The sequence below is a fragment of the Acetobacter sp. DmW_043 genome, assembly GCF_002153485.1.
In the GTDB taxonomy this organism is placed as follows: Bacteria; Pseudomonadota; Alphaproteobacteria; order Acetobacterales; family Acetobacteraceae; genus Acetobacter; species Acetobacter thailandicus.
In genome coordinates this window covers 172,830-224,699 of record NZ_JOMN01000015.1, presented here as the reverse complement: position 1 = coordinate 224,699, position 51,870 = coordinate 172,830, and the positions used below count along the sequence as shown (strand labels likewise).

The 51,870-nt window shown below is 51.3% G+C and carries 49 protein-coding genes; 27 read left to right on the top strand and 22 right to left on the bottom strand.

Annotated elements, in window-relative coordinates:
- The 3 genes from lpdA to dld form a co-directional block, all read left to right on the top strand.
- Nucleotides 1-1,497 (top strand): dihydrolipoyl dehydrogenase (lpdA, locus tag HK11_RS06380; RefSeq protein WP_086554491.1); only part of this gene is annotated, 1,497 nt, incomplete at its 5' end.
- A gap of 90 nt (nt 1,498-1,587) precedes the next feature.
- On the top strand, nt 1,588-2,562 hold the full coding sequence (locus HK11_RS12565; RefSeq protein WP_369822927.1) for a L,D-transpeptidase: 975 nt from the start codon (nt 1,588-1,590) through the stop codon (nt 2,560-2,562).
- A 121-nt stretch (nt 2,563-2,683) separates the two neighbouring features.
- On the top strand, nt 2,684-4,402 hold the full coding sequence (dld, locus tag HK11_RS06370; RefSeq protein WP_086554490.1) for a D-lactate dehydrogenase: 1,719 nt from the start codon (nt 2,684-2,686) through the stop codon (nt 4,400-4,402).
- Nucleotides 4,403-4,604: 202 nt separating this feature from the next.
- Here dld and HK11_RS06365 read toward each other — a convergent pair whose 3' ends face one another.
- Both HK11_RS06365 and ahcY read right to left on the bottom strand, forming a co-directional pair.
- Nucleotides 4,605-4,991 (bottom strand): DUF3597 domain-containing protein, encoded by a 387-nt coding sequence (locus HK11_RS06365; RefSeq protein WP_086554489.1) that lies wholly within the window; start codon nt 4,989-4,991, stop codon nt 4,605-4,607.
- 78 nt (nt 4,992-5,069) lie between these two features.
- Nucleotides 5,070-6,359, bottom strand: coding sequence for an adenosylhomocysteinase (gene ahcY / locus HK11_RS06360; RefSeq protein WP_086554488.1), 1,290 nt, complete (start codon nt 6,357-6,359; stop codon nt 5,070-5,072).
- A 249-nt stretch (nt 6,360-6,608) separates the two neighbouring features.
- Between ahcY and HK11_RS06355 the strand changes: the two genes are divergently transcribed.
- Nucleotides 6,609-7,262: a 1-acyl-sn-glycerol-3-phosphate acyltransferase gene (locus HK11_RS06355; RefSeq protein WP_086554520.1), complete on the top strand. Its 654-nt coding sequence runs from the start codon at nt 6,609-6,611 to the stop codon at nt 7,260-7,262.
- A gap of 18 nt (nt 7,263-7,280) precedes the next feature.
- Nucleotides 7,281-8,435, top strand: a complete 1,155-nt coding sequence (locus HK11_RS06350; protein ID WP_086554487.1) for a DUF2125 domain-containing protein — start codon at nt 7,281-7,283, stop codon at nt 8,433-8,435.
- Between the two features lie 10 nt (nt 8,436-8,445).
- Here the strand turns inward: HK11_RS06350 and gloB are convergent, their stop codons facing one another.
- Nucleotides 8,446-9,174 (bottom strand): hydroxyacylglutathione hydrolase, encoded by a 729-nt coding sequence (gene gloB / locus HK11_RS06345; protein WP_086554486.1) that lies wholly within the window; start codon nt 9,172-9,174, stop codon nt 8,446-8,448.
- A 149-nt stretch (nt 9,175-9,323) separates the two neighbouring features.
- Between gloB and HK11_RS06340 the strand changes: the two genes are divergently transcribed.
- The 7 genes from HK11_RS06340 (at nt 9,324) to HK11_RS06310 (ending at nt 16,710) form a co-directional block, all read left to right on the top strand.
- Nucleotides 9,324-10,022 carry a class I SAM-dependent methyltransferase gene (locus HK11_RS06340; RefSeq protein WP_158092789.1) on the top strand — a complete coding sequence of 233 codons (699 nt, stop codon included), beginning with the start codon at nt 9,324-9,326 and terminating at the stop codon, nt 10,020-10,022.
- A gap of 95 nt (nt 10,023-10,117) precedes the next feature.
- Nucleotides 10,118-11,887, top strand: coding sequence for a hypothetical protein (locus HK11_RS06335; protein ID WP_086554484.1), 1,770 nt, complete (start codon nt 10,118-10,120; stop codon nt 11,885-11,887).
- Nucleotides 11,887-12,918 (top strand): hypothetical protein, encoded by a 1,032-nt coding sequence (locus HK11_RS06330; RefSeq protein WP_086554483.1) that lies wholly within the window; start codon nt 11,887-11,889, stop codon nt 12,916-12,918. The genes HK11_RS06335 and HK11_RS06330 overlap by 1 nt, the downstream gene beginning before the upstream one ends.
- Entirely contained in the window at nt 12,915-13,589 is a 675-nt protein-coding gene (locus HK11_RS06325) for a hypothetical protein (RefSeq protein ID WP_233133345.1), read from the top strand. Before HK11_RS06330 ends, HK11_RS06325 begins: the two co-directional genes overlap by 4 nt.
- A complete protein-coding gene (locus tag HK11_RS06320; protein ID WP_086554482.1) occupies nt 13,589-14,707 on the top strand; it encodes a hypothetical protein in 1,119 nt (372 codons plus the stop codon). The genes HK11_RS06325 and HK11_RS06320 overlap by 1 nt, the downstream gene beginning before the upstream one ends.
- Nucleotides 14,707-16,212 (top strand): NADH-quinone oxidoreductase subunit D, encoded by a 1,506-nt coding sequence (locus HK11_RS06315; RefSeq protein ID WP_086554481.1) that lies wholly within the window; start codon nt 14,707-14,709, stop codon nt 16,210-16,212. Before HK11_RS06320 ends, HK11_RS06315 begins: the two co-directional genes overlap by 1 nt.
- 18 nt (nt 16,213-16,230) lie before the next feature.
- Nucleotides 16,231-16,710: an NADH-quinone oxidoreductase subunit B family protein gene (locus HK11_RS06310; protein WP_086554480.1), complete on the top strand. Its 480-nt coding sequence runs from the start codon at nt 16,231-16,233 to the stop codon at nt 16,708-16,710.
- Here HK11_RS06310 and HK11_RS06305 read toward each other — a convergent pair.
- From HK11_RS06305 to aroB, 6 genes are all read right to left on the bottom strand, one after another.
- Nucleotides 16,702-17,586, bottom strand: a complete 885-nt coding sequence (locus tag HK11_RS06305; protein ID WP_086554479.1) for a phosphatidylcholine/phosphatidylserine synthase — start codon at nt 17,584-17,586, stop codon at nt 16,702-16,704. The two genes, HK11_RS06310 and HK11_RS06305, sit on opposite strands and share 9 nt — an antisense overlap.
- Before the next feature lie 129 nt (nt 17,587-17,715).
- A complete protein-coding gene (locus HK11_RS06300) occupies nt 17,716-18,417 on the bottom strand; it encodes a phosphatidylserine decarboxylase (RefSeq protein ID WP_086554478.1) in 702 nt (233 codons plus the stop codon).
- A 95-nt stretch (nt 18,418-18,512) separates the two neighbouring features.
- Nucleotides 18,513-21,158, bottom strand: a complete 2,646-nt coding sequence (gene alaS, locus HK11_RS06295; RefSeq protein ID WP_086554477.1) for an alanine--tRNA ligase — start codon at nt 21,156-21,158, stop codon at nt 18,513-18,515.
- Between the two features lie 191 nt (nt 21,159-21,349).
- Nucleotides 21,350-21,817 carry a GtrA family protein gene (locus tag HK11_RS06290; RefSeq protein ID WP_086554476.1) on the bottom strand — a complete coding sequence of 156 codons (468 nt, stop codon included), beginning with the start codon at nt 21,815-21,817 and terminating at the stop codon, nt 21,350-21,352.
- Between the two features lie 153 nt (nt 21,818-21,970).
- A complete protein-coding gene (locus HK11_RS06285; RefSeq protein ID WP_086554475.1) occupies nt 21,971-23,113 on the bottom strand; it encodes an OmpA family protein in 1,143 nt (380 codons plus the stop codon).
- A gap of 346 nt (nt 23,114-23,459) precedes the next feature.
- Nucleotides 23,460-25,190: a 3-dehydroquinate synthase gene (aroB, locus tag HK11_RS06280; RefSeq protein ID WP_086554519.1), complete on the bottom strand. Its 1,731-nt coding sequence runs from the start codon at nt 25,188-25,190 to the stop codon at nt 23,460-23,462.
- Between the two features lie 68 nt (nt 25,191-25,258).
- Here aroB and HK11_RS06275 point away from each other — a divergent pair, with 68 nt between their 5' ends.
- The 3 genes from HK11_RS06275 (at nt 25,259) to HK11_RS06265 (ending at nt 27,480) form a co-directional block, all read left to right on the top strand.
- Nucleotides 25,259-25,510, top strand: coding sequence for a hypothetical protein (locus HK11_RS06275; RefSeq protein ID WP_086554518.1), 252 nt, complete (start codon nt 25,259-25,261; stop codon nt 25,508-25,510).
- Entirely contained in the window at nt 25,510-26,439 is a 930-nt protein-coding gene (locus HK11_RS06270; protein WP_086554474.1) for a tyrosine recombinase, read from the top strand. Before HK11_RS06275 ends, HK11_RS06270 begins: the two co-directional genes overlap by 1 nt.
- Nucleotides 26,440-26,520: 81 nt before the next feature.
- Nucleotides 26,521-27,480 (top strand): acetyl-CoA carboxylase carboxyltransferase subunit alpha, encoded by a 960-nt coding sequence (locus tag HK11_RS06265; RefSeq protein ID WP_086554473.1) that lies wholly within the window; start codon nt 26,521-26,523, stop codon nt 27,478-27,480.
- A gap of 31 nt (nt 27,481-27,511) precedes the next feature.
- Here the strand turns inward: HK11_RS06265 and HK11_RS06260 are convergent, their stop codons facing one another.
- Nucleotides 27,512-28,264 (bottom strand): molybdopterin-binding protein, encoded by a 753-nt coding sequence (locus HK11_RS06260; RefSeq protein ID WP_086554472.1) that lies wholly within the window; start codon nt 28,262-28,264, stop codon nt 27,512-27,514.
- 166 nt (nt 28,265-28,430) lie between these two features.
- On the opposite strand from HK11_RS06260, the gene HK11_RS06255 reads away from it, so the two are divergent.
- Genes HK11_RS06255 through HK11_RS06245 form a run of 3 tightly spaced genes read left to right on the top strand, consistent with a single transcriptional unit; the run spans nt 28,431 to nt 32,926 of the window.
- The gene (locus HK11_RS06255) at nt 28,431-30,059 is read left to right on the top strand and encodes a lysine--tRNA ligase (protein WP_086554471.1); all 1,629 of its coding nucleotides are present in this window, start codon (nt 28,431-28,433) and stop codon (nt 30,057-30,059) included.
- A gap of 17 nt (nt 30,060-30,076) precedes the next feature.
- Nucleotides 30,077-32,152, top strand: a complete 2,076-nt coding sequence (locus HK11_RS06250) for a lysylphosphatidylglycerol synthase domain-containing protein (RefSeq protein WP_086554470.1) — start codon at nt 30,077-30,079, stop codon at nt 32,150-32,152.
- A gap of 45 nt (nt 32,153-32,197) precedes the next feature.
- Complete coding sequence (locus HK11_RS06245) at nt 32,198-32,926, top strand: MarC family protein (RefSeq protein ID WP_086554469.1); 729 nt, start codon at nt 32,198-32,200, stop codon at nt 32,924-32,926.
- 9 nt (nt 32,927-32,935) lie between these two features.
- Here HK11_RS06245 and HK11_RS06240 read toward each other — a convergent pair whose 3' ends face one another.
- From HK11_RS06240 to HK11_RS12325, 4 genes are all read right to left on the bottom strand, one after another.
- The gene (locus HK11_RS06240; RefSeq protein ID WP_086554468.1) at nt 32,936-33,757 is read right to left on the bottom strand and encodes a 23S rRNA (adenine(2030)-N(6))-methyltransferase RlmJ; all 822 of its coding nucleotides are present in this window, start codon (nt 33,755-33,757) and stop codon (nt 32,936-32,938) included.
- 101 nt (nt 33,758-33,858) lie between these two features.
- Complete coding sequence (locus HK11_RS06235) at nt 33,859-34,125, bottom strand: hypothetical protein (RefSeq protein WP_143216354.1); 267 nt, start codon at nt 34,123-34,125, stop codon at nt 33,859-33,861.
- 69 nt (nt 34,126-34,194) lie between these two features.
- Nucleotides 34,195-35,295 carry a tRNA (adenosine(37)-N6)-threonylcarbamoyltransferase complex transferase subunit TsaD gene (gene tsaD / locus HK11_RS06230; protein WP_086554466.1) on the bottom strand — a complete coding sequence of 367 codons (1,101 nt, stop codon included), beginning with the start codon at nt 35,293-35,295 and terminating at the stop codon, nt 34,195-34,197.
- A gap of 66 nt (nt 35,296-35,361) precedes the next feature.
- Entirely contained in the window at nt 35,362-35,529 is a 168-nt protein-coding gene (locus tag HK11_RS12325; protein WP_158092788.1) for a hypothetical protein, read from the bottom strand.
- Between the two features lie 45 nt (nt 35,530-35,574).
- Between HK11_RS12325 and hemC the strand changes: the two genes are divergently transcribed.
- Together hemC and HK11_RS06220 are read left to right on the top strand one after the other, a co-directional pair.
- Nucleotides 35,575-36,645, top strand: coding sequence for a hydroxymethylbilane synthase (gene hemC / locus HK11_RS06225; RefSeq protein WP_086554465.1), 1,071 nt, complete (start codon nt 35,575-35,577; stop codon nt 36,643-36,645).
- Entirely contained in the window at nt 36,642-37,361 is a 720-nt protein-coding gene (locus HK11_RS06220) for a uroporphyrinogen-III synthase (RefSeq protein ID WP_233133344.1), read from the top strand. Before hemC ends, HK11_RS06220 begins: the two co-directional genes overlap by 4 nt.
- Nucleotides 37,362-37,423: 62 nt before the next feature.
- Here the strand turns inward: HK11_RS06220 and secB are convergent, their stop codons facing one another.
- Together secB and HK11_RS06210 are read right to left on the bottom strand one after the other, a co-directional pair.
- On the bottom strand, nt 37,424-37,921 hold the full coding sequence (secB, locus tag HK11_RS06215) for a protein-export chaperone SecB (protein WP_086554464.1): 498 nt from the start codon (nt 37,919-37,921) through the stop codon (nt 37,424-37,426).
- Nucleotides 37,922-38,135: 214 nt separating this feature from the next.
- Nucleotides 38,136-38,651: a histidine phosphatase family protein gene (locus HK11_RS06210; RefSeq protein WP_086554463.1), complete on the bottom strand. Its 516-nt coding sequence runs from the start codon at nt 38,649-38,651 to the stop codon at nt 38,136-38,138.
- 158 nt (nt 38,652-38,809) lie between these two features.
- On the opposite strand from HK11_RS06210, the gene HK11_RS06205 reads away from it, so the two are divergent.
- The 3 genes from HK11_RS06205 to HK11_RS06195 all read left to right on the top strand — a co-directional run bounded on the left by HK11_RS06205 (nt 38,810) and on the right by HK11_RS06195 (nt 41,836).
- Nucleotides 38,810-39,490 carry a Tim44/TimA family putative adaptor protein gene (locus HK11_RS06205; protein WP_086554462.1) on the top strand — a complete coding sequence of 227 codons (681 nt, stop codon included), beginning with the start codon at nt 38,810-38,812 and terminating at the stop codon, nt 39,488-39,490.
- A gap of 240 nt (nt 39,491-39,730) precedes the next feature.
- Complete coding sequence (locus HK11_RS06200; protein ID WP_086554461.1) at nt 39,731-41,152, top strand: cytochrome-c peroxidase; 1,422 nt, start codon at nt 39,731-39,733, stop codon at nt 41,150-41,152.
- A 63-nt stretch (nt 41,153-41,215) separates the two neighbouring features.
- Nucleotides 41,216-41,836: a Smr/MutS family protein gene (locus HK11_RS06195; protein WP_369822925.1), complete on the top strand. Its 621-nt coding sequence runs from the start codon at nt 41,216-41,218 to the stop codon at nt 41,834-41,836.
- On the opposite strand, the gene HK11_RS06190 is transcribed toward HK11_RS06195, so the two are convergent.
- Nucleotides 41,813-42,958 (bottom strand): hypothetical protein, encoded by a 1,146-nt coding sequence (locus HK11_RS06190; protein ID WP_086554460.1) that lies wholly within the window; start codon nt 42,956-42,958, stop codon nt 41,813-41,815. The genes HK11_RS06195 and HK11_RS06190 overlap by 24 nt on opposite strands.
- Before the next feature lie 108 nt (nt 42,959-43,066).
- Nucleotides 43,067-43,981 (bottom strand): oxygen-dependent coproporphyrinogen oxidase, encoded by a 915-nt coding sequence (hemF, locus tag HK11_RS06185; RefSeq protein ID WP_086554459.1) that lies wholly within the window; start codon nt 43,979-43,981, stop codon nt 43,067-43,069.
- Nucleotides 43,982-44,305: 324 nt separating this feature from the next.
- Between hemF and HK11_RS06180 the strand changes: the two genes are divergently transcribed.
- From HK11_RS06180 to HK11_RS06165, 4 genes are all read left to right on the top strand, one after another.
- On the top strand, nt 44,306-45,508 hold the full coding sequence (locus HK11_RS06180) for a cytochrome b N-terminal domain-containing protein (protein WP_086554458.1): 1,203 nt from the start codon (nt 44,306-44,308) through the stop codon (nt 45,506-45,508).
- 9 nt (nt 45,509-45,517) lie between these two features.
- On the top strand, nt 45,518-46,294 hold the full coding sequence (locus tag HK11_RS06175) for a cytochrome c1 (RefSeq protein ID WP_233133343.1): 777 nt from the start codon (nt 45,518-45,520) through the stop codon (nt 46,292-46,294).
- Entirely contained in the window at nt 46,281-47,171 is an 891-nt protein-coding gene (locus tag HK11_RS06170) for an S-methyl-5'-thioadenosine phosphorylase (protein ID WP_086554456.1), read from the top strand. The genes HK11_RS06175 and HK11_RS06170 overlap by 14 nt, the downstream gene beginning before the upstream one ends.
- A 79-nt stretch (nt 47,172-47,250) precedes the next feature.
- Entirely contained in the window at nt 47,251-48,063 is an 813-nt protein-coding gene (locus tag HK11_RS06165) for an SDR family oxidoreductase (protein WP_233133342.1), read from the top strand.
- A gap of 100 nt (nt 48,064-48,163) precedes the next feature.
- On the opposite strand, the gene HK11_RS12695 is transcribed toward HK11_RS06165, so the two are convergent.
- From HK11_RS12695 to HK11_RS06155, 4 genes are all read right to left on the bottom strand, one after another.
- Nucleotides 48,164-48,295 carry a hypothetical protein gene (locus tag HK11_RS12695; protein ID WP_255375970.1) on the bottom strand — a complete coding sequence of 44 codons (132 nt, stop codon included), beginning with the start codon at nt 48,293-48,295 and terminating at the stop codon, nt 48,164-48,166.
- Nucleotides 48,296-48,419: 124 nt separating this feature from the next.
- Nucleotides 48,420-48,551, bottom strand: coding sequence for a hypothetical protein (locus HK11_RS12690; RefSeq protein WP_255375969.1), 132 nt, complete (start codon nt 48,549-48,551; stop codon nt 48,420-48,422).
- A 181-nt stretch (nt 48,552-48,732) separates the two neighbouring features.
- Complete coding sequence (locus HK11_RS06160; RefSeq protein ID WP_158092787.1) at nt 48,733-50,418, bottom strand: OprO/OprP family phosphate-selective porin; 1,686 nt, start codon at nt 50,416-50,418, stop codon at nt 48,733-48,735.
- The gene (locus HK11_RS06155) at nt 50,415-51,761 is read right to left on the bottom strand and encodes an MFS transporter (protein WP_086554454.1); all 1,347 of its coding nucleotides are present in this window, start codon (nt 51,759-51,761) and stop codon (nt 50,415-50,417) included. The genes HK11_RS06160 and HK11_RS06155 overlap by 4 nt, the downstream gene beginning before the upstream one ends.
- Nucleotides 51,762-51,870: the final 109 nt, after the last annotated feature.

The following is a 51,870-nucleotide window of genomic DNA, read 5'->3' as shown; positions in this document are numbered from 1 at the left end:
GGTAAAGCCGGTGGTGCTGCTCCTGCTAAAGCGGCCTCTGCGCCAGCTCCGGCAAAGGCGGCTGCCTCAGCCCCGGAAGTAAAAGCGGCTGCACCTGCTGAAGCTGAAAACGTTGATTATGATGTCATTGTTATTGGTTCAGGCCCGGGTGGGTATGTATGCGCAATTCGGGCAGCACAGCTTGGCTTTAAGGTCGCCTGTGTAGAAAAACGCGCAACCCTTGGTGGTACCTGCCTTAATGTTGGCTGTATCCCTTCAAAGGCATTGCTGCAGTCATCTGAAAATTATCATGCCGCGGCACATGATTTTGCAGCTCATGGTGTTGTGCTTGAAAAAGTTGGTCTTGACCTTGCTAAAATGCAGGCTCGTAAAAGCGAGATTGTGACAGCCAATACCAAAGGTGTTGAGTTCCTTTTCAAGAAAAATGGCATTACCTGGCTTAAAGGTCACGGTAAGGTTGAAGGTACGGGTCGCATTACTGTTGATGGCAAGCCGGTTACAGCAAAGCACATCATCATTGCTTCAGGCAGTGATAGTGCGAACCTGCCAGGCATCGAGATTGACGAAAAAGTTATTGTTACGTCAACAGGCGCGCTTGAGCTGTCTTCAGTGCCTAAACGGCTTGTCGTGATTGGTGGTGGCGTTATCGGTCTTGAGCTGGGCAGTGTCTGGAATCGTCTGGGTGCAGATGTTACAGTCGTTGAGTTCATGAACCATCTGGTTCCGGGTATTGATAGCGAAGTGGCATCTCAGTTTCAGAAACTCCTGGTAAAACAGGGCTTTAAAATGAAACTGGGTCATAAGGTAACCAAAGCAGAAAAAACAAAGTCAGGTGTTGTGCTGACTGTTGAGCCTGCTGCCGGTGGCGCTGCTGAAACGATTGAGGCAGATGTTGTTCTGGTTGCTGTTGGCCGTACTGCTGCCAGCAAAAATATGGGGCTGGAAGAAGCCGGTATTGAACTGGATAAGCGTGGCCGTATTGTCACGGATGCACATTTTTCTACCAGTGTTCCCGGTATTTATGCGATTGGTGATGTTATTGCTGGTCCGATGCTGGCACATAAAGCAGAAGAAGAAGGCGTGGCTCTGGCAGAATTGCTGGCAGGTCAGGCTGGTCATGTAAATTATGATGCCATTCCAGGCGTTATTTATACATGGCCTGAAGTTGCTGCTGTTGGATTTACAGAAGAAGCACTAAAGGAAAAAGGTGTAGAGTATAAAACAGGTAAGTTCCCTTTCCTTGCAAATGGTCGTGCGCGTGCTTTGGGTATGACTGATGGGTTTGTGAAAGTTCTCGCCTGTAAAAAAACAGATCGTGTTCTTGGTGTGCATATTATTGGCCCTTCTGCCGGTGAGCTGATTGCAGAAGCAACAATGGCTATAGAGTTTGGTGCTTCTGCTGAAGACATCGGGCGCGTTTGCCATGCACACCCGACATTGAGTGAAGCAGTGAAAGAAGCGGCTCTGGGTGCAGATGGCCGTTCTCTGAATATTTAAAATTTTTGACGAAGGGAGCACCAGAACTTTCCGTCGTCAGTGACCGGAGAGTTTGATTTGCACAGAGCAAAAATTTTTATTCTGGCATGCATGGTGTTTCCTGTTCCGCTCCTGGCGCATGCGCAGGAGCGGGCTGTCTCTCCTCTCGTTTCTGGTAGTGAAACACCTCAGTCGGAACAAACCAGTCCAGCTCCGGCAGATAAAATAACCTCTGACCAGCATACGGCCGGTAGTGAAACTCTTCCTGAAGTGCCAGCTATGCCGGATTATCCGACACTTGCTGTTGAGGATGTGCCAGCAGAAGTGCATCGCCTTACTCTCGCTTTTAATAAAGAGGTTGGCGGTGAAAAAAATATTTCAGCCGAGAAGAAAGCGCTCTGGATCAGCCTTGCACAGAAAGAACTGGCAGAGCATTCAGCAGACCATCCGCTGACACGTCCGCAGGTGCTGGTTGTTGTAGACCGTAACCCCGGGGTCCAGCGCCTTGCACTTATTGCAGCACTTCCTGGCGATGCTGAGGACTGGCAGGTTATCGGCGTGACCAAAATATCAAGTGGTACAACTGGTCGTAAATATTACTATATTACCCCGACAGGTGTTTTTGCGAATACATCAGATATTCTGGGCTACAGGGCTTTAGGTACGAAAAACGAGCATGGTATCAAAGGGAACGGTGTCAAAGACATGCGCGTGTGGGACTTTGGCTGGCAGTGGGCTGAAAAAGGCTGGCTGCCCTCACGTGAGAAAGGGCAAATTCGCCTTGAGATGCATGCGACTGACCCTGTTTATCTTGAGCCGCGCCTGGGGCATACCGCGTCAGAAGGATGTGTGCGCATCCCTGCAGCATTAAATATTTTCATTGATAAACATGGTCTGATTGATGCTGAATATGAGCGTGCTGCCGCAATTGACAGGCGTTTTAGTGCCTTGCTGCGCAAAGATCGTAATCAGTCGCCTTTAGCAGGGTCTCTTCTCGTTGTGGTTGATTCAACGGATGCGCTGAAAGCGGCTCATCCGAGTAAGGTGGCTCAGTCTGTTCAGAAACAACATAATATGATCAGGTGAATTTTAATATTACCTGCAGATATTATTAGATAAAATGGTTTTGTGTGTAGCTTCTCTTTGCTATTTTCAAATAGCTTAACATTAGATAAAAAATAACAAACATTCAGGAGACTAATATCCCATGGCGCATGTACAATCTCAGCCAGATCACGCGCTTGTATCTGGTCTTAAAGCGATTGTTGGTAAAGAGCATGTGCTGAGTGGAGATGCTGACACGTATCAGTTCCGGCATGGGTTTCGTTTTGGGTCAGGTCAGGTGCTCGCGGTTGTAAGGCCGGGTACCCTTACAGAGCTCTGGCGGGTTGCTCAGGCTGCTGTGCAGGCTGATAAAATTATTATTATGCAGGCAGCTAATACTGGTCTGACCGGTGGCTCAACACCTGATGGCGATAATTACGACCGTGAGATTGTGCTGATCAGCACTTTGCGGCTTACAGGTATTCACCTCATCGGTGAGGGGCGCCAGGTTGTCTGCCTGCCAGGCTCTACATTGTATGAGCTTGAAAATAAACTGGCTCCGCTGGGGCGTGAGCCTCATTCAGTTATTGGTTCATCCTGCATCGGGGCATCCGTTCTTGGTGGTGTAAGTAATAACTCAGGCGGTGCTTTGGTACAGCGTGGCCCGGCTTATACGGAAATGGCTATTTTTGGCCAGGTTGGGGAAGACGGACAGCTGCGTCTGGTTAACCACCTGGGTATTAACCTGGGGGATGACCCGGAGGCTGTTCTGACACGGGTGCAAAACGGTGATTTTAGTGATGCTGATGTCACGTGGGATGCAGCCCGTGGGCATGATGACCGCTATATTCAGCATGTTCGTGACGTGGATGCAGACACTCCGGCACGGTATAATGCTGATCCTGCACGCTGGCATGAAGCTGCCGGTTGTGCCGGTAAGCTTGTGGTGTTCGCTGTCAGACTGGACACATTCCCTGCTGAGAAACGTTCCCATGTTTTTTATATTGGGACAAATGACACGCAGGAGCTTGAAGATCTGAGGCGTCATTTACTGACAGGCTTTGATGAGCTGCCGGTTGCTGGTGAATATATGCACCGGGATGCATTTGATATTGCTGAGAAATACGGCAAAGATACATTTGCAGTCATTCGCTATCTGGGCACAGGATTTTTGCCCCGGTTTTTTGCCTGGAAATTGCACTTTGATGGCTTTGTTAAAAAATTCCGCTTTTTACCTGACAGCCCCAGTGACCGTTTTTTACAATTTGCCAGTAAATTTTTACCAGGCCAGTTGCCTAAAAGGATGCTTGAGTACAGAAATCGCTTTGAACATCATCTGATGCTTAAAGTTTCAGAGAAGCTGATGCCTGCTGTAAGAGTTTATTTGCAGGAGTATTTCAGCAAGGCCAGTGGCTCATTTTTTGAGTGCACGACAGACGAAGGTAAGCGTGCTTTTCTGCATCGTTTTGCGGCTGCCGGTGCAGCGGTGCGCTATCGTGCGGTGCATCACCGGGAGGCTGAAAATATTGTGGCTCTCGACGTAGCTCTGCGTCGTAATGACCAGGACTGGTTTGAAAAGCTGCCAGCCGAAATTGAAGAAAAGCTGATTGTTAAGCTCTATTATGGTCATTTTCTGTGCCATGTGATGCATCAGGATTATGTTGTGAAAAAAGGCTATGATGTCATGGCCGTGGAACACAGCATGTTGCCTGGTCTTGATGCGCGTGGTGCGCGCTACCCTGCTGAGCATAATGTAGGACATTTGTACCAGGCACCAGATGAAATGCTGGCGCATTATCGCACGCTTGATCCGTGCAATTGTCTCAACCCGGGCATTGGTCAGGCGACTAAAAAACGAAAATGGGTTGCTGAGAGCGTTTAGCTTTATAATGGTAAAGCTATTCGATTATTAATGACGTTTATTGGCGCTATTCCAGCATTGCCAGTAATATGAAGTATGCCTGTTTCGTTAGGCTGAGGCTGCAAAGGTAGCGTAAAAATATTAGTGGCTGTCATTATGCCTGATGGCCTTAGCAATCAGGCATAATGATATCTGTATACTCTGTAGAATGTTTAGCAGAGTATCAGAGGCTTGCAGGCAGCTTACCGTCGTTTTCAGCCAGTTTCTGACGCACAGCTTTAATCAGCCAGACGTTCATAGAGGCTGAATCGTTGGTGTCCCCGGTAAAGCCAAGTTCGCCAGCCAGCTTTTTGCGGGCATCGAGAGAGCTGTCCAGATCAAGCAGCTTAAGCAGATCGACAATAGATTCCTGCCAGTTGAGCTTCTGGGGGTTCTTTTCTGCCAGCGCATTTAGCACAGCATTGACATCTACCGGTGCGGCAGCTGCGGGTGCCGTGGCAGATGCAGCGCCTGTCTGTGCAGGTGCACTCCCGGCTGCTGCCGGCGCATCAGGTGTCGCTGCTTTAGCGTGATGGAAAATAGCTGAGAGAATTGAGCCGAAAATACTCATCAGAGAATCTCCTGTGTGAAGAGAAAAAACAGAGCAGATCACAACCCGCAGGTTGTGATCCGTTTAGTCTGTATGCTCTTAGTAGCGATATTCTTCGCTTTTGAACGGACCATGAACCGGTACGTCAATATAATCAGCCTGTGCCTGGCTGAGTTGTGTGAGCTGTGCTCCAACTTTAGCAAGGTGCAGAGCAGCAACTTTTTCGTCGAGCTTTTTAGGCAGGGTGTAAACTTTGGCTTCGTATTTGCCAGCCGGAGCAGTCCACAGTTCGATCTGTGCCAGAGTCTGGTTGGTGAAAGACGCAGACATCACGAAAGAGGGGTGACCTGTTGCGTTGCCAAGGTTTACCAGGCGGCCTTCTGAAAGGACGATCAGACGTTTACCATCAGGGAAAACAACTTCATCAACCTGTGGTTTGATATTGTCCCACGTGAAGTTACGCAGGGCTTCGATCTGAATTTCAGAGTCAAAGTGACCGATGTTGCACACAATGGCGCGGTTTTTCATGGCGCGCATGTGCTCAAGGGTAATGACGTCAACATTGCCGGTAGCTGTCACGAAAATATCGCCACGTGATGCAGCGTTTTCCATGGTAACAACTTCATAGCCTTCCATAGCGGCCTGCAGGGCGCAGATCGGGTCAGCCTCGGTTACCAGCACGCGGCAGCCTGCGTTACGCAGAGAGGCAGCAGAGCCTTTGCCAACATCACCATAACCGGCAACGACAGCAATTTTACCAGCCATCATCACGTCAGTACCACGGCGGATCGCATCGACCAGGCTTTCGCGGCAGCCATAAAGATTGTCGAATTTTGACTTGGTTACGCTGTCGTTAACATTGATTGCAGGAACTTTGAGTTCACCGGTTTTCTGCATTTTCCACAGGCGGTGCACACCTGTTGTTGTTTCTTCAGAAAGTCCTTTAACATCGGCGAGCAGCTCAGGGTATTTGTCGTGCATCAGCACGGTCAGGTCACCGCCGTCATCGAGAATCATGTTCGGGGTCCAGCCATCAGGGCCTTTAACCGTCTGCTCGATACACCATACGAATTCTTCTTCGCTAAGGCCTTTCCATGCAAAAACCGGAATGCCAGCTGCGGCCATAGCTGCCGCTGCGTGATCCTGGGTGGAGAAGATGTTGCATGAAGACCAGCGCACAGTCGCACCGAGAGCTACCAGGGTTTCCATCAGAACAGCAGTCTGAATGGTCATGTGCAGGCAGCCTGCAATGCGTGCTCCTTTAAGAGGCTGGCTTTTGCCATACTCTTCACGGAGCGCCATCAGGCCTGGCATTTCGCCTTCTGCAATGGAAATTTCCTTGCGGCCCCATTCAGCCAGAGAAATGTCTTTTACTTTAAAGTCGCTCATCGTGGTTCTCTAATCCTCTTGAGATAAGGTGGATTTTTATACATCCCGAACTCCGCGCAGGCCAGAGAGAAGGAGAGTTTTTCTTATTTTAATGTTATAATGACTTGCAACAGGTAAGCTTTTAAGAGCATGGAGAGAGCCACGGGCTGATTTTTGAGCGGGCTCACGGACCGCTTTTAAAGAGATATTGTTGTGATTGTAGCTATTATCCGTTCTGTTATTTTTAATGTCGCCTCCTTTTCTTTGACAATGCTCATGGGTGTGGGGGCATTTTCTGTGCGCTGGTTTGCGCGGGGCTATGCGTTACCATATGCAAAGCTGTGGTCGCGACTGGTGCTTGCGCTTTTTCAGTCTGTATGCGGGGTTAAAGTTCATATTGTCGGGCGGGAAAATCTGCCGGCTGAAGGCCCTTTGCTGATTGCCTCTCAGCATCAGTCAGCGTTTGACACTCTTATCTGGATGTTACTTGTTTCCAGGCCCTGTTACGTCATGAAAGGGGAACTGCGCAAAATACCTCTTGTCGGGCCAATGCTTATTCTCGCCGGCATGATGCCCATTAACCGTTCTGCCGGGACCAGGGCTTTACGTGTTTTGTTGCAGGAAACCAGCAAGGCGATGGATGTTGGCAAACAGGTGATTATTTTCCCTGAAGGAACAAGAACAGCTCCGGGGGAGAGGGTGCCGCTCAAGCCTGGTATTACGGCTATGGCAAACCATACAAAACAATCGGTTATTCCTGTAGCCACAAACTCCGGTGTGTTCTGGGGGCGGAATGCTTTTCTGAAAAAATCAGGGGATTTATATGTGGTCATTGGCAAGCCAGTGCAGCCTGCCCCTGGTAAAGTGATGATTTCTGACATTCAGCAGGCCTGGAGAGATATGGAGGAGACATTTTCTCCCTGATGTATTGGTTATGACGGCATGACAGGGCTTAAAACGCGCAGAAAGATTTTATATCGCTCTGTTGTGCTCGCGCTGTGCGGCATCCTGTTATGCGGTATGGCGGATTTTATATTAAGTTTGTCTGGTCAGTTTTATTTAAAGCGCCAGCTTGTCGCCTTTCAGCAGCAAAGCGGGTGTACGCTCAGAGCGACAAAGCAGACAAGCTACCCCGGTATTTTTTTTAATCCTTCAGTGCAGCTTTCAGGTGCTTCGGTAAGATGCTCGGAGAAAGCACTTTTTTTTGCTGAGAACGTCCGGCTGGGTTTTTCACCTTTTCATCCTTTTTCAGCTGTTCTGAGGCTTGAAGGCGGAGAAAAGCTGGGGCTGTCTTTATCCTCAAAGCAGAGCGATGTCTGGCAAATGGCAGGTGCTCCTGTTGAGCTTTTGCTTCCGTTGCGGGGGGTATTTCCTCTTTCTGCTCAGGATATAGCGTTTTCTGCAGATTTTATCACGCTTTCCTCCCGGCAGGGTGTACTGGCGCAACATGCTCTGTCACTGCGCCAGGTAAAAGGGCGTATGCTTATTAACCCAAAGGCTGAGGCTGATAAGCGGATAGCGGGTTTGCACATCACTGCGCAGAAGCTTAACATCGCGCCCGGTCGCCACGTGTTAACTAATGTTTCTGTCGTTGTGACACTTCCCGGTCCTTTATCTGAGCGCCGACAAAGCTGGCAGCGTTTGTTACGCAGTACCGGTGATGTGGCAGAGCAGAAAGAAGGCCATTCTGGTTCTGAGCCGGTAACGGCGGCCCAGGCTTTACCTGATATTTTTATTCCTCAGGCTGAGGCAGACTGGCAGGGTCTGCATATGACCTGGGCTGCAAAACTCTTTGTGCTTGAGCATGAAGGGCTGAGTGGTGACAGCTGGCTGACACTGACGAGTTTCCGACCGTTTTTTGAGCAGCTGAGGCATGATAATATAGTGCCGGAGCAGCAACAGGAAATTATGACAAAGCTTGATGCCGTTTTATCTCGTAATGAGAAAACACAGCCGTGCTCTGTGACGCTGTTTGTTCCCGTTCGTCACAGTGAGATTGTGTTTGCCGGTTACAGTGCCGGCTCTCTGCTTTCTGCCCTGCATGCCGCCGAAGGGCTGATGCAGGGCAGGCAGGCTGATACAACTGTTTCTCATTAAGAGAGGTTGTTTAGAAGTTATCTTTTTCCTGACGCCATTTTGTAAAGGTGGCTACATCTTTTGCCAGCAGAAAGGGGTTGGTAGCCCGTTCTGTGCCAAGTGTTGTTGGCAGGGTTGGCAGATTTTCAGCCCGCAGCTTCTTTACCTCTTCAATGCGAGCCTGCAGAGCTTTGTTGTCGGGGTTTGTATGATGCGCAAAAGCCGCGTTGCTCAGTGTATATTCATGGCCACAATAAACACGGGTCTCGTCAGGCAGACTGTTAAATTTGCTCAGAGAGTCAAACATCTGTGCCGGCGTACCCTCAAAAAGGCGGCCACAGCCCATGCTAAAGAGTGTGTCACCGCAGAAAAGAGCAGGAGGAGCACCGTCAAAATAAAAAGCGATATGCCCGATTGTGTGTCCCGGTACATCCAGCACCTTCGCAACAGAGTCACCTACGGCTACTGTGTCACCCTCACGCAATGCAATATCAAGCTTTGGCAGGCGGCTGGCATCGTTAGCAGCCCCTGCGACTTTTGCATTGTAGCGCTTTCTCAGGGCCTCTGTGCCATCTGTATGGTCAGGGTGGTGATGTGTAAGCAAAATCAGGTCAGGTTTAAGGTTTGCAGCATCAAGTGCTTTTTCAACCGGTTCTGCGACTCCCGGGTCAACAATGGCTGTTATGCCAGTTTTTGTGTCGGTTAAAACCCAGACATAGTTGTCTGACATGACAGGGATGGGGTGCACTGAAAGAGACATTGCGGGGGCTCCTGTATAGCGTAAGTCGTAAAAGACTATATGATCTGTAGTGTCACAGGATCAAAGGATCATGATAGACATGAACTATGCAAAACGTCACTTTTTCAGCGTTGTCTGATTTTTATGCAACCGGGACCGGCCAGAGATGTATGTCGCTGTTGCATCGTCAGGTCAGAGTTTTCTGGCCGGATCTGACTGCCGGGCAGAAAGTGCTTGGAGTGGGCTATGCTTCCCCTTGCCTGCGCGCCTGGCCGGGGCTGCAGATGAATCCTGTTTCAGTTGTTTTGCCGCATTATGATGGTGTGAAGCGTGGAGGGGCGGGTCTGCGTGACAGCATGGTGCATACGCTTGTTGGCGAAGCAGGTGTTTTACCGTTTCAAAGCGAAAGTTTTGACCGTGTTGTCCTGATGCATGCTTTTCAGACGCAACGCCAGGCTGTCAGGCTATTGCGGGAGGCCGCCCAGGTTTTGCGGGATGACGGGCGTATGATTTTAATTTTCCCCGCAGCTCTGACGGGGCGCAGCCGTCTGAAGCACACCCCGTTTGCCAGAGAACTGGCTTTTTCATCTTATACGATAAAGCGTTTACTCGATCTTGCCTGCCTGAAAGCAGAGCGCCAGGAGAAGATGTTTTTTCTCCCCCTGACCTGGGAGTGTAAAAACGCTCATATTAATTTTGTGAGCGATATTGCAGGTAAAATGTTCGTACCTGGTCTGGGTAGCCTGTGCGTTATTGAGGTTGTGAAAAATATCAATGCTCCTCTCACATTACCTCTTCCGGTCTGGCAACGGCGGTGGCGGCGGTATATAAGTCACCGGCCGGCTTTTTTACGTTCTTTTATAAGGTGATGGTTTCGGTATACTCTGCGTCTCTGCAGGAGAGTTAAAAAAAAGATCTCACCTGCAGGTTTAAGGTTATTCGGGTCCTCTGTCCCGCATATGGTGTGGTTTCTTGTCAGATATGTTTCGGGGGTAAGACCATTCCGGTTTCATTTTTTCTTTGTGGCCTTCTGATCTGCCTGGCCGGTTGCGGTATCGTTACGGTTCTGCCGGCAGCGAGGTTTGGGCGGGCAGAGCCGTGGCGTGCTGAAATACTGGTCGCATTCTGGGTGCTGACCGGTCTTTTGTCTGCGGTCGGTACAGTGCTGCGTATTGAAGGTGAGCTGAGCTGGTGCCCGGTTTTTGGCATGGATGGCCCGGTTTTACCTATGATGGTACTGCTGTCTTTTGCCGGAGGGGTCAGTGGCTCGGGGCGTTATGGTGTTGCCTGTGTGCTGAGTGGTTTTGCCTTCCTTGCGCTTTCGCCGCTTATTTTTGGCCTCCTTGTGGGCACAGCTTTGATTCTTCTGGTGAGAAAAGGGTGGATTGGTCTTTGTCTGCCTGTGGCCGTGGTGCCGGCTACAGTGCCTGTTGACAGCCTTCTTTTTACGCCGGCCTTGTGTGTTATGGTCCTGCTGCTGGGCAAGGCGACATCTGTACAAACTGGTCCTTCTGCCCTGCTGCCCGGCGCGACAGGTTTGTTTCTGCTCGGGCGATTACTCACTGAAGCAGGTGTGTTACCTTCGGTTTGTCAGTTTTTTCTGCTTTGTTGCGGCTGTGGCGTCGCTTTATCTGGCAGCATGCAGGCTTTACGTCGTTCGTCTTCTGCCGGTCAGCTGATGTCGGGTCTGGTCACATCAGGTTTTGGCCTGCTGGTCGTTATTCTTGTGCTGGCATTTGGCACGACACTTGAGGGCGGAGAGCAGTTCAGAACAGCAGCTCTGCTGGCGGCAGGAGCACCTTTTTTATCAGCTCTTGTCCTTTTATGGCTCTGTCAGGACACAAAAGACGCATCTCCGGAGCAGGAAGAGGGCGCCAGCTCGCTGATTTTACCCTCCCGTCTAAAAGGACGCTACGCCCAGGGCATTATGGCATGCGCTTTGCTTTTTCTGTCTGGCCTGCCGCCGCTGGGCAGTTTTTCAGTCTTATGGTGTTTTATTGGTGCAGCTGAGCAGGCTGCCCGGGCAGTACCTCCGTTACAGGCGCTGGCAGTGATTGTGCTTACCGTAATAACCTCCTGTGTTATGGTCATTAATATTCTGGCTTTGCTGCGCCTGGTTCTTGCCGTTGTGCGTTCTCGTTCCGCACAGGAAGATAAAGATACAGCGCAGAGTATTTTTACTTTGCTGCCCGCACTGGTTTGTGTCGCAGCGGCTGCTGTCGTTGCATTCTTTCCGGGAGGGTGGCTTGCCTTTGCAGATAATCTTCTCGCCGGTACTTTTGAACGTCCATTCCTGTGGTCAAAAAGCATTACAGTCTGGTTTATCAGTTCATCTGAAAGTTACACCCCTCTTTATTGTGTAATGGCTTTGTTACTGTGTGCTGGCTGCCTTCAGATGTTCAGTACACTTTTTAAAATATCCCCTCTCCCTCAGGCGCAGTTTCAGGCTTCTTTCTGGCAGCAGGGGGCACCCTTCATACAGGCAGAAAAAAAGGAGCTGAATTCCATCTCTCCTGTCCCTTCTGACAGACAGTTTAATGCTCAGGTTGATACTTTTCTGGGATGGCAGACATACAAAGTTTCGGTTCATACCGGCTGGCAGAAATGTGTCGCGGCAGTCAGTCCGTTATGGCAGTTTGTCCTTAGATTTTGCGCGGTGTGTGAAGCACAGAGTGGTGTTCTTGTTTTACTGTTTCTTGGTGCCGGGCTGTTTTTAGGATTATTTGCAGGATAATGACGTCGTTTTCTCCCCCGCTGATCCTGACATGGCAATGGTATCTGCTTATTGTAATCGCGTTATTTTTTCAGATTATTCTGATGATGTATGCGGCCCCTTATTTTCGCGGGTTTGTTGATCTGCTGGCTGGCAGAATAACAGGGCAGCTGCGTTACTGGCCCGGTGGCAGGTGGCAGAATATAAGGCATCAGTTAAAGCGCCCTGGTATCATGGCTCCGGGTCAGCAGGTCGGGTGCATTGTAACGCGGGTTGCTTTTGTTCTTGCCATCGCTGTCTGTGGCATGGTGCCTGTTTTTTCTTTAAGTCCTCCCGGCTTTCCTGCTCCTGGTTTGCTGCTCATCTGTGCATTGCTTGTGCTGGTGTCTGTGTTGCTGATGCTCCCTGTAATGATTCAGGCGGGGCAGTCTGCTTCAGACGGATATCTGAGCGGTGTCAGCGATATACTGCTTTTACCCGCGCTTACGCCAATATTGCTGATGACCGGCGGTCAGGACCTCAGCAATTTTCTTATTCACACAAGAGCCTATTCTCCTTCAGGGGAAGGAGCACCTTTTGTGCTGGCCGGGGCTGCTATATTCCTCGGTGCTCTCGGGCAGGGTGGAAGTGTCGCAGATGAGGCTCAGTGTCCTCTTTCTGGCGCAGACCGGGGATTATGGCTCTGGACTCATGACATTCTTCAGTTGTGCTGGATAACGCTCGCCGGTGATATTGTCTGGTCGGGGGTGCTGGCTTTGCCGCTCCCTGAGGAGGGTGCCACAGCATGGATGGTAAATTGTTTTTACGGTACCGGAGGCTGGGTCCTTAAACTGGTCTGTGCGATGTTTTTTCTGGTGCTGATCCGGCTTGTTCTTTTGTCGGTGATAAAGCGCGGGCGTGTACGTTTTTTATCTGTTTTTCTGGCAGGGCTGGTCGCCTGGCAGATAGCAACGCCTCTTTTCCTTCCGGTATCTGATAAAAACGAGAAAGGCACGCCGCCTTCGCATAAAACATCATGGTACAACGAGGAAGAAGGAGGGTTTGCGCCATGACACTGGCCGCTGTAATCGTTCCGTTCCTTGCTCTTTGTGTTGCAGCGCGCAGCATAGCTTTTCTGCCGGCTCTGGGCATCATGACGGCCGTTGCCATGCTTATTGATGGCCTGACACCGCTGCAGGAGGCAGGGGCTGCCTTTGCTGTAATACTGGGTGTCGGCCCTGTTTTGTTTCTTAATTTCTATCAGTATGACGAGGTGAGAGAAAGTAAGGTGATCGCAGCACCTTTTTTACTTCCTGGTGTGATGATTTTGCTCATGCTGATGAATTTATACCCCGATGGTACGGTTTTTCCCGCAGGTATATGTGTTGTTATGGCAGGGTTAGTCACAGTGAGTGTCCGCCAGACGATGGTCTGGCAGTGGGCCGGTCTTCTTACCTGTGCAGAGGGTGTTTTGTTATCTGCCGTGATGTACAGGCAGGTGACGGCATTTGCGGTTACCGCACTGATCGGCTGTTGCATTGCTATACTGGGTGGAGCCTGTGTGCACCGGGTGATGCCGCGCGTGCATGTCGTTCGTGCTCCTGTACGTCAGGAGCGTAAAAATAAAAAATGGCAACGCAGTCAGCAGGATGATGGTGATGCGCTGGATCATGCCGCTGGTGCACCACACCCTGACTATGTGCCTCAGCGCTCTGGTGCGTCAGATAGGGGACCTGCTTCCTGATGACGGCTTCTCTTTTTTTTGCAGCCCTTTCGTTTGTCTGGCCCTTTCTGGGTGCTGTTCTCGTTGCTATGACCGGAAAAGCACAGAATCGCCGGCTTTCTTTGTGGGCAGCAGGTATAGCCTGCCTTCTCTCTGTCGTAGTGTTTCTTAATCCCGGTACTGTTGCCTCAGGGTGGGACGATGACCCCGTGCAGAGGGCAGGGCGTGTTATGCTGGCCTTTGGCCTGTTGATGACCGTGCTGGAGCAAAAGAGTTTTCAGACACGTTTATTGCGCAGCCTGCCTTATGTTTCTGTCGGACTCGCGGACCTGGCATGTATTACACCAGAGCCGGTTGTGGGGCTTGGTCTGCTTGGCTTATCCCTTGTTTACGGGGTGTTCGTTATTGGCCATGCTGCGGGCAAAGCCATGGTGGGCTGGCGTATTTTGCGTAGCATGGCGGTTGGTCTGTTTCTTGTCCTGGCCGGACTTTTACTGCCGTCAGGAAAAACCGAGGCAGGCATTATGCTTGCCTGTGGCAGCATTGTTCTTGCCGGACTGGTGCCATTCAGCATGATCTGGGCAGAGAATGTCGATCTCGCTTTCTTTCGTCCCTTTGTGGGGGCTGTCATCCTTCTGTCTTTACATTTTCGTGCAGCAGGAGGGGATGCCTTTCACACAACACTGATTATAGCAGGGCTTGTTTCTCTCTGGTTTACGGCTGTCAGTACACGTGGTGACGATAAGTGGTATCGTTTTTACTCTTTTCCACTCGCGTTGGCTTTTATTGCGGTGGGTGCCAGAGCTGATGTCGCCGCTCTTTTATTTTTGTGTGGATGGTGCCTGGCCGGGGGAACTGAAATGGCTAAGTACGCATGGGCGGCCCGTGCCCTGGCCTGCCAGCCACCCGGAGCACCGTTTGTTGGCTGCCTGCTCTTATTTTCTGTGCTCAGCGACATGTCATGGATGCTGACTATACTGACAATAGGCGGTATTCTGGGTGTGATTTTACGTGTGTTTCCTAAAAATTCGGGAGACCTTTCTTTCTGGCCACATGACAGTGCAGGGCGTGTCGCCTGTGTTGTGCTGGTTGCAACGGGTTTTATGGTGCCTTTGGCTATGATGCTGGGGGTTTTCTGATGGATCCTGTAAGTTATATTCAGTCAGGTACTGTGACAGAAACATCGTGGCGTTATGTGCTGGGAGAGATGTTATGGCGGGACCTGATAGAAAGCCTTAAAGAGCATCCTTTGTCTTTTACCGGCCTGTGGTGCGATGGCACGTATGTTCATGCGCTCTTTATGCAGCCTGATATGCAGCCTCTGGCAGCCAGCCTGTTATTAGAAAATAATCGTTATCCTGCTCTGTCATCTGCGCGTCCTGTTTCAGCATATTATGAGCGGATGATTTTTGATCTCTATGGTGCCGAAGCGATGTGGTGCCAGGATGAGCGTCCCCTGGTTGATCATGGGTTATGGCCTGTCAGGGGGCCGCTGAGCGGTACTACAGACACGTCTGAAAAATCGCCAGAAAGACATTTAGTGTTTCAGCCCTCGGATGAGATTATGCAGGCCGGTGGGGTACAGGCATCATCAGGCCCTGCAACAGGCGGCCTTGAAACGCCGGTTTATATTGCTCTGGCGACAGATAATGGCGGGCAGATACGCCGTGCCGAAGCAGTTAATGGTTATGCGCATCGTGGTCTTGCACAGCGCTGGCATATGTCGCGTATAGAGGAGGCATGCCGTTTAAGCGGGCGTGTCGCAGCAGGCTCTTCTGTCTCGCATCAACTTGCTTTTTGTCAGGCGGTAGAGGCGGCCTGCGGGCAGAGTGTTGAAGAAGAAGTTGAGCTGCTGCGCGTTGTGTTGCTTGAGTTTGAGCGTATTACGCATCATTTGTTCGCGCTTGCCGCTATAGCCCGTCATGCGGGTGCGTCACTTGTTGCCTCTCAGTGTATGATGTTTCGCGAAAAGCTGCTCGCTGTTGCAACTCCTGTTCTGGGCTCACGCCTGCTGATGGATCATATTGTACCAGGCGGCGTCAGCCTGCAGCAGGCTGCTGAGGCCGGAGAGTTATGTCGCCATCTCTCTGAGCTTGGTGAGGAGTTTTATCCTTCTCTGGCGGCATTGTGGCGCAACTACCCCGGTCTTTCCGCACGTTTGTCTGACATTTTATGTGTTGATCGCAGTATGTGTGATCGTTTTGGTGTTGATGGTCCTGTTCTGCGCGCGGCTGGCGGAGAGGGAGATTTCAGGCGTCTTTTATGGGCCTATGACGGAGTATGGCGTTTTACAACCGGACGCGAAGGCGGATGTGCTGAGGACCGTGTTGCTGTGATGGTCGCAGAAACAGGCGAAAGCCTGCGGATGTTACGTGACCTTGGCCCCCGCCTTGGTCTGACTGCCGGAGGGCGGACTGAGCTTTCTGTTACAGACAGTGAGGGTATCGGTGTTTCAGAAGGCCCATGGGGTATGGTGCTCTACTGGGTTACCCTGCGTAGCGGACGGGTTGAACGGGTGTATGTCAGAGACCCTGCCGCTGCGGCGCTGATGGTTTTTGAGGCGGCTTTGTCTGGTCAGGATATTTCAGACCTTGAACTGGGGCGTGCCTCTTTAGGTGTAAATGCTGCCGCGTATGATGGTTAAACAAAAAGGCCTGATAGTATGAGTTTGATGCGTGCAGTTTTTGATGCCTGTTTTACAGGCGGCGGGACACGTTTTAAACCTGCCGGCCCACGCTGGCCGCTGCTCCTTTTTCATGTGGATACAGGAGGGTGCGGTGGCTGCGGTATGGAGCTGGAGGCCCTGGCTGCCGGAGCCTGTGATATGCGTGGTGCTGGTTTTGGTTTTGTAAAGGCGCCTCAGGGTGCTGATGTTTTGCTGATAACCGGTGCACTGACACGAGCCATGGCACCGGTTATTGAGGCCGCCTGGAAAAGCATGCCTCTGCCTAAGGGGCTGATCTGTGTTGGTGACTGCGCTTTTGATGGCGGTTTTTTTACAGAAAATTATGCTGTTATGGGGGGGGTGCAGCGCAAAGTACAGATTGATCTGACCATCCCCGGGTGCCCGCCGCCGCCACAGGCTGTTCTTGATGGCCTGTGTTCGCTTTTTAGTCAGTCTGAGGCTGAAGCATCACTCTGAGAGCAGATCATCTTCCTCTGAAGTGATATGCAGATTTTCGGCTTCATGTTTAAGGCGTTTGTAGCTGGCTAAGCTCATGGGTATCAGTGACAGATACATCAGATCACCTGCTGCCAGTGTTGCCCACGTGTTAGCGACCATTAAAACAGCAAAAATACCCGTACCAAGCATGATGGGGAGTGCATAATATTTAGGGACTTTGAAGTTTTTAAATGACCAGACCGGTAAAGTGGATACCAGAAGCAGCGCGATAGCAATTAATGTTGCAGAGACAACATAAGGGTTACGGGAGATATTCAGCAGCCCGTGAAGATTCAATCTTTCCGCTTCCAGGCCTGTAAGAAGTGGAAATAAAACAATAAATGCTCCGGCAGGAGCCGGGACACCGGTAAAAAACCCGCTCGTATATTTTGGTTTTGTGTTTTCATCATCAAGCATAGAGTTAAAGCGTGCCAGACGCAGTGCCATGCAGACGATAAAGAAAAGACAGGGGAGAAAAGCGTTATATCCTCCATCTTTCAGGGCCCAGAAATAAAGAATAAAAGCGGGGGTCACGCCAAAGCATACAAAATCTGAAAGACTGTCAAATTCGGCACCAAACCGTGTTGACCCGCCCAGCATACGGGCAATGCGCCCGTCGAGCCCGTCAAGAAAAGCAGCGATCAGCAGAGAGATGACAGCGTGCTGAAAATCTCCGTTGGTTGCAAAATGCATGCCGGTCAGCCCGGCACACAAACCCAGCATAGTCAGAAGATTAGGGATAAGACGGTTAAAGGAAATGCCGGTCATTTTTTTACGAACACGGCGTTTTAACCGTCTTGCCGGGGGTTTTTTTGCTCGAAACTGAGGCTCTGCCTCAAAATCATCTTTATGCATTTCTCGCTCCGTTATGCCCGCTGTGTTCGCATTATCGGTCATTATGCCGAATGGTTTGTTCTTCAGGCGAGCGGGACAAACCTCTGGTCATAAAACGCAGCATTAAAAACCCCGGCACACTCATTCTTCCTAAAGGCGCGCCATAACAGTTTCGCCGCCGATCATTGTCTGACCAACAGATACCAGAGGCTCTACACCGGGTGGCAGGTATAGGTCTGTGCGCGAACCAAAGCGAATAAGCCCGAAGCGCTCTCCGGCTTCAACCTGCATCCCTTCAGAAACACTGCAGACGATACGACGTGCAATAAGGCCTGCAATCTGTACAACTGCCAGCATACGGCCATCGGGAAGGCGCAGACTCATGGCATTGCGTTCATTCAGGTCTGAAGCTTTGTCAAGGCTGGCGTTGAGAAACTGGCCTGGGTGATAGGCAATGCAGGTTACAGTGCCGGCCGCAGGGACACGATTCACATGCACGTCGAGCACTGACAGAAAGGTTGCAATGCGCCATACCGGTGCTGTGCCCATGTTGAGTTCAGCCGGTGGTGCAATTTTTTCAATCGATACAATACGTCCGTCAGCCGGGGCAACGGCAACATCGTTGCGTGCGGGTGTGTGCCGCTTAGGATCACGGAAGAAATACAGGCAAAAGCCGAAAAACAGTGCACTGGTGGTACCCAGCAACTTTGCTGTCGTTTTCAGATGGCGGTTAGAAATTTTACGGCTCAGAAAACGGCTCACGAGTGTCGTCGCGCCAGACGCGAGAAGAAAAGGTCGTGCCTCAGGGTGAGGGGGAGCCATCACTTTCAGGATGGAAGCAATCAGAGACATGACGTTTTTCCTTGTCGGCATAAAATAAAGCAAGGGCTTAAGAACGCCAGTGGGTAAAAAAAAGCAATATAGTTTCCCGCTGGCAAATGGTGCTCTTAGTTCTTTTCAGACAGAATCTGACGAACAGCTTCAAATGCAGCATCAGCAGCGTCAGCATCCGGGCCGCCGGCCTGAGCCATATCGCGCCGTCCGCCACCACCTTTGCCGCCCATGGCAATGCTTGCAGCTTTTACAAGAGCTACCGCATCAAGCTCCTCGGTCTTGTCGGCTGCTACAGCTGCAACGACACTGCCCTTGCCTCCGGCGGTAGAAATCAGAACGACGACATCCGTTTCACCCTGTTTGAGAATGGTTTCAGCAAGTCCCTTGAGCTCGCGGGGGGCGGTATCACCAACATTACGAACGGCAAGACGTACACCAGCTACCGTTTCCGTTCCGGCTGAAACCGCATTACCCGCGGCCAGCTGGCGCTGGAGCTGCGAAATCTGCTTCTCCATAATGCGACGTTCTTCAAGCAAAGTTGCCAGGCGTTCAGGCGCATCAGATACACTGACCTTCATCATGCCGGCCATCTGCTGCAGGCGCTGCTCGTTTGCGAGAGAGAAGTCTTCAGCGGCTTTACCAGCCAGAGCTTCAATACGGCGGATACCGGCAGATACACCGCTTTCTGACGTAATGTGGAACAGCCCTATGTCACCGGTGCGGTTAACATGCGTGCCACCACACAGCTCAACAGACCATGCGGCTTTGCTGCCGTCAGATGCGCCCATAGAAACTACGCGTACTTCATCGCCATATTTTTCACCAAACAGAGCCATTGCACCTTCGGCAACCGCTTCATCCGGTGTCATTGAACGGGTAACGACCTGTGAGTTTTCTCTGATCAGGCGGTTTACCTCAGCTTCGACCTGCGCAAGCTCTTCAGCTGTGACAGGGCGGGGCTGGCTGATGTCAAAACGCAGGCGGTCTGGCCCGTTCAGGCTGCCTTTTTGTGTCACATGCGTACCAAGAATACGGCGCAGCGCTTCATGAAGCAGGTGGGTTGCTGAATGGTGAGCGCTGATAGCTGAGCGGCGTTCATGATCAACCGTTGCTGTCACAGCCGTACCCGGGCGCAGCGTACCTTTAATGATGGTGCCGTAATGAACGATCAGATCACCAGCTTTTTTCTGCGTGCCGGTGATGGCAATTTGCAGGTCTTTGCCTGTCAGTGTGCCGGTGTCACCAACCTGACCACCACTTTCGCCATAGAACGGAGTCTGATTGAGCAGAACAGCAACTTCGTCACCGGCCGAGGCTTCTTTGACGAAGGCGTTGCCTGAAACTACGGCCTGCACTTCACCATCTGCCTGACGGGTAGAGTAACCAAGGAACTCGGATGAGCCGAACTTATCCCGTGCTTCAAACCAGATCGTTTCAAGCGCGGTATCGCCTGAGCCAACCCAGGAGGCACGGGCACGCTCACGCTGCACAGCCATAGCAGCATCAAAGCCACTGACATCAACGGTATGACCGCTGCTGCGCAGGGCATCCTGTGTCAGGTCGAGGGGAAAGCCAAAAGTGTCATAAAGACGGAAGGCCACATCACCTGGCAGGGGTGCGCCGGAAGGCAGCTTATCAGTTTCTTCCGTCAGAAGAGCCAGACCACGGTCAAGCATAGCCTTAAAGCGCTCTTCTTCACCACGCATAGTTTCGCGGATCAGGCTCTCGCTGTGTGTGAGTTCAGGGTAAGCCTGACCCATCTGCTGGAGCAGAACAGGGAGCAGCTTGTGGAATGAAGGGTCCTTCGTACCCATCATATGCAGGTGACGCATAGCGCGGCGCATGATGCGGCGAAGGACATAGCCACGACCATCTTTGGCGGGCAGCACACCATCAGCGATCAGAAAGGCTGATGAACGCAGGTGATCAGCTACAACACGATGACTGGCTTTGAAAGCGCCATCTGCGGCCTGATGTGTCAGCTCAGATGATGCATGGATCAGCGCCTGGAAAATATCTGTATCGTAGTTGTCGCGCTTGCCCTGCAAAATAGCCGCAAAGCGTTCAAGCCCCAGGCCTGTATCAATAGACGGGCTTGGTAATGGTGAGCGTGTGCCTGGCGGATCTTCAAAATACTGCATGAAGACGAGGTTCCAGATTTCTACAAACCGGTCACCATCTTCGTCGGGAGAGCCAGGAGGGCCACCAAAAACGTCAGGGCCATGATCGTAGAAAATCTCAGAGCACGGACCGCACGGGCCGACATCACCCATACGCCAGAAATTGTCAGCTGTAGGGATGCGGATAATACGGCTGTCATCAAGTCCTGCAATTTTGCGCCAGAGGCTGGCAGCCTCTTCGTCTTCAGCATAAACTGTGACGAGCAGCTTTTCTTTGGGCAGGCCGAAATTTTTTGTTACCAGTGTCCAGGCAAGCTCAATTGCTTCAGGTTTGAAATAATCTCCAAACGAGAAGTTCCCCATCATTTCAAAAAAGGTATGATGACGGGCTGTATAGCCAACATTATCGAGATCGTTATGCTTGCCGCCCGCTCTTACAACCTTCTGCGCTGTTGTTGCACGTGAGTAAGGTCGTGTTTCCTGTCTGGTGAAGACATTTTTAAACTGAACCATGCCTGCATTGGTAAACAGCAGAGTAGGGTCATTACGTGGTACCAGCGAAGAAGAGGGGACAATCTGGTGCCCTGTTCCGGCAAAGTAATCCAGAAATGTAGTGCGGATATCGTTTGTTGTTAGCATGGCTTGAGGCAGACGGTCCTGAAACTGGTTGGGCACATGAGAGTGTTAAGCGGTATTCTTTGCAGAAAAAATCCATAAAACACCAGTCACGGCCAGGCAGGAAAACAAAGAAACTTCCTTAACCCATCGTTCTATGTAGCGCACTCCGCTCTTTACTGAAAGAGGCGGTGTTATTCAGCGTGGTAAATGCATCATGCAGCATCTTTGGTGGGAGATGTTTTTTCCGGCTCTGATTGTACGTTACTCGTCTGATCCGGAGATGGAGCAGAGGATATGGTTTTTCGAAAAACGATTTTTTCGCTCAGGTTAAAATTGGCGATGAGGCCAGCGAGGGAGCCGGCTGCCAGCGCAATAACCGGATAATCCCTGCACAGAGGGAAGAAGTAAAAGAGCGTATAAACCGTACTGCGATTAAGCAGAAAACCAAGGCTGTTTGCGACAAGAAAACGAGCCCACTGACGGAGCGGATGGTCAAAGGATTCGACTTCTCTGAATGTCCAGAGGCGATTGAGCAGCCAGTTAAGGGTGGCCGCGACAAAATATGCAATAAGAGTGGCAGCTGTCAGGCCAGTAAAAGGGCGCAGACCATAAACGGTTGCAGAATCCCATATAAAGCCCAGGCAGCCGATACTTCCAAATTTGAAAAGCCTTATCACCATTGCGGTATTTTCCGCTGTAGTGAATCGGGAAAGGAAAATTGTAAGCTTTTCAGACACTATATTTTACGCCCCTGTGTGAACACAGAAGAAGGATAGCAAAAAAAAAGAGGTGTCGTGAGACACCTCTTTTCTTTGTCATAAAGACCAGTCGTATTAGTGGAGGATGATTTCCACACGACGGTTCTGAGGCTCACGTGTATCTGGGCCTGTTGGGACCAGTGGGTGAGCTTCACCATAACCATGAACGTCGATTGCAGCAGCAGGAACGCCATCGCGGATCAGTTCAGCTTTTACGCTGTCTGCACGACGAACAGAAAGACCCAGGTTGTATTTTTCACCACGTGGGCCAGGGTGTGCTGCTGAGTTATCGGTGTAGCCGTTAACTTCGATGCGTGTTGTCTGAACGTGTGTTGAAGCCTGTGCAGCTTCAGCTACGATCTGACGAGCGCGTGCGCTGAGTGTTGCTTTATCCCAGTCGAAGAACACCAGGTAAGAACGAGCTGGTGCGTGTACTGGAACTGCCGGAACAGGAGCAACAGCTGGTGGTGCTGGTGGAGCTGTGTCGAAAGCGTAACGCAGGCTCAGGATAAACTGATGATTGAAGCGCTGGTCAAAGTTAACGTGACCGCGACCTGTGCTGCCGTTGGCATAATTAGCTGATGAAGAGAAAGCTCCATCAACGAATGAGCCAGGCTGGCCAATCATACGGTATTCAGTTGTAACCTGCAGGCCAGGAATGCCGGTGTCATAAGCTGCACCGATGATGCCCTGGTAAGCAAAGCCACCGTTTGTGCCGCCAAGACGGCTTGTGTTTTTGTTAGAGAAGTAAGAATCTGTCGGGTTGTAGTGCTGCCACAGGTAGCCGGCACCAACACCAACAAATGGTGTAACAGGCACATCAAGGCCAAACTGTTTCAGGTCAATGTCGTAAAGAACATTAACGAAACCACCGTAAGACTGGTCACTGCTGCGTGTTTTGTTAGCAACAGATGCCGTGCGGTGATTGATTTCTGAGTAGTTGTAAACACCTTCTACTTCAGCGCGGAGACCGTTGCCGAAGCCCCAGCCAAATGCACCAAAACCGGTGAAGCCGTTCTGGTGGCGGTAGCGTGAAGAACTGACGTTCTCATCGCTTGATGCGCCACCGGCAAAGCCGGAGATGTGAGCATGCTGGCTCTGGACCAGGTTGTAGCCGCCACCAACGTTGACGTAAGGTCCGGTAATGGTGGTGGCAGATGCGGCCGCAGGAGCCGCTGCCATTAGTGTGGTTGCAAGTAACGCCGTGCGGAGACGCATTTTTTCGCCCTCAATAATTCATCTGTTAATTATGCCGCCAACCATTCGGCGGACCAAGTTACTTTAGATGCCTGAAGTTCTAATAAAACGATTAGTTCTAAAATAGAAACCCGTAGCTGCATCCTTACTGCCATTACAAAACACAATTGTGTCCTGGGTGCAACAGTTTGTTTCGCTCTCACAAACAATTATTGATGCAACTGTTTGAAGAATAAGGCAGTGATTTCAAGTCGCAGGCTTCATATCAGGCAGTCTGTGCAGTTATCTCGCCGTTAAACACGGCAGGATTATGGCAGGCCTGACGAGGTCTGCCATAATAAATCTGAAAGGTTTAAAAAATCTTTTTTTAAGATGTGCAGCCGTCTTCGGTCAGGACCTCATGCACAAGATGGTCGTCAATATCGCGACTGGTGAAGGCTTCTCCGATTCCGCGTAACAGAACAAAAGAAAGTTTGCCGTCCTGCATTTTTTTGTCGCGCTGCATATGAGTGATGAGTGTCCGGGCGCTGAAGCTGTATGGCAGATCACGAACGTGTGCCGGCATCTCAAGAGCATGCAAATGTGCTGTCAGCCGCTCATAGTCAGCAGCGGGGCAGAGGCCCAGTCTGACAGAGAGTGCGCACGCAAGCTGCATGCCAACAGAGACGGCTTCACCGTGAAGCAGGCGTCCGTCATATCCCATTTCAGCTTCGAGTGCGTGACCAAAAGTGTGGCCAAGGTTGAGCAGAGCCCGCCCGTTGCTGGCCTGCTGTTCACGTTCGTCAGCTGCCACGACCTCAGTTTTAAAGGCACAGGCCTGCCGCACAGCTTCGGTCTGTGCTTCTGTGTTGCCTTCAAGAACAGCTTTTCCGTTCAGCTCGCACCATCTGAACAGCCGGCGGCTGCCAATAAGCCCTGCTTTGACGATTTCGGCATATCCGGCTTTCAGTTCTCTTAGTGGCAGAGTCTGAAGGGTTGAAACGTCAGCCAGTACGGTCAGAGGCTGACAAAAAGCTCCGACCAGATTTTTACCCCACCGGGTGTTAATGCCGGTTTTACCACCAACTGAGGAGTCGACCTGTGAAAGCAGCGTTGTCGGAATCTGTACAAATGGCAGCCCCCTCAGAGTCGATGCGGCGATAAAGCCGGCCAGATCACCTACAACCCCGCCGCCCAGGGCAATGATGGCGGTTTTACGCTCAATGCCATCCTCAAGGATGGAATCGATAATGCTTTCAAATGTTTTAAAACTTTTCGACGCTTCTCCGGGCATGACCACATGTGTGCGAAAGGTGATGCCGGTTTCACTCAGAGAGTTCTGGAGTCTTTCCAGATAAAGAGTTTCGACATTACTGTCCGTGATAATAACTGCTTTTTTCTGCGGTAGCAGCGGGGCGAGGAGAGCGCCGGCACGTTTAAGCAGGTCTGTGCCGATCAGAATGTCATATGAGGTGTGTGATAAAGCGACGGGCAGGCTGACTGGCCGGCGTGAATGAGCCAGAGCCTCGATCACTCTGGTTGTACTGTGATCCACGTTATATTCTCCGCAATCGACGATAATATCAGCTTCGGCATAAATCGGGTGACGTGCGTCCATAAGGCGTGACAGCACAATATGAGGGCTCTCCGTGTTCAGGAGCGGGCGGTGTGTCCGGCCGATAACCCGACTGAGAAGAACCGGCAGTGAGCAGCGCAGCCAGACAGAAACAGAGCGCTCGCGTACAAGGGCGCGTGTCTGGGCATCCATATAGGCACCACCACCAGTTGCCAGCACCATAGGCGGGCCTTCGAGCAGGCGACGAATGACACGGCGCTCTCCGTCACGGAAGGCAGCCTCACCGTAGAGGCGAAAAACTTCAGCGATAGAGCAGCCTGCTGCGCGTTCTATTTCAACGTCAGCATCAATAAAGGGAAGGCGCAGGCGGTCAGCAAGCCTGCGGCCTATAGTGGTTTTCCCGGCTCCCATAAGCCCCACCAGAACGATGCTGCGTCGCGAAGGAGGGGCGCCTGCATTATGCTGGTGAGTAATTTTTTCCAGGTTAAGTGGAAGCGGAGGCGGGTCTGCCGTCTGATGTGATGATAAGATACGTGATGACATGATGCTCAGCTTACCATAGAGCTGCAGGAACACATCTATGTTCTCTGCTTATGTCGGGAAAAAGAAAAATGAATCGTAAGCTACTGATTGGTATTGCTGTCATCTGCCTGGCTCTTGCCGGTGGTATTTTCGCTCTGGGTGGCTCTGTTCACCCGCCTGCACAGCAGGCAGTACACGGCACCGTTGCTGTTCAGGCTGCTCCTGCTCCAATGGCTGTCATGCCAGCTGAGGCTATGCCGCCGGCACCTCCTCCGCCTGTGCCTCTGGCGGCTCCGGTGGCGCCTGCCGCACCAGCTGTTCAGGCCGCTCCGGCACAGTGATGATCAAAGGGCACGAGGCAGAACTGTTTCTTGAAATGCTGGTAGCAGAGCGTGCGGCTTCAGCGCGTACACTTGCTGCCTATGCCGCAGATCTCGAGTCGTGCTCTGATTTCCTGGCCATGCGTGGAATATTGCCTGTTGATGCAAAAACAGACGAGCTGGCTGCCTGGCTGGCTGACCTTGGTGCAGATGGGCAGGCGCGTCGTACGATTGCGCGGCGGCTGTCATGCATCAGGCAGTTTTATCTCTTCCTGCTGCGTGAGGGGATAAGGAAGGATAATCCTGCTGCGACTCTTGATTCGCCACGCCCTGAGCTGGCACTGCCTCACTTTCTCTCTGAGGCAGAGGTCGAGGCGCTTATAGAGGCCTGTCATGTGCAGGAGAGTGATAATACGGTAGCGCAGAAGCGCCGTATGCTCGTTGCGCGTGCGGCTCTGGAGCTACTTTATAGTTCCGGGTTGCGAATTTCTGAACTGTTGTCTTTACCCAGAGAGGCGCTGAGGGGCGAACGGCCTATGTTGCTGATTCGCGGTAAAGGAGGGCGTGAGCGTCTGGTTCCGGTTTCAGTCACGGCCTGGCAGGCGGTCAAAGAGCTGTATGCCTGTGATGCCTGGCTTGAAAGCCCGTGGCTGTTTCCCGGGCGCGACCCAAAGCGTGCTCTGACCCGTCAGGCTTTTGATAAAATTCTGCACGAGGCGGGTGTCAGAGCCGGGCTTGATCCGACATGTCTTTCCCCTCATGTGCTGAGGCATTCTTTTGCTACGCACCTGCTTGCCAGGGGGGCTGATCTGCGGGCTTTGCAGATGCTGCTGGGGCATGCGGATATTTCCACGACTCAAATATATACGCATGTACAAACAGAGCATTTGCGGCGCGTCGTAGAGAGTTGCCATCCTTTAGCCGAAGGCGGCGGCAGAAAAGGAAATTAGGGCATTTTCTCTGTGTGTATTTTGTCTCTGTGAGCTCATGAATTAATTTTGTTTTATACGCGGATATGCTATGCGCATCGCATGCATCAGTATCTTGATTTCGAAAAGCCCGTCGCCGAACTTGGTAACAAGATCGATGAACTGCGGCAGATGAGTGACCCCAATGGGGTAAATATCGCAGAGGAAACTGCTCGTCTTCAGGAGAAGGCAGAGAAGCACCTGCGAGCTATCTATGCCAGGCTGACACCGTGGCAGAAAGTGCAGGTTGCGCGACATCCGCAGCGCCCGCATGTCAAAGATTATGTGGCCGCTCTGCTGACTGAATTTACACCTCTGGCGGGTGACAGGCTCTATGCTGACGACAGTGCCGTTATTGGTGGCATCGGTCGTTTCAATGGCACCCCTGTTGTGGTGATCGGCACTGAGCGTGGCTCTGATCTTGACAGCCGCCTGGCCTGTAATTTTGGTATGGCCCGCCCCGAAGGATATCGTAAGGCACAGCGTCTGGTGAAACTGGCAGGTCAGTTTAAGCTGCCAGTTCTTACATTTATTGATACTGCAGGTGCATGGCCTGGTATTGATGCGGAAGAGCGCGGGCAGGCTGAAGCTATTGCACGCTCAATTGATGTATGCCTTGAAGCCCCTGTGCCTCTGATCGCAACAGTGATTGGTGAAGGTGGCTCAGGTGGTGCTGTTGCTTTAGGTGCCGGTGACAGGGTGCTTATGCTTGAGCACGCGATCTACTCTGTTATTTCACCAGAGGCCTGTGCTTCAATTTTGTGGCGTGACCCTAAGCAGGCGAGCGTTGCAGCTGAAACACTGCGCCTTACAGCGCAGGATCTGCTGCGCCTTAAGCTGGTTGATCGTATCATTCCGGAGCCGGTTGGCGGAGCGCAGCGCGACTCGCAGGCCGTATTTAATACAGTGCGCCAGGCAATTGCAGAAGAGTTACAGCCTTTGCAGAAGCTGTCGTCATCGCGCCTTAAAGAGCTGCGGCGTGAGAAATTCCTCGCGATGGGCCGTGAAGTGCCGTCTAAGTAATTTCTCACAGGCTACAAAATTAAAAAACCGATCAGGGCGGGGCTTCTCCTTCAACAGGAGACCCGCCCTTTTTAATAATCAGCTCATAAATTGCTTCTGCTGCTTTAATAACGGCGGCTTCATCCTGGCCTTTGGCAACGAGAGCAACACCGCGTCGGCCATCCTGACGGTGAAAAGGGTATGAGCCGATATCAAGGTGCGGGTAAGTGGTCTGAATATGCTCAAGCTCTTCAGCCAGAGAGCCCTCAAATAATGTTGTGGTATGCCAGGTTCGTGACATGACAGGCAGGCCACGCTGCAGTGTCGGCGCCAGAGCAGTGAACATCGCCCGCATAATACGGGGTACACCGGCCATGACATGCACATTCCCTATTGTAAAACCAGGGGCGCCTGAGACTGAGTTAGGAATAGGGGTCGCGCCACGTGGAAATTTGGCCATGCGCTGGCGGGCGGCGTTGAAGTTCTCTCCAAACTGTTTGCTGAGCAGCTCAAATGTTGGCTGATGAAACTCCCACGGCACACCAAATGCTTCAGCAACACAGGCAGCCGTAATATCGTCATGGGTTGGTCCGATGCCACCCGTGGTGAACACTTCATCATAGCGCGCACGCATTTCGGTGACTGTCGTGACAATTGTTGCCTGTACATCAGGGATAACCCGGATTTCACGCAGAGGAATGCCCAGCTCGCCGAGGCCGGTTGCCAGAAACTGGATGTTGTCATCGCGTGTGCGGCCAGAGAGAATTTCATTACCGATCAGAATCAGAGCGGCTGTGCGGGTCATGGGTTACCTCTTTTGACACAAGTAATGTGACAATACGCTTAATAGTGCCGCAGCAGGATGTAGCGTGTGCTGTTTATGGTCAAGAGCTGTAAAAAAATAGCAGTAAAGTGCGTGACGTTATTGTTTTTTATTGACCTAAGTCTGCACAGTTCATAGCTTCCGCAAAATGTCAGATCCAAATACACCCCAACCCCCTCTTCCGCGTGCGTGGCCTTTTGAAGAGGCCCGTAAATTAGCCGATCATGTTCAGGCACGTCAGGGTCGTGTCAAAGGTGACGGCAAGGCTGCACGGCCTGCGTTGCTCGAGACCGGTTATGGCCCGTCAGGCCTGCCGCATATTGGCACATTTGGAGAGGTCGCCCGCACATCGTGGGTGCGTCAGGCTTATACTGAGCTGACGGGGCAGCCTGCGCAGCTTCTGGCTTTTTCTGACGACATGGATGCTCTGCGTAAAGTGCCCGATAACGTGCCGCAGCGCGATATGCTGGCAAAGTTTATTGGTCAGCCACTCTCGCGTGTGCCTGATCCGTTTGGAACCCACGAATCGTTTGCCGCGCATAATAACGCCCGTCTTTGCAATTTCCTTGACCAGTTTGGTTTTGATTACGAATTCGCTTCCTCAACGCTCTATTATACAGGTGGCCGTTTTGACGCCGCACTGAGGCGTGTTCTTGAAGTGCATGAGGAGATTGTCGGGGTTATCGCGCCAACACTTGGTGCAGACCGACGTGCAACCTATTCTCCTGTTCTGCCCCTGCATCCACGCACAGGTGAGGTGATGCAGGTTAAGATGGATGCAGTAAACCCGGCTGAAGGCACAGTGCGCTGGACTGACCCGGCAACAGGTGAAGTTTTCGAAACGCCGGTGACCGGTGGCCACGCTAAAATGCAGTGGAAAGCTGACTGGGCTATGCGCTGGTATGCTCTGGGTGTCGACTATGAAATGTCAGGTAAGGACCTGATTGATAGTGTGCGTCTCTCAGGTAAAATCTGCCGTATTCTGGGAGGGGAGCCGCCGGCTGGTCTGACGTATGAGCTTTTCCTTGATGAGCAGGGGCAAAAAATATCCAAGTCGAAGGGCAATGGTCTCTCGGTTGAGGAGTGGTTGCGATATGCCCCTCAGCAAAGCCTTGAGCAGTTCATGTTTAATCAGCCGCAGCGTGCAAAGCGGTTGTATTTTGATGTCATCCCTAAAGCTGCAGATGATTACCTGACGCATGTTGATAAGGCCCTGGCGTTGCAGGCCTCTGACGCTCCGGAGGGGGACTTGCGTGGGAACCCGGCATGGTTCTTTGGTAAAGGGAAGGTCGAGGCTCAGTCAGGCTCACCTGTATTCTTTAGCATGCTGCTTAACCTTGCTTCGGTTGCTAATGCAGAAACGCCTGAAGTGTTGTGGGGGTTTATCCGCCGTTACGATGCAGATGTCTCGCCTGAGACACACCCTATGCTGGCTGGTCTTGTCCGACATGCGGTCGCATATTATATTGACTTCGTGAGACCTTCTAAAGTTTTTCGTGTGCCGACAGATAAAGAGCGTGCCGCTCTGGTTGATCTGGCAGTATCTCTGCGGGGCTATGAAGGTGAGAGCACCGATGCTTCGGTGTTGCAAAATCTCGTATTTGAGATTGGTAAACGCCATGAGTTTGACCCGCTGAGAAGCTGGTTCAGTTGTTTGTATGAAGTGCTGCTCGGGCAAAAAGAGGGACCACGTTTTGGTGGTTTTGTTGCTCTGTATGGTGTGAGTGAAACCGTAGCACTGATTGAAACGGCCCTGTTACGAGAGCCTCAGGAATAAATCAGGCATTATTTTCAATGGACAGTAAAAATCTGTCAGATTTGCAGGGGCAGAACAAGCCAGCGGCGTGTCAGAAGCGGCGCTGGTTAAGGCATTTGCCTCACGCTCTTGGCCTGCTTCTGATGGTTGCAGCGATAGTGGTCGTTCAGCATGAGGTCAGAGATCTTAGATTTTCTGACATTAAACAGGCCATGACATCCATTTCTCAGAAAAAACTGTTTCTGGGAGTGGGGTGTACGTTTCTTTCTTATTTTATACTTTCTTTTTACGACCGGCTTGCCGTTGTTCAGGTTGGTTATAAGAAAGTGTCGTATAAACGTACGGCCTTTGCGGCTTTTTGTTCTTATGTTTTGTCTCACAATCTGGGATTTTCAGCTGTTTCCGGTGCAGCTGTCCGGTACCGCCTGTACCGTAACTGGGGGGTGGATTCCTTCTCCATCGCACAGATTATAGCATTTTGTTCAGTTACTTATCTGCTGGGGGCATCGGTTCTTATCGGCGGTGTCCTGGTATGGGAGCCTCAGGTTATTCCCCTTGCCGGTAAGCATGTGCCGGGCTTTCTGCTGACTTTTGCTGGTATTGCACTCTGGGCGCTGGTTGTAGCGTATATTGGCCTTGCTTTCAGGCTCAGGCAGATCAAAATAGGCAAATGGCAGGTTGACCTGCCTTCTCCTGCCATGGGGGTTATGCAGACTGTGGTTGCTGCGGCTGACGTAGCGGCAACTGCGGCTATTGCGTATGTCTTGCTGCCAGCAGGCGTGGCGATTGATTACCCTACATTTCTTGCAGTCTATATTGCATCATACAGCGCAGGGCTTATTGCCAGTGTTCCAGGTGGGCTGGGTGTTTTTGACGGGGCGATGCTGCTCGCTCTCGGGCCTTATATGTCTACGCCTCAGATTATGGGCGTTATTCTTATTTTTCGTCTGTATTATTATATTATTCCTCTTTTTCTGGCTGGTGGAATGTTTGCCGCGCATGAAGTTTTTATGCGCAGTGATGATGCGCTTGAGGCAAAAAAGCGGCGCAGATTACGGCAGGCTTCCCAGCCATTGCAGCCACGCCGCATCAGGCCCAGCCAGCTTGTGCGTGAAAGTGAAGCTGATTTTTCTGTCGCTGTTTCGACCGGCACGGTCTCGATCTGCGGCATTATGCTTATTTGCCTGACATTGCTTGATCCGGTTGCAAAATATCCCGTTGCTGAAGGGCACCTGCTGCTCTGGCTGAATAAAATCAGTGCTTATGTTCTTTCGCTGATGGGGGTTGGTTTTATAGGGCTTGCGGTCGGGCTGTCACAGCGGGTTACGCTCGCCTGGCGTCTGACTCTCGGGGCATTACTGTTTTCTGCTGTTATGACCTTTATGCGTGGTGACACGTTTATTGTGCCTGTCATGCTGGGGTTCTCTGCATTTCTGATCGCACCATTTCGTTCATGTTACTACCGGCGTGCACGGCTGATGAGTGAGCCGCTGGCACCTTCGACACTGTTGTGCATGGTACTGCTGTGTGGCTGCATGTTTATTCTGGTCAGTCATCATGCTGCCGGAAGCTGGTGGCAGATTGTTTTTGAGCTTTCTTTTTCTGATACGACACGTGGTGGCATAGCACTGGCTGTTTTTCTTGGGCTGGTTGTAACCGGCAGCCTGATGTGGCCTGGTCGCATAGCCGTGACACGCTGGAGTGCTGAAGCACAGGCACGTTACCTGACATTACCACACGCTCTTACGAATATAGTCAGTTCGAAGATCACTCCACAGGGTTATGTGACCGGTGAGACAAAAGAGGCGGTTATTCCTTTCTTTCGTCGTGGTAAATTTCTGGTTGCGATTGGTGACCCGGCCGGCCCTGAGAGTGACAGTGTGTCAGCGATCTGGCGTTTTCGCGATCTGGCTGTTCAGCGCGGTCTGAAGCCGGTTTTCTGGAAAGTGGAAAAATCATTTCTCAGGGTTTATGATGACATCGGCCTGAGCGTATGGCCCCTTGAGAATGATCGTTTTCATTTTTGCTACCCGGCAGAGGATATTGTGCTCGCCTCACGCTTTGTTGCAGCATACAGAGAGCAGGAGTCGTTAGTGCCTTTATCGGCTTCATAGCGCACTGTGACAGAGTGGTTTTGTAGTTGATCGTGAGTATTGCAGATGTCATTACCGTTTGTGGCGTCGTTTTTGCACGGGAATAGTGTGTCCACGGCGATATCAGCTTTTCTTCTGGCTTTTCCGGCCTTGTTCTCAATTGTGAACCCCTTTGGGGCGTCCTTAATCTTTGCACAGGCAACAGCTGGTCGCTCACCAGGTGAAATCAGGGCACTCAGCCGGCTGGTCGCTTTTTACTCTTTTATTATCGTGATGGTCTCGATCTGGTTTGGCGGCAAAGTGCTGGTGTTCTTTGGCGTAACAGTCAATGCACTGCGTGTGGCAGGTGGTCTGGTTGTTGCCGTACGTGCCTGGTTTTTGCTGCAGCGGCCCGAGGTGATGGAGGCTAAAAAAGAGCAGCAGGCACTGCAGGACGGTAAAACCGTTATGGCCCCCAACTGGGCAGATACCGCGTTTTTTCCGCTGGCAATGCCCTTTACCGTCGGGCCGGGTACAATTGCTGTTGCCATTGCCCTCGGGTCAGGCTGCCCGCCGGATGAGCCTTTTTTGCCCTATGAGATTGCCCTGAGTCTTGCAGCGACCTGTGTGGTGCTGATTGTCTGGGCGGTTTATGCCGGTGCTGACAAATTTGTGGGCATGCTGGGCACAACCGGCACCCGTATTGTCAGCCGGATGGCAGCCCTTGTTTTGTTGTGTATTGGCGTGCAGATTCTCGAAGCCGGTGTGCAGGGCTTTGTCACAGATATATGGCTGCACCTTAAAGCCGTTCAGTGAGGTCGCGCTTTATTGCGCGACTGACTGCACAACCTCAGCACTAAAAGCATGAAATACGGTTTTCAGGCGGGCCAGCTGCTGGCTTGCCTGCTCAGCAAAGCCATAGGGTGGTTTAATGACCATAAGCCCTGAGCCGTTAAGCTGATCAGGGTCAGTGGCGGGCTTCATCAGCAGTTCTGCGGTCAGAATATCACGCACGCCGGCATCCTGCAGACCGGTCATAAAGTTACGCACTGGTGTACGGTGCTTAATGGGATACCAGATGGCAATAATAGCAGCGGGAAAACGTGCCTGAATGGTGCTGACAGCCTGGGCCAGACGGGCAAACTCATTCAGCTCTTCAAACGGCGGGTCAATCAGTACAAGTCCGCGCTTAATATCTTTGGGGGGCAGCAGGGCACGCAGGGCCTCGTATCCGTCGCGCTCATGCACAGCTACCGCGGGGTTGCGGGCAAAAACACCATAAAGCTTGCGCTTATCATCAGGGTGCTTTTCACAGCAGATCAGCCTGTCCTGCTCGCGAAGCAGATAAGAAATGAGCAGCGGTGAACCTGGGTAGACATGCGGGTTGCGGGTTTTTTTAACCTGCTCCAGCCAGGGGGTAAGCGGGCTGTCATGCGGCTCGTCAGCCAGCAGGCCTATGCCGCTGTGCCACTCCTGGGTTTTTTCGGCTTCGGTGCTGAGCAGGTCATAACGGCCAAGACCGGCGTGAGTGTCGAGCACCATTAAAGGAGCGGGCTTGCGCAAAAAATGGCTAAGCAAAGAGACCAGAAGCGCGTGCTTCATGCAGTCAGCAAAGTTTCCGGCGTGATAGGCATGTCTGTAGTTCATGCTCTGTGCATAATCGAGCTGCTGAGAATTGAAAACAGAGATTATGTGCGGGGCAGGTTTTTCATCATGTTGCGAGTGCTGCCGCGAGGCAGGGGAGATGTTTACCAGTCGCTGAGATCTTTAAATTCGTTCTCGCGAAGGCTCTCCCACATGAGTTTGTATAACTGTATGATATCGATTCTTTTTTGTAAAAAAATTTCTAATTTTAATTTTTGTTTTGTGATTTCTTTGTTCTCTTTGGCAATTTCTTTTTGCTGCCAGGCAATCCAGCCGGCGAAAAGTCCAACGCAGAGCGTCACTACCCCCTGAAAAATCTCTTTCCAGGGCAACCCATGTCTGGTGTCATCAATCAGATGGATTTTGGCCATCTGAAGAGCCGTTGCTATGCTGTTCAGGTCAGAGTTTGCGCAATGAAAAACGAGATCTGACATCCAGGTCTATTCCGCCTGCGTTTCAGTTTCAAACCGCTGTGTCATTTCCTCCAGTGGCCAGCGGGGGCGGGGGCGCGTTGTGCTGTCGTCAGGGTGGGGCAGGCCACGGCGTGCGGCCTCCTGGCAGGTTTCAAGCGCCGCCCAGCCGACCATAACGGCATTATCGGTGCAGAGTTTGAGCGGGGGAGCTGCAAAACGCAGTCCGCGGCTGGCAGCAACGTCTTCAAGGCGTGCGCGCAGCACAGTGTTGGCAGCTACACCACCGGCACACACCAGCAATGTGGCCTCGGGCATCATATCAAAGGCCTGCTGTATGCGGTTGGCTACCACATCAGCCACAGCCTGCTGAAAAGATGCCGCGAGATCAGCCGCGAACCGGTAGGGCAGAGCTGTCTGCCCATAAGGGGCAAGTTTTTGTGACACGGCAGTTTTCAGGCCGGAAAAAGAAAAGTCACATCCCGCACGTCCGGCAAGCGGGCGTGGCAGAGCGATAGCGTCAGGGTTGCCATCACGTGCCAGTTTTTCAAGTGCAGGGCCGCCGGGCCAGCTCAGGCCAAGCATTTTAGCGACTTTGTCAAAGGCCTCACCTGCTGCATCGTCAATGGTGCCGCCCAGTTTGCGGTACTGCCCCACACCCTCAACGGCAATGCACTGGCAGTGTCCGCCCGAGACGAGGAGCAACAGGTAGGGGAATGGCGCACCACCAGGTACCAGCCCGGGCAGGCGTGCCGTCAGGGCATGGGCTTCAACATGGTTCACTGCAACGAAGGGCTTATTCAGGGCAAGTGCCAGACCTTTGGCAAAGCCCGTACCAACAATCAGCCCGCCAATAAGGCCCGGGCCGGTGCTGGCTGCAATAAAGCCGATATCCTCAGGGGCCATGGCAGCGTCTTTCAGCGTCTGGCTGACAAGGCCGGGAAGGAGTGCCAGATGCGCGCGGGCAGCAATTTCAGGCACAACTCCGCCAAAATCTGCATGGCCATCCTGCGAGATAAGACGTTGCGCAAGGCAGGTACCGTCAGGAGCCAGAATGGCGCAGGCGGTTTCATCGCAGGAGGATTCTATGGCCAGAACCGGGCCAGCAATGCCGGTGTGCTGTATCGACATTATTCTGCGCCTTTAGTGTGAGGGCGGATCTGTGCCCCGTTATGCCAGATGTTCATAGCAGGCTTTCTATACGACAGAAAAAAAGCTGTCAGCTGTCATTATCTGCCTTCTGCTCTCTCGTATTGTGCGGGCGTGGCCTGTATAAGGCAAACGCCGGGGCATGTCGTGGGTCAGATGATGTGTGGCGGTGCGGCTGGCTGGCTGGGTTACAAATTTTTCAATCCTGCCGGGCATTATGGCTGCTTGTCTTTTCATTCTTTCTGGTAATAGACAGGACTCATGGATTCAGCCTCACCCTCCTCACCAGCCCTTTCGCCCGCTCTGCAGAAAATTGCAGCAGAAGCAGCTGCCCGCCAGAAAAAGACAACCGGACATGCTTCGCGCAGCCAGCTGCCTTTGCGGGTCGGTACACGTGGTTCGCCGCTGGCGCTGGTGCAGACGAGGGCTTTCCTTACGATGCTGACCCGGTTTTGCCCGGTTTTGCGTGATATGAACGCATTTCAGGAGCACCAGATCAACACCACCGGTGACCAGGTTCAAAACCGCCGCCTGGCAGAAATTGGCGGTAAGGGATTATTTTCTAAAGAAATTCACGAAGCTCTGTCCGACGGTCGTATCGATTTTGCTGTTCACAGCCTTAAAGATCTCGAAACGGACCTGCCGCCCGGTCTGGTGCTGGCCTGTACTCTTAAACGTGAAGATGCCCGTGACGCTCTGATCCTTGGTCCTGAGTTACGTCAGGCTGACCCGGAGGATCCTTATTCTGCTTTGCCACATGGCGCACTCGTGGGGTGTGCTTCAGTGCGTCGTCAGGCGCAGATGCTTCATGCCAGGCCTGATCTTAAATTTGGTTTGCTGCGTGGCAACGTACAGACTCGTATCGATAAGTTAGCCGGCCGCCAGTGTGATGCGACCCTGCTGGCGCTCGCTGGCCTGCGCCGCCTGGGAATGGCTGAACGCGCTGACATAGTGTTTGACCCCACAGTTATGGTGCCAGCCGCCGGGCAGGGCATTGTTGGTGTAACGGTGCGTGAGGATAATGTTGAGCTGCGCGAGCTGCTGGCTGCGATTGAAGACTATGAAGCCCGTGCAGTCTCCACCGCAGAGCGTGCTTTGCTGGCTGAGCTTGATGGTTCCTGTCGCACCCCTATTGGTGGATATGCACAGTTGATTCCTCTTGTCGCCGGTGAGGAGCCTCAGCTGCATCTGACAGGTCTTGTCGCCAGTGAGGACGGAACCTTCCTGCTTAAGCGTGATATCAGCGGGGCACCGGCAGATGCAGAGCGTCTGGGGCGGGAGCTTGGTAAAAGCCTGCGTGCCGATAGTCCCGCTTCTATTTTTGAAGAATGATAAAAGCAGGCGGGGTTATCGTTACCCGGCCTGAGCCCGGTCTGTCTGAAACGATGCGGGCTGTTGAGCAGGCCGGCTGGCGCGCTTATGCCTCACCCGCGCTGCATGTTATTCAGTACGAAACGGTATTGTCTTCCGTTGCTAATCCGGCAGGTATTATTCTTACCAGCGGTCAGGCTGTTTGCGGGGCACAAGCGATAACAGCTGACAGATGGCTGCCGGTATATGCCGTTGGTGACCGTACAGCACAGCGCGCGCAGGCTGCGGGCTTTCATCGTGTTTGCAGCGCACAGGGTAATGCTGAATCTCTCGTGGCTTTGCTAAAAAAACAGGTCGCTCCGTCTGCCGGAACTTTGCTGTTACTGGCCGGTGACGGGCATGGAAATGCATTGCTTGCACGCCTGCAGGCGGAGGGTTTTGATGTGGTCAGGCACGTGACATACGCGGCCCTGCCTGCAGAAAATATAGATGAAGCGGTTCAGCTGGCTCTTATAAAAGAGGGGATCAGCAATATTCTGTTTTTTTCAGCTGAGAGTGCCAGAGGATGGATCCGTGCTCTGTCTCCCGGTGCGGCATTGATGCAGGCAAGAAAAACAACGGCTCTGGTTATTTCTGAAAAAACGGCAGAGGTGCTTCTGGCTGCCGGCTGGCAGCATGTCAGGGTCGCTTTGCGGCCTGATGCACAGTCTGTTTTGTCATTACTTGAGCATAAGTAAAAGCTCAGTGTCAGAATAACCTCCGGAACACGTAGTTCCGGAGGTGGCATTCATACCACGACTCAGGCGTTGCCTGCGGTCTGTGGGAATTCTGCGCGTTTGCTCTGCCACAGAGCAACGAAGTCGATTGGCTGCAGTACGATAGGCGGGAAGCCACCATCACGTGTTACATCACTGATGATGTTGCGTGCATACGGGAAGATCAGACGAGGCACTTCAACCAGCAGAATAGGTTCTACCAGGTCATCAGGTGCATCGGTCAGGGTTACAACGGCGGCATATGTCAGATCTACAATGAAGACTGTGCGCCCGGCAGGAGCATTAGCACCTTCAGGAGCTTCTTTTGCATCAGCTTTAATTGTCAGAATAACTTCGTAAATCGCCTGGTCGTTCTGCAGGCGGTTAGCCTGAACGTCAATATTCACTGAAATGTTGGGCTGAGATCTCAGGGTTGCAAAAATTTCTGCACCTGCAGGGACCTCGAAAGAGAGGTCTTTTGTGTATTGCAGGTTAATTGCCAGAGGTAGTGCAGGAGGTGTTACCTGTTGAGAGTCGGACATAAAAAAAGCAACTTTCTTGGTAGTTTATAATAAAAATTAAGACCACAATGAACACCCGCTCCCACTCCTTAAGCGGAGCCGGTTCAGGCTATGTGCTTATGAGGACATGCTCCGTCTGCATCTGCAAGAGGGAGGAGCAAAGAAAAAGCCTTCAGGCCTCGTTTCCTGTATATACCGCATGAGCCCTTTCAATGTAGCTGAGAAAACGGCTGTTTTACAGAGACTGATGCTGCCAGTCGCCATTTTCAAGGCTGTCACCACTAAGTGCCAGTAAAAACCACCAGTGTGATACAACCAGTGTCTGTGATGTATCGGGTTGTGTGCGCATAAACGCTTTGAACTGGCGCACCCGGTCCTGCAGCTGGTGGTCACTCTCAGGGTGGCCAGACCACCATTTTTCATCGAGGTGACTGAAATCAAGACCTGGCCAGGCTTTTGAAAGCGTCGAGGCTGGTGAGCCTGCGTCGCATGAGTAAAGGTTGCGTTCGCGTAGCAGAGGCATAATCTCGGGCGTTATGTTCAGAGCCTGTGCCAGAGGTGCTGCGGTTTGTAATGTGCGGGTAAAGGGTGAGACCAGAATACGCGTGACAGATCCCTGCAGCTCACTGACAAGTTTAAGGGCATGCTCTTTGCCCTGAGTGGAAAGAGAGGGGTCGGGCGTTCCGGGGTCACGGCCTGTTAGGCTGTAAAGCCGGTTGAATTCGCTTTCACAATGTCGCAAAACAATCATGGCTGTCAGATTAGAAACATAAGATGCTGCTCTGCAAGGGGCTTGTCGGAGAAAAGCGTATAGCTGATGTATGCTTTAAGATTGTGTCAATTGATCGCCCTGGTTATGCTTGCTGTATTAATCAGGTTTGTAAGTGCACAGAAACGGGCGTGTAAAAAATGAATTTTTCTTTCGATCGTTTGCCGGTCGATCTCATATTTTTTGCTCTTGTAGCGGTATTTCTGGTGTTGCGTCTGCGCAGTGTTCTGGGGCGACGCACGGGGATACAGCCTGCGCCTGTACCACCTGCTTTACGGACCGATGTAAAAAATACACCAGCCGGGCCTGCGCCTGAGCCTGTTGTGCCGCGTGTGGCTTATCAGATTCCGGCAGATAATACGCGGGTCGGCCAGTTGCTTGGTAATGTGCGTCAGTATGATAGCGAGTTCACCCCTCAGCAGTTTTTGACCGGGGCACAGGCTGTGTTTGCGCAGGTTGTTGAGGCTTATGCTACAGGTAACCGGGATGTTTTACAGTTGCGTCTGACCCCGGGGGCCTATGCGTCTTTTGATAAGGCTATTACAGCGCGTGACGCCGCTTCGGAGAAGCAGACAACCCTGATTAAAGCGATTTTCTCTATGGGTATTGAGGATGTGCGTCTGAATAACCAGGACGGCGGGACGCTGGCTTCGATAGATGTAAGGATCATTTCTGATCAGGTTAGTATGATCACAGGAGCGGACGCTTTGCCTGTTGCTGGCACAGATGCCGTAACAGAGTTTTCTGACCTCTGGACTTTTGAGCGTTTGCTTGGCTCTCCTGGCAGCACGTGGCGTCTGGCTGCAGCACGTAGCGCCTGATATTTAATAACACTTTAAATGAACCACAGGTGCTTATGGCTGTGCCTGTGGTTTTTATTGTGGTTTATGCGTAAAAAATAGTATAATGTTTAAAAGTTCAGAACATTAATGGTCATTATCTGATCGTTTTGTATGATCGTTTTTATCAATGAAAATTTCAAAAATAATCTGTTTGACGGTTTTCATGCGGTGAACGCAAATACGTCAGACAGAATGTAGTATTTTTCAGGAGTTCAGGTTTTGCGTAGAGCTATTGCAGTTTTGGTGGGTGTTGGCGTGCTGGCTTATGGCGGTACGGTCGCATATCTCACACATTTTGATCGTGAGACGGCCCCAAAGCTTTCGGCTTCTTCTCCTTCATCGAAAGATCTCGTTGCGCAGGCTGCGTTTAATGCTCTGGCTGAGGCGCGCTGTGACTATTGTCATGCAACAAATCGCAATCTGCCATTTTATTTTCATCTGCCGGTGGCAAAGCAGCTGATGAGTAAAGACCTCAGAGAGGGGCTGCGCCATTTCCGCATAGAGCCGGTTCTTGCCGCTATGCAGCAGGGCAAGCCTCCGACAGAGGAGCAGCTGTCGCGTATTGAAGAAGTTATTACGCAAAATCGTATGCCTCCAACGCTCTACCTTCTGATGCACTGGCATGCCCATCTTTCTGATGTTGAGCGTCAGTCAATTCTGCGCTGGATCGAAGATACACGGCGTAAATATTATTCTGACACAGGTGCTGTCAGTAAATTTGAAGGGCAGCCTGTGCGCCCAATTCCGGCTGCAGTGCTGACAGATCAGGCAAAGGTTGCTTTGGGTCAGCAGCTCTTTTTTGATAAAAAGCTTTCAGGTGATGGCACAATCAGCTGTGCAAGCTGCCATGATCTTAACCATGGCGGGGTTGACCATCTGGTTACAGCAACCGGCATTGGAGGGCAGAAGGGGCCAATCAATGTGCCAACGGTGTATAATGCCTATTTCAAAATTGCGCAGTTCTGGAACGGCCGTGCGCCAGACCTCGCGGCACAGGCCGCCGGTCCGGTTATGAATCCGCTTGAGATGGGTTCGCATGACTGGAAAGAAGTTGCCGCAAAGGTAATGGCTGACCCACATTACATGGATCTGTTCCATGAAGCTTATGGCCCTGATGCAGAAGTCGATGAGAATACGATAACAGGGGCAATTGCTGAATTTGAAAAAACATTACTGACCCCCGATAGTCCTTTTGATGCTTACCTTAAGGGCAATGAGTCAGCCATTAGCGAGCAGGCCCGGCGTGGGTATGCTAAGTTTAAGTCTGTTGGCTGTTCCGGCTGTCATAACGGAGTTGCACTTGGTGGTGGTGCCTATGAGATTATGGGTCTTGAAGGGGATTACTTTAAAGATCGAGGCGGCCCGATGACTGATGCTGATCTGGGGCGTTATACTGTAACGCATAAGGAAGAGGACCGGTCGCGTTTCGTCGTGCCAACACTGAGGAACATTGATCAGACAGCGCCATATTTCCATGATGGCAGTGTGAAGACCCTTGAGGAAGCTGTTCGTCAGATGGCACGCTATCAGACACCAGATACTCACATCTCAGATCAGGATGTGGCTGATATCGTTGCCTTTCTCAAAACGCTGACAGGGCGTTATCAGGGCAAGTCACTGGCCGGGATGGGCCATAACTGATAAAGCATGAGGTCTCCCGCACAGTCGCGTCAGTGCGGGAGCAGGTAAGGGAGAGAACAGGTTGTGGCGAGGTGGCGGCAGTTAGCTGAAGAAGAAAAAGTGTTATGGGGCCGCGTGATGAGCGACGTTGTGCCTTTGCGTAACGCTGCTGATGATGCTGTTAAGGACTGTACTGCCACGCAGATTTCAGAGCCTGAAAAGAAATCCGCCCGCCAGGGTAAAAGCCACGCCGGGGCACCTTATTTTCCATCTGAGGTACTTTCACGCGACCATACTTTCCCGGCTTTTTTTGCGCCTGTTTCTCCTGCCTCGGCACAGGTGCAGCGGCAGATACACCCGGCTGATAAAATCGGGCGTCGGAGTCCTGGTATAGATGATCAGAGCTGGCGCAACTTTGAGCAGGGTAAGACACGCGTTCAGCGTCGCCTTGATCTGCACGGTCTGGTTGCGCAGGAGGCTTATCATCGTCTGCTTGAGTTTATGGATGTTTCTTATCGCCAGGGCCTGCGCTGTGTAGAAATTATTACCGGGCTTGGTTCAGGTGGAGAAGGCGGCATCCTGCGGCGTGAGCTGCCATTCTGGCTTGACCGCCCTGAGCTGCGGGCCCGTATGCTTGGTGTGGTGTACCCCCATGCAGCAAACCGGGGAGCCGTAAAAATATTACTGCGTCGTCGTCGTGTTTAGTGCAGGTTTGTTACTCGCCTGAGCATCGCGCCAGCGTGGTATATTGAGTGCCAGCCAGCGTCGCAGAGTTATGGTTGTTAAAGTGTCTGCTTTTGTCGCAGCATAAAGTGCCATACAGTCAGCACCTGTTTTAATAACTTCATTTTCTGCTCTGGCGTGATTTCTGATGTCAGGTAAGGCCGCCAGTTCCTGACAGGCCTGTCGCCAGTGTGCGACTGTTTCCGGTGCAGACAGAAAGGGCATCATTAAACCGGCGCATAATGTACTTGCTGTTGTTGCTGTGCTCCAGACTTTATAAAGCGGGCTGGTAAAGGCGCGCGGGCGTTCCTGCATGCAGATGCTGCCGAAAACAGGCGGCAGCTCGGTGTCAGGCAGATTATTTTTATAAAGACAATTTGTAAAAAGAGGCCTGAAGCCTTTTTCTTTCAGGCTGGCGATACGTTCAGCATAAGCAGAATCAACGGGTAACTGAATGATATCAACTGCGCCTGACAGCAGAGCTTCAATAGCTGATTCTGGTGTGCCAAACCCTGTCAGGGGTAAAGGATGCAGCTTAAGTAGCTCAAGTGCCAGAAGGGAGGGGAGTTCTCTGCCGGTATATCCTGAAACTGCAACACGCAAAGGGTGCTCTTTCAGTATGGCAGAGAAAGAGCGGTGCAGAGAGATACGACCAACAGTAACGGTTGGCTGGTAGCTCAGAAAGGTCGGAATCCAGCGCTGATAATCATAGTGAACCCGCGAGTCGCCACCAAGCTCAGCAAGAATAACCGTACCCGGCACAACCAGCCCGGCAGGAGGTTGTATCTGCATCTGCTGAACTTCAAACAGGTTGGCTGCGGTAATGCCGTCCCATCCCAGAGTGTTTTTGAGTTTGAAAGCAGGTAAGCGTAGTCTCTCAGCCAGGGAGGGTGCAAGAAGATCAGCCCATTGCCCGCATATGCTATCTGCCATGCCTGCGACAACGAGGCATTGTGCTCCGGTGGTTGCAGCATAGGCTGTGTGTCTTTTCTCCGGCAGCAGAGCGTTAACAGATGCAGCACAGAGACCGGCCGAGGTATTTTTCAGCAAACGTCGGCGTGAAAAAGTCCGGGGTGCATTATGCTGCGTAGTGTTACACGGCACGAGGGCAATTCTCCTTTATCAGGGGTGAACGTCAATTCTGCCTGAGATGTACTCTTATAAAGTTTTTTTTAAATGAAAGAGCATAATTTTTCTGAACGTTTTTTAGGGTTATGGCCATTTCACTTCTGGTGGCATGCTCATCAGAATTGCTTCGGTGTGGCCGCCGGTTTTCAGGCCAAATAATGTGCCGCGGTCATGCAGAAGGTTAAATTCGACATAGCGCCCGCGGCGAATGAGCTGTGCTTCGCGGTGTTCTTCACTCCATGGGAGTGTCATGCGTTGCTGCACGATGGCCGGATAACTCTCAAGGAAGGCAAGGCCAACGTCTTTTGTAAAAGCGAAGTCTGCCGCGACATCACCACTGTTGAGACGGTCATAGAAAATACCTCCAAGACCTCTGGGCTCATCGCGGTGAGGCAGGAAGAAATATTCATCACACCATTTTTTAAAGCGGGGATAATAACCGGGGTCGTGTTTCTCACAGGCATTTTTCAGAGCGTTGTGAAAAAGTTCAGCATCATGAGCGGCCTCATCAGAGGCAGGGAACATCGGAGTGATATCACCACCACCGCCAAACCAGCCCTGTGTGGTGATAATCATACGGGTGTTAAAGTGTACAGCCGGCACCAGCGGGCTGCACATATGAGCAACCAGACTTATGCCGGTAGCAAAAAAGCGGGGGTCTTCTGCTGCCCCGGGAATAGTCTTAGCGAAAGCCGGGGTAAATGTTCCCTCAACTGTTGAGACATTCACGCCTACTTTTTCAAACACACGCCCTGACATCAGACTCATAGTGCCACCGCCGCCGGGCGAGCCATCTTCATTCTGACGCTGCCAGGTTTTTCTTTTAAACTGCCCGGCTGCTGTACGTTCCCTGAGCACAGGTGTTTTGCGTTCACAGCTCTCCTGTTCGATCTGCTCAAAGGCTGTACAGATTTTATCGCGGAGGGATTCAAACCACAGTCGGGCTTCCGTTTTGAGGGCAATATGCCCGGAGGCTGAATGTTGTGTGTCTGAGGTCATGCCGGTGTTCTTTTGCTCTTTTGAGTGCAGAGATGAGAAGCTTCCCGCTAAGGGTTATGTTTGTTTCATCGCGGTCTGTCATCATTTTGTAAAGATTTGTTTTTCTTTTCGTTTTTTGTATCGCTATTTTTGAAAATATTTTTATGTCTCATTTCTGGCAGAGTTTATCGTCATATCCGCTTTTATGTCAGGCTGATTTCTGAGCAGGACGGCAGGTATTTTAGGCCTGATGAAGTAAAGGTCTGACGCAACAGGGCAAGACATGATATCTGTTTGCGGCATTAATAAGGGCTGAAAAGCCCGACCACTCTGGCAGAGAAGAAAATGTCCGGCGAACAATCTGCGCAGTCTTCAGAGAATACAGAGCGCAAAGACGCGCATAGTCTGTCTGGTTTTATCAGAAATTATATGAGTTTTCCTGTGCCAGGTGACCTTAACCTGCTCTGGACTCTTGGTGCTGTGCTGCTGGTGGTGCTGGCACTGATGATAGCAAGCGGTTTATTGCTGGCAACGTCTTACACGCCTGATGCGTCTCTGGCATTTAGTTCGGTTGAAGCCCTTGAGCGCCGGGGTGCAGCAGGCTGGCTGCTCAGGGCTATTCATACCACCGGAGCCAGTTTTTTTATGGCAGCTCTCTATATCCATATGTTTCGGGGGTTGTGTTATCGCTCTTATGCCGCATCACGCCGGGCGATATGGCATAGTGGCGTGACGTTGTTGCTCATGGCGATGATGACAGCTTTTGCTGGTTATGTGCTGCCATGGGGGCAGATGTCCTACTGGGGTGCCGACATCGCAGGTAAGGCCGCAGGGGCGGTTCCTGGTGTCGGGCCATTGCTTGAATCGATTTTTCTGGGAGGGGATAGCCCCGGTTCTCCTACATTGCGCCGTATGTTTGTGCTGCATTTTACTATCGCATTCAGCATTGCCGGTCTTGTGGCTTTGCATATCGCTATTGTGCACTTTAAGGGCAGTAGCAGCCCGTCAGGCAGCAAAGGGCAGGGCCGTGAGCGTATGCTGTCTTTTCACCCCTATTTCACTGTGAAAGACGTATTAAGTATCCTTGTCTGTGCACTGGCTTTTGTAGCTGTAATGTGCTTCTGGCCTGGTCTGGTGACAGAGCCAGAGAATTATCGCCCTGCTAACCCGCTGCACACTCCTGCCAGCATTGAGCCTGAATGGTATTTCCTGCCGTTTTACGGGATGTTGCAGGCTATTCCTTCAAAATTTGGCGGCCTTGTGCTCTCAGCAGGGGCTGTACTGATTTTGTTTTTTGTTCCGTCCCTGGACGATGCGCCTGTTGACGGAAGGCCGTGGGGGCGCATGCATGTTCAGTCGCGCATTGCCCTGTGTATGCTTATTGCATGTTTTGTTGTGTCTGGCCTTGCCGGTAAGCACCATGTGCAGGGTGACTGGTTGCTGGTCGAGCGTATCGCTATGGCCGGGTATTATGGTTATTTTCTCATTTTTCTGCCTCTGGCAGCTCGTTCTCAGAAAGCTGATCTGCCTGATGAAGTGGAAGACTGAGCGATGTTTGTGAAAAAATATCTCGTTATCGCATCCGTGTTCTTTGCAGCCGTGCAGGGTGCAGGCTGTGCAAAGAGTGCTGACGCACAGTCCTCTTTACTGCCTCAGAAAGCCCCGCCTCAGCACTGGTCGTTTGAGGGGCCTGTCGGGCATTTCGATCTCAGCGCTGTGCAGAGAGGCTACGCAGTTTTTGCAAAAGTATGTTCAGCCTGTCACAGCCTTAAACAGGTCCACTTCTCCGACCTGAGCCAGACGGGTCTGACGCCTGAGCAGACAATTGCTTTAGCTGAATCCTGGCAGATCGCTGCAGGTCATGATGAAGCAGGACATTTTAAGTTTCGTAAAGGGTTGCCCGACGATTTTCTGCCTTCACCGTATAGTAGCCCTGCTGCGGCCCGTGCAGCGAACGGAGGGGCTGTTCCTCCTGATCTGTCACGTATAGGTCTGATTCATCCCGGCGGGGCAGACCGTATTTATGCTATGCTGACAAGCTATGGTGAGCCTGTTGGGGGGGAGAAAGCGCCGCGATACGCTAACCCTTATATGATAGGGCATATTACGGCTATGCCACCGCCACTTCATGACAATGCTGTCTCATTCACGGACGGTCATCCTGCTACTGTACAGCAGCAGGCGCATGATGTGACGACCTTTCTGGAGTGGGTTTCTGAGCCGCATCGTGACAGTAAACGCCGGCTGGGTGTTGGCGTTGTGCTCTATCTGTGTTTTCTCATCATTATATTTGTTATCCTGAAGCGGAGAATCTGGTCTCATGTCAGAAAATAAGAGTGTAGAGCCTGTTATTGGTCTTATCGGTGGTTCAGGCCTCTATGATATTGATGGTCTTGAGAACAAAGAGTGGCGTACAGTGGAGACGCCATGGGGAGCACCATCTGACCAGCTGCTGTTCGGGCGTTTCGACGGCGTGAAATGTGTATTTTTGCCCCGTCACGGACGTGGGCATCCTATCCCGCCTTCACGTCTCAACTACCGGGCAAATATCGCTGCGATGAAAATGTCCGGGGTCACAGACATTGTTTCTCTGTCGGCTGTTGGCTCCCTGAAGGAGGAGCTGCCTCCTGGTCATTTTGTTATTGTTGATCAGTTTATTGACCGTACGATCTGGCGTGAAAAAAGCTTCTTTGACACAGGATGTGTTGCTCATATCTCTATGGCAGACCCGCTTTGCCCTCGTATAGGCAGTGTGCTTGAAACCCAGGCCAGAGCGCTGGACCTGAGTGTTGTGCGTGGCGGTACTTACCTCGTGATGGAAGGCCCGCAGTTTTCGACACGTGCGGAAAGTGAACTTTATCGTTCATGGGGGTGTTCTGTCATTGGTATGACCAATATGCCGGAAGCGTCTTTAGCGCGTGAAGCTGAAATGTGCTACGCGACAGTTGCCATGGTTACAGATTATGACTGCTGGCATGAAGAGCATGATAATGTGACAGTAGATAGCGTTATCAAAATTATGCAAAAAAACTCTGCAAATGCGAAGGCACTGGTTAAAGCCGTTATTCCTGCGCTTGGTCAGCGGCGTGACCTGTGTTTTGCCGGGTGTGACCGTGCACTTGAGCACGCACTGATTACAGCACCTGAAGCGCGTGACCCTGCTTTACTGGCCAGGCTGAAAACGATTGCAGGTCGTGTCCTTACAGTATGATAATAAATTGTTACCATACGTGACAAAGAGATAGAGAGCGTTCATATAGGAGCAAGGAACAACTCTGGCTTTGCTCTCTATGTCTTTTATGAAGTTACCTTCTGATATTAATCGCCCTGTTGCTTTGTTAACCGGAGCAACAGGTGGGATTGGTGTCCACCTTGTGCAGCGTCTTGTCAGTCAGGGGTATCACATTCTGGCGGTCAACCGTGCCGGTGATTTTCAGCCGCAGGATCACGTTACGCCAGTTGCCTGCGATATTGCACAGAATCAGCAGATAGAAGCACTGACTGATGATTTGCGTCAGGCTGGTGTTACGCTTGCCGCATTAATTCACTGTGCAGGCGTTATTAATCCTCAGAGAGCAGGGGATTACGATATCGAAAGCGCCTCCTGGCAGCTGCGGGTTAATCTCGAAGCACCGGTTTTTTTAACAACTTTGTTGTTGCCGCTTATGCCAGCAGCCGGGCACATCATATTTATTAACTCTATGGCAGCTCTTGTGCCTCTGGCGGGGAGCAGCATTTATACTGCCAGTAAATTTGGTTTGCGTGGATATGCTCTGGCTCTGGCTCAGGATGTGCAGCCACTCGGTTTACGTGTATCTTCAGTGTTTCCTGGTGCCGTTGATACACCGATGCTGCAAAAAGAAATTGATAGTGGCGGTTCTCCTTTAAATTTTGTAACGGCGCCCTCGTCACCGGATGAAATAGCCTGCATTGTTCAGCACCTTCTTTTGCGTCCGAAAGCAGAGATTTTTTGTCCGAGTTCAGACGGCGTGCTGGCGCAGCTTATGTTAATTATGCCGCGTGTCTGGCGAATGATTCTTCCGGTCCTTATGAAAAAAGGACTGAAAGGAAAAAAGAAATACCTGGCGCGCGGAAAAGTTTAGATAAAAATTGTTATAATATAATTCCGGGTTACTTTTAAAATACAGAGCCCATCTCCTGAAGCCCGGCATCGCCAGGCTTCAGGTCAGACTGATCTGACGATCAATGTGCCGTTGTTGTGTGAGCAACGACGTGCTGTACCGGTGCTGCTTTAACAGCTGGAACAGAGCAGGTCGTCAGGTTTGGGTAAGCAAAAAGAACAACAGCAAGTTTAGCTAAGGTAGATTTTTTCATGATTTGATTCCTTTCTAGAAAACAGTTTGATTAAAAATTAAATAAATAGCGTTAATTAAATTAATTTATCTATACTCATATATAAAATAATATTTTCTCTATATTTTTATAATAAAAATTATTATTATTTTACGTGCGTCGAATGAGCGACGACGTGCTGTACCGGTGCTGCTTTAACAGCTGGAATAGAGCAGGTTGTCAGATGCGGGTAAGCAAAAAGAACAACTGCAAGCTTAGCAATGGTAGATTTTTTCATATTCTGGACCTCCTTTCTTAACTAAACAGCCTCGAGACTATAAATTAACTTATAGTTATAAATTAAATTAAAATCAATACATTTATAAGATTGCTTTTTGTTTTGTTAAAACAAACGATATCCATATCAAAGGGATGATGAGGATATCGTTTTTAAAAAAATAATATTTTTACAATAAAGATCAGAATGTAATTCCTGATCTTACGCCAAATGTATTGCCGGTATTGGTTCCAATATAGTTTCCGGCTCTGTTTGTTACATCAGCATGAGTGTAGTTGACCATAATTCGTGCAAAATTAAGCAGATACCAGTTCACACCAACTGTAGCAGTCCAGGCACGTGCACCGGTTGGAATGTTGGAGGAATCGGCCCAGTCCCATCTTGCTGCAAGTTCCCATGCTCCCCAGCCACCTTCGGTGACGGGACGCAGTACACGAGGTGAGGACCATACGCCTGTTCGTGCAAAATAGTTTGGAGTTTCACCGGTGAGGAACAGGCCTGTTTGCAGACTTAAAGCCTGAATTGTGCCTGAACCGCCGAGTTTGTCTGTATAGGACGAAGCTACAGGAAGCGTATTACGAAACTGCAGATGTCGTGCGCCATATTCAATAAGAGCCCAGCCGGTTTTATAAATACCAAACAGTTCCAGGCCGCCGGCAAAAGAATTGGAAATTGGAGTCGTAGGGCCAAACTGCATTGCAAATGCGTCGTTAGTACGGGCGAGAAGGCGCACTGACTGTGAGAAGTTTGCTGCGGGTTTGACATCTTCATAGAAACCCCAGATGCCAAGATGAATCAGAGCATTATTGTTGCGCCATGGAATATAGTGAGAACGTACTTCATAGGTCATATCATCACGAATATTGTTGGTCGCATTGGAGGAATTGACGTTATTGCCGGCTATCTGTGCCGCTACGTGCCAGTTTTTACCAATGGTTTTGAACATGCCCCCCATGCCGTACCATCCACGCACCGGCAGCAGAGTGGTCGCGACCAGGTCACGATCAAGAAAGACGGTCTGTGCTGAGCCTGTGGTGCCATCAAAGCTTCGTTCGTTAAAAATATTTCCCAGTGCAAGGTCCAGGGTTTTTTTCTGAACCTTTTGGCTCCACATCATAAAAGCACTCATGAGCTCTGGTTTGTTATCAGAGAAGTCGGCTTCAAAAACCCATGAAAGCTGCCTTGCGTGACCTTCAACACCCAGACGGGCTGCGCGCATCAGTGTACGAGAGACATTGAGGCTGCTGTAACGGCTGCCAAATGAGCCGCCGTAATCAGCGAGAATACGGCCGCGCACCCTAAAGGAATAGGCGTTATCGGGCGTTGTAAACGTGGGCAGACCCTGCCCCCATTTCAGTACAAGCCCGCCGACAGACGTGGTACTGCCACTTGAAGGAATTTGTGATGTCACACCCATAACAGGTGATGCATTGTTTGGGATGCTCGAAACAGCTGCATAAGAACCGGGGGCTGCAGCCTTCAGAGGGTATACCGGAGTGGTAGTCTGAATTCCAGGAGAGGTATCTCCGGCAAATTTTACGGGCTCAACTGGTCCTGAAGTAACATGTGCATGCGCGGTATGAGATGCAGCAGGCAGTGAGGTCACCTTAACAGTCTTTGTATCTGATTTTTTCTCAACCTTTGAGAGGCGCGTTTGCAGCTCGTGAATCTGCTGTGACTGCATTTTCATCTGTTGTGACTGCATTTTTACAATACGCATCAGTTCCTGCACTTCAGGGTTGCCTGATGCAGCCTGTGCATAATGCGGCAGCATAAGAGAGCCGACGATTCCTGCTCCTGTAATGAGCGGCCGGCATTTCAGAGAAAAAGGCTGTGAATTATCTGCGGTACAGCGAATTCTGGTCATGATGAACTCGACTGTGAATGAGAGTAGGGGCGGGCGAGAAGTGAGGCCAGTAATCCGCTGCATGCTGCCAGAGTTAACCACAGTCCTGGCATGGCGCGGTTGCCGGTCGCGTGAATGAGAGAGGTGCAGATGAAAGGTGTAAAGCCTCCAACGCAGGTTGCCAGGCTGTAAGCCAGAGAAAATCCTGTAGTGCGGATGCGCGGAGGGACAATTTCTGTCAGGTAAACAACTGCGGCACCGTTATACATGCTGTAAATGACAGCAAGCCACAGCTCCACGCCAAGTAGTTTGAAAAAAGAAGGATCAGATACGAGCCAGGTCATAGCAGGGTAGGCAGTGACTATTCCGCTCACTGTAGCGATTAATAAGAGTTTTTTCCGGCCGATACGGTCAGATAAAGCACCAAAAACCGGAAGAAGAATGAGGTTAGTCATGCCAACACACAGCGTAACAACCAGGCTGTCATGAGCGGTTAAATGCAAAACTGCTGTGCCAAAAGAAGGCGTATAGGCAGTGATAATGTAAAACGAAGTTGTGGTCATCAGAACCATAAGAATGCCAACGGCAATGATGCGCCATTCACGTGACAGCGTTTGTAGTATTTCGGCAAAATGTGGGTGTGAATGTGCAGAAGAGAAAGCTTCTGTTTCCTGCAGGTTCCGGCGGAGAAGGAAAAGAACCGGAACAATAAGACACCCGATAAGAAAGGGGATGCGCCATCCCCATGAGAGGAGTTCTTCGTGAGACATAAGGTGTGTCATGCCAACACCAAGTGCAGCGGCTGCCATAACAGCAAGCTGCTGTGATGCTGACTGAAAAGAGACAATAAAGCCTTTATTATGCGGTCCCGCGATTTCAGATAAATAAACTGAGGTGGAGCCAAGCTCAACACCTGCAGAAAATCCCTGAATCAGTCGCCCGGCAAGAATCAGCAGTGGTGCTGCAAAACCAATGGCAGCATATCCTGGTGTTATAGTGACGATAAGTGTACCGATTGCCATAAGGCCAAGTGTAACGATAAGCCCCTTTTTACGTCCGATACGATCAACATATGAACCCAGGATTAAGGCACCCAGCGGGCGCATCAGAAAGCCTGCTCCGAATGTAGCAAGCGCCAGCATCAGTTTTGCTGTCGGGTCAGATGAAGGAAAGAAAGTTTTTCCTATCGCTGCGGCATAAAAGCCGAAAACCATAAAGTCGTACATTTCAAGAACGTTGCCGCTGGCAACCTGCATAATGGCTTTGGCACGACTTTTAGGCTGAGCACTAACAGTTTGTAAGACTTCAGAAGTCTCCGGCGCAGAGGCGAGTGGCGGGGCAAAGTTGGTACCGGTGTGGGGCATGATTTATATCTTTTTTATTTTATTGAGAGCCAGCATCGGTGATGCACACGTCTTTATCTTTGAGCATATGAAGATAGAGCGGAATAAAGCAATTATTTTTTATGCTTAA

Bases quoted from the DNA above. Each gene is read 5' to 3' on its own strand.
- HK11_RS12565 (WP_369822927.1), top strand. From the start codon at position 1,588: ATGGTGTTTCCTGTTCCGCTCCTGGCGCATGCGCAGGAGCGGGCTGTC.
- dld (WP_086554490.1), top strand. From the start codon at position 2,684: ATGGCGCATGTACAATCTCAGCCAGATCACGCGCTTGTATCTGGTCTT.
- HK11_RS06365 (WP_086554489.1), bottom strand. From the start codon at position 4,991: ATGAGTATTTTCGGCTCAATTCTCTCAGCTATTTTCCATCACGCTAAA.
- ahcY (WP_086554488.1), bottom strand. From the start codon at position 6,359: ATGAGCGACTTTAAAGTAAAAGACATTTCTCTGGCTGAATGGGGCCGC.
- HK11_RS06355 (WP_086554520.1), top strand. From the start codon at position 6,609: ATGCTCATGGGTGTGGGGGCATTTTCTGTGCGCTGGTTTGCGCGGGGC.
- HK11_RS06350 (WP_086554487.1), top strand. From the start codon at position 7,281: ATGACAGGGCTTAAAACGCGCAGAAAGATTTTATATCGCTCTGTTGTG.
- gloB (WP_086554486.1), bottom strand. From the start codon at position 9,174: ATGTCTCTTTCAGTGCACCCCATCCCTGTCATGTCAGACAACTATGTC.
- HK11_RS06340 (WP_158092789.1), top strand. From the start codon at position 9,324: ATGTCGCTGTTGCATCGTCAGGTCAGAGTTTTCTGGCCGGATCTGACT.
- HK11_RS06330 (WP_086554483.1), top strand. From the start codon at position 11,887: ATGACGTCGTTTTCTCCCCCGCTGATCCTGACATGGCAATGGTATCTG.
- HK11_RS06325 (WP_233133345.1), top strand. From the start codon at position 12,915: ATGACACTGGCCGCTGTAATCGTTCCGTTCCTTGCTCTTTGTGTTGCA.
- HK11_RS06320 (WP_086554482.1), top strand. From the start codon at position 13,589: ATGACGGCTTCTCTTTTTTTTGCAGCCCTTTCGTTTGTCTGGCCCTTT.
- HK11_RS06315 (WP_086554481.1), top strand. From the start codon at position 14,707: ATGGATCCTGTAAGTTATATTCAGTCAGGTACTGTGACAGAAACATCG.
- HK11_RS06310 (WP_086554480.1), top strand. From the start codon at position 16,231: ATGAGTTTGATGCGTGCAGTTTTTGATGCCTGTTTTACAGGCGGCGGG.
- HK11_RS06305 (WP_086554479.1), bottom strand. From the start codon at position 17,586: ATGCATAAAGATGATTTTGAGGCAGAGCCTCAGTTTCGAGCAAAAAAA.
- HK11_RS06300 (WP_086554478.1), bottom strand. From the start codon at position 18,417: ATGTCTCTGATTGCTTCCATCCTGAAAGTGATGGCTCCCCCTCACCCT.
- alaS (WP_086554477.1), bottom strand. From the start codon at position 21,158: ATGCTAACAACAAACGATATCCGCACTACATTTCTGGATTACTTTGCC.
- HK11_RS06290 (WP_086554476.1), bottom strand. From the start codon at position 21,817: ATGGTGATAAGGCTTTTCAAATTTGGAAGTATCGGCTGCCTGGGCTTT.
- HK11_RS06285 (WP_086554475.1), bottom strand. From the start codon at position 23,113: ATGCGTCTCCGCACGGCGTTACTTGCAACCACACTAATGGCAGCGGCT.
- aroB (WP_086554519.1), bottom strand. From the start codon at position 25,190: ATGTCATCACGTATCTTATCATCACATCAGACGGCAGACCCGCCTCCG.
- HK11_RS06275 (WP_086554518.1), top strand. From the start codon at position 25,259: ATGAATCGTAAGCTACTGATTGGTATTGCTGTCATCTGCCTGGCTCTT.
- HK11_RS06270 (WP_086554474.1), top strand. From the start codon at position 25,510: ATGATCAAAGGGCACGAGGCAGAACTGTTTCTTGAAATGCTGGTAGCA.
- HK11_RS06265 (WP_086554473.1), top strand. From the start codon at position 26,521: ATGCATCAGTATCTTGATTTCGAAAAGCCCGTCGCCGAACTTGGTAAC.
- HK11_RS06260 (WP_086554472.1), bottom strand. From the start codon at position 28,264: ATGACCCGCACAGCCGCTCTGATTCTGATCGGTAATGAAATTCTCTCT.
- HK11_RS06255 (WP_086554471.1), top strand. From the start codon at position 28,431: ATGTCAGATCCAAATACACCCCAACCCCCTCTTCCGCGTGCGTGGCCT.
- HK11_RS06250 (WP_086554470.1), top strand. From the start codon at position 30,077: ATGGACAGTAAAAATCTGTCAGATTTGCAGGGGCAGAACAAGCCAGCG.
- HK11_RS06245 (WP_086554469.1), top strand. From the start codon at position 32,198: ATGTCATTACCGTTTGTGGCGTCGTTTTTGCACGGGAATAGTGTGTCC.
- HK11_RS06240 (WP_086554468.1), bottom strand. From the start codon at position 33,757: ATGAACTACAGACATGCCTATCACGCCGGAAACTTTGCTGACTGCATG.
- HK11_RS06235 (WP_143216354.1), bottom strand. From the start codon at position 34,125: ATGGCCAAAATCCATCTGATTGATGACACCAGACATGGGTTGCCCTGG.
- tsaD (WP_086554466.1), bottom strand. From the start codon at position 35,295: ATGTCGATACAGCACACCGGCATTGCTGGCCCGGTTCTGGCCATAGAA.
- HK11_RS12325 (WP_158092788.1), bottom strand. From the start codon at position 35,529: ATGCCCGGCAGGATTGAAAAATTTGTAACCCAGCCAGCCAGCCGCACC.
- hemC (WP_086554465.1), top strand. From the start codon at position 35,575: ATGGATTCAGCCTCACCCTCCTCACCAGCCCTTTCGCCCGCTCTGCAG.
- HK11_RS06220 (WP_233133344.1), top strand. From the start codon at position 36,642: ATGATAAAAGCAGGCGGGGTTATCGTTACCCGGCCTGAGCCCGGTCTG.
- secB (WP_086554464.1), bottom strand. From the start codon at position 37,921: ATGTCCGACTCTCAACAGGTAACACCTCCTGCACTACCTCTGGCAATT.
- HK11_RS06210 (WP_086554463.1), bottom strand. From the start codon at position 38,651: ATGATTGTTTTGCGACATTGTGAAAGCGAATTCAACCGGCTTTACAGC.
- HK11_RS06205 (WP_086554462.1), top strand. From the start codon at position 38,810: ATGAATTTTTCTTTCGATCGTTTGCCGGTCGATCTCATATTTTTTGCT.
- hemF (WP_086554459.1), bottom strand. From the start codon at position 43,981: ATGACCTCAGACACACAACATTCAGCCTCCGGGCATATTGCCCTCAAA.
- HK11_RS06180 (WP_086554458.1), top strand. From the start codon at position 44,306: ATGTCCGGCGAACAATCTGCGCAGTCTTCAGAGAATACAGAGCGCAAA.
- HK11_RS06170 (WP_086554456.1), top strand. From the start codon at position 46,281: ATGTCAGAAAATAAGAGTGTAGAGCCTGTTATTGGTCTTATCGGTGGT.
- HK11_RS06165 (WP_233133342.1), top strand. From the start codon at position 47,251: ATGTCTTTTATGAAGTTACCTTCTGATATTAATCGCCCTGTTGCTTTG.
- HK11_RS12695 (WP_255375970.1), bottom strand. From the start codon at position 48,295: ATGAAAAAATCTACCTTAGCTAAACTTGCTGTTGTTCTTTTTGCTTAC.
- HK11_RS12690 (WP_255375969.1), bottom strand. From the start codon at position 48,551: ATGAAAAAATCTACCATTGCTAAGCTTGCAGTTGTTCTTTTTGCTTAC.
- HK11_RS06160 (WP_158092787.1), bottom strand. From the start codon at position 50,418: ATGACCAGAATTCGCTGTACCGCAGATAATTCACAGCCTTTTTCTCTG.
- HK11_RS06155 (WP_086554454.1), bottom strand. From the start codon at position 51,761: ATGCCCCACACCGGTACCAACTTTGCCCCGCCACTCGCCTCTGCGCCG.